Source organism: Nocardia sp. NPDC057227 (genome assembly GCF_042669725.1).
GTDB classification, from domain to species: domain Bacteria; phylum Actinomycetota; class Actinomycetes; order Mycobacteriales; family Mycobacteriaceae; genus Nocardia; species Nocardia asteroides_A.
Genome location: NZ_JBHUXA010000007.1, coordinates 166,892 through 224,562 on the forward strand (window position 1 = coordinate 166,892; position 57,671 = coordinate 224,562).

General features: G+C 71.2%; 47 protein-coding genes (2 of these 47 running past the window's edge). 19 read left to right on the top strand and 28 right to left on the bottom strand.

Features of this window, described 5'->3' with window-relative positions; genetic code table 11:
* The 5 genes in view from ACFUJ1_RS12780 to ACFUJ1_RS12800 are tightly spaced (at most 4 nt apart) and all read right to left on the bottom strand, a layout consistent with a single transcriptional unit that may run on beyond the window.
* A protein-coding gene (locus tag ACFUJ1_RS12780; RefSeq protein ID WP_378645217.1) for an acyl-CoA dehydrogenase family protein crosses the window boundary here: on the bottom strand, positions 1-737 show its 5' portion. Its footprint begins 502 nt before the window's first position; 737 of the gene's 1,239 nt are visible here — the first part of the coding sequence; its start codon is at positions 735-737; its stop codon lies off the left edge, out of view.
* Entirely contained in the window at positions 734-2,371 is a 1,638-nt protein-coding gene (locus ACFUJ1_RS12785) for a dipeptide ABC transporter ATP-binding protein (RefSeq protein ID WP_378645218.1), read from the bottom strand. Before ACFUJ1_RS12785 ends, ACFUJ1_RS12780 begins: the two co-directional genes overlap by 4 nt.
* Positions 2,368-3,231 (bottom strand): ABC transporter permease, encoded by an 864-nt coding sequence (locus ACFUJ1_RS12790; RefSeq protein WP_378645219.1) that lies wholly within the window; start codon positions 3,229-3,231, stop codon positions 2,368-2,370. Before ACFUJ1_RS12790 ends, ACFUJ1_RS12785 begins: the two co-directional genes overlap by 4 nt.
* Positions 3,228-4,253, bottom strand: a complete 1,026-nt coding sequence (locus tag ACFUJ1_RS12795) for an ABC transporter permease (protein WP_378645220.1) — start codon at positions 4,251-4,253, stop codon at positions 3,228-3,230. The genes ACFUJ1_RS12790 and ACFUJ1_RS12795 overlap by 4 nt, the downstream gene beginning before the upstream one ends.
* Before the next feature lie 4 nt (positions 4,254-4,257).
* Positions 4,258-5,775 carry an ABC transporter substrate-binding protein gene (locus tag ACFUJ1_RS12800; RefSeq protein ID WP_378645221.1) on the bottom strand — a complete coding sequence of 506 codons (1,518 nt, stop codon included), beginning with the start codon at positions 5,773-5,775 and terminating at the stop codon, positions 4,258-4,260.
* 784 nt (positions 5,776-6,559) lie between these two features.
* Here ACFUJ1_RS12800 and ACFUJ1_RS12805 point away from each other — a divergent pair.
* Positions 6,560-7,057 carry a GNAT family N-acetyltransferase gene (locus tag ACFUJ1_RS12805; RefSeq protein ID WP_378645223.1) on the top strand — a complete coding sequence of 166 codons (498 nt, stop codon included), beginning with the start codon at positions 6,560-6,562 and terminating at the stop codon, positions 7,055-7,057.
* Between the two features lie 24 nt (positions 7,058-7,081).
* Here ACFUJ1_RS12805 and ACFUJ1_RS12810 read toward each other — a convergent pair whose 3' ends face one another.
* Genes ACFUJ1_RS12810 through ACFUJ1_RS12825 form a run of 4 tightly spaced genes read right to left on the bottom strand, consistent with a single transcriptional unit; the run spans position 7,082 to position 12,050 of the window.
* Positions 7,082-8,194, bottom strand: coding sequence for an SCO2521 family protein (locus ACFUJ1_RS12810; protein WP_378645224.1), 1,113 nt, complete (start codon positions 8,192-8,194; stop codon positions 7,082-7,084).
* Positions 8,194-9,201: an SCO2522 family protein gene (locus ACFUJ1_RS12815; protein WP_378645226.1), complete on the bottom strand. Its 1,008-nt coding sequence runs from the start codon at positions 9,199-9,201 to the stop codon at positions 8,194-8,196. The genes ACFUJ1_RS12810 and ACFUJ1_RS12815 overlap by 1 nt, the downstream gene beginning before the upstream one ends.
* A gap of 42 nt (positions 9,202-9,243) precedes the next feature.
* Positions 9,244-10,170 carry an SCO2523 family variant P-loop protein gene (locus tag ACFUJ1_RS12820; RefSeq protein WP_378645227.1) on the bottom strand — a complete coding sequence of 309 codons (927 nt, stop codon included), beginning with the start codon at positions 10,168-10,170 and terminating at the stop codon, positions 9,244-9,246.
* Entirely contained in the window at positions 10,167-12,050 is a 1,884-nt protein-coding gene (locus ACFUJ1_RS12825; protein WP_378645229.1) for an SCO2524 family protein, read from the bottom strand. The genes ACFUJ1_RS12820 and ACFUJ1_RS12825 overlap by 4 nt, the downstream gene beginning before the upstream one ends.
* Positions 12,051-12,752: 702 nt before the next feature.
* On the opposite strand from ACFUJ1_RS12825, the gene ACFUJ1_RS12830 reads away from it, so the two are divergent.
* The 4 genes from ACFUJ1_RS12830 to ACFUJ1_RS12845 are packed head-to-tail and all read left to right on the top strand — an operon-like array spanning position 12,753 to position 17,488.
* On the top strand, positions 12,753-14,582 hold the full coding sequence (locus ACFUJ1_RS12830; RefSeq protein ID WP_378645230.1) for an SCO2524 family protein: 1,830 nt from the start codon (positions 12,753-12,755) through the stop codon (positions 14,580-14,582).
* A gap of 7 nt (positions 14,583-14,589) precedes the next feature.
* On the top strand, positions 14,590-15,504 hold the full coding sequence (locus tag ACFUJ1_RS12835; RefSeq protein ID WP_378645232.1) for an SCO2523 family variant P-loop protein: 915 nt from the start codon (positions 14,590-14,592) through the stop codon (positions 15,502-15,504).
* Between the two features lie 3 nt (positions 15,505-15,507).
* Positions 15,508-16,515: an SCO2522 family protein gene (locus ACFUJ1_RS12840; protein WP_378645233.1), complete on the top strand. Its 1,008-nt coding sequence runs from the start codon at positions 15,508-15,510 to the stop codon at positions 16,513-16,515.
* A gap of 1 nt (position 16,516) precedes the next feature.
* On the top strand, positions 16,517-17,488 hold the full coding sequence (locus tag ACFUJ1_RS12845; protein WP_378645235.1) for an SCO2521 family protein: 972 nt from the start codon (positions 16,517-16,519) through the stop codon (positions 17,486-17,488).
* 6 nt (positions 17,489-17,494) lie between these two features.
* Here the strand turns inward: ACFUJ1_RS12845 and ACFUJ1_RS12850 are convergent, their stop codons facing one another.
* The 5 genes from ACFUJ1_RS12850 to ACFUJ1_RS12870 all read right to left on the bottom strand — a co-directional run bounded on the left by ACFUJ1_RS12850 (position 17,495) and on the right by ACFUJ1_RS12870 (position 21,073).
* On the bottom strand, positions 17,495-18,274 hold the full coding sequence (locus tag ACFUJ1_RS12850) for a hypothetical protein (protein ID WP_378645236.1): 780 nt from the start codon (positions 18,272-18,274) through the stop codon (positions 17,495-17,497).
* A gap of 42 nt (positions 18,275-18,316) precedes the next feature.
* Positions 18,317-18,667, bottom strand: coding sequence for a GNAT family N-acetyltransferase (locus ACFUJ1_RS12855; RefSeq protein ID WP_378645238.1), 351 nt, complete (start codon positions 18,665-18,667; stop codon positions 18,317-18,319).
* 275 nt (positions 18,668-18,942) lie between these two features.
* Positions 18,943-19,242, bottom strand: coding sequence for a hypothetical protein (locus tag ACFUJ1_RS12860; RefSeq protein ID WP_378645239.1), 300 nt, complete (start codon positions 19,240-19,242; stop codon positions 18,943-18,945).
* Positions 19,243-19,380: 138 nt separating this feature from the next.
* The gene (locus ACFUJ1_RS12865; RefSeq protein ID WP_378645241.1) at positions 19,381-20,088 is read right to left on the bottom strand and encodes a hypothetical protein; all 708 of its coding nucleotides are present in this window, start codon (positions 20,086-20,088) and stop codon (positions 19,381-19,383) included.
* A 58-nt stretch (positions 20,089-20,146) separates the two neighbouring features.
* Positions 20,147-21,073 carry a PDR/VanB family oxidoreductase gene (locus tag ACFUJ1_RS12870; protein WP_378645242.1) on the bottom strand — a complete coding sequence of 309 codons (927 nt, stop codon included), beginning with the start codon at positions 21,071-21,073 and terminating at the stop codon, positions 20,147-20,149.
* Between the two features lie 144 nt (positions 21,074-21,217).
* Here ACFUJ1_RS12870 and ACFUJ1_RS12875 point away from each other — a divergent pair, with 144 nt between their 5' ends.
* The 9 genes from ACFUJ1_RS12875 to ACFUJ1_RS12915 all read left to right on the top strand — a co-directional run bounded on the left by ACFUJ1_RS12875 (position 21,218) and on the right by ACFUJ1_RS12915 (position 29,507).
* Positions 21,218-22,378: an acyl-CoA dehydrogenase family protein gene (locus ACFUJ1_RS12875; protein WP_378645244.1), complete on the top strand. Its 1,161-nt coding sequence runs from the start codon at positions 21,218-21,220 to the stop codon at positions 22,376-22,378.
* Between the two features lie 13 nt (positions 22,379-22,391).
* Positions 22,392-22,916 (top strand): YiiD C-terminal domain-containing protein, encoded by a 525-nt coding sequence (locus tag ACFUJ1_RS12880; protein WP_378645245.1) that lies wholly within the window; start codon positions 22,392-22,394, stop codon positions 22,914-22,916.
* On the top strand, positions 22,913-23,788 hold the full coding sequence (locus tag ACFUJ1_RS12885; RefSeq protein ID WP_378645247.1) for an alpha/beta fold hydrolase: 876 nt from the start codon (positions 22,913-22,915) through the stop codon (positions 23,786-23,788). The genes ACFUJ1_RS12880 and ACFUJ1_RS12885 overlap by 4 nt, the downstream gene beginning before the upstream one ends.
* A complete protein-coding gene (locus ACFUJ1_RS12890; protein ID WP_378645350.1) occupies positions 23,788-24,915 on the top strand; it encodes an ABC transporter ATP-binding protein in 1,128 nt (375 codons plus the stop codon). The genes ACFUJ1_RS12885 and ACFUJ1_RS12890 overlap by 1 nt, the downstream gene beginning before the upstream one ends.
* Positions 24,916-24,955: 40 nt before the next feature.
* Positions 24,956-26,326, top strand: coding sequence for an ABC transporter substrate-binding protein (locus ACFUJ1_RS12895; protein WP_378645248.1), 1,371 nt, complete (start codon positions 24,956-24,958; stop codon positions 26,324-26,326).
* A gap of 75 nt (positions 26,327-26,401) precedes the next feature.
* Entirely contained in the window at positions 26,402-27,241 is an 840-nt protein-coding gene (locus ACFUJ1_RS12900; protein ID WP_378645250.1) for a metallophosphoesterase, read from the top strand.
* Between the two features lie 2 nt (positions 27,242-27,243).
* Positions 27,244-28,266: a carbohydrate ABC transporter permease gene (locus ACFUJ1_RS12905; RefSeq protein ID WP_378645252.1), complete on the top strand. Its 1,023-nt coding sequence runs from the start codon at positions 27,244-27,246 to the stop codon at positions 28,264-28,266.
* On the top strand, positions 28,256-29,068 hold the full coding sequence (locus ACFUJ1_RS12910) for a carbohydrate ABC transporter permease (RefSeq protein ID WP_233017175.1): 813 nt from the start codon (positions 28,256-28,258) through the stop codon (positions 29,066-29,068). The genes ACFUJ1_RS12905 and ACFUJ1_RS12910 overlap by 11 nt, the downstream gene beginning before the upstream one ends.
* 19 nt (positions 29,069-29,087) lie before the next feature.
* The gene (locus tag ACFUJ1_RS12915) at positions 29,088-29,507 is read left to right on the top strand and encodes a pyridoxamine 5'-phosphate oxidase family protein (protein ID WP_378645253.1); all 420 of its coding nucleotides are present in this window, start codon (positions 29,088-29,090) and stop codon (positions 29,505-29,507) included.
* Here ACFUJ1_RS12915 and ACFUJ1_RS12920 read toward each other — a convergent pair.
* Positions 29,504-30,463, bottom strand: coding sequence for a helix-turn-helix transcriptional regulator (locus tag ACFUJ1_RS12920; RefSeq protein ID WP_378645255.1), 960 nt, complete (start codon positions 30,461-30,463; stop codon positions 29,504-29,506). The two genes, ACFUJ1_RS12915 and ACFUJ1_RS12920, sit on opposite strands and share 4 nt — an antisense overlap.
* A 61-nt stretch (positions 30,464-30,524) precedes the next feature.
* On the opposite strand from ACFUJ1_RS12920, the gene ACFUJ1_RS12925 reads away from it, so the two are divergent.
* Together ACFUJ1_RS12925 and ACFUJ1_RS12930 are read left to right on the top strand one after the other, a co-directional pair.
* The gene (locus ACFUJ1_RS12925) at positions 30,525-31,097 is read left to right on the top strand and encodes a DinB family protein (protein WP_378645256.1); all 573 of its coding nucleotides are present in this window, start codon (positions 30,525-30,527) and stop codon (positions 31,095-31,097) included.
* Entirely contained in the window at positions 31,094-31,555 is a 462-nt protein-coding gene (locus tag ACFUJ1_RS12930; protein WP_378645257.1) for a VOC family protein, read from the top strand. Before ACFUJ1_RS12925 ends, ACFUJ1_RS12930 begins: the two co-directional genes overlap by 4 nt.
* A 1-nt stretch (position 31,556) precedes the next feature.
* Here ACFUJ1_RS12930 and ACFUJ1_RS12935 read toward each other — a convergent pair whose 3' ends face one another.
* The 11 genes from ACFUJ1_RS12935 to ACFUJ1_RS12985 all read right to left on the bottom strand — a co-directional run bounded on the left by ACFUJ1_RS12935 (position 31,557) and on the right by ACFUJ1_RS12985 (position 51,910).
* Positions 31,557-33,119, bottom strand: coding sequence for a PfaD family polyunsaturated fatty acid/polyketide biosynthesis protein (locus ACFUJ1_RS12935; protein WP_378645259.1), 1,563 nt, complete (start codon positions 33,117-33,119; stop codon positions 31,557-31,559).
* On the bottom strand, positions 33,116-35,221 hold the full coding sequence (locus ACFUJ1_RS12940) for a beta-ketoacyl synthase (RefSeq protein WP_378645261.1): 2,106 nt from the start codon (positions 35,219-35,221) through the stop codon (positions 33,116-33,118). Before ACFUJ1_RS12940 ends, ACFUJ1_RS12935 begins: the two co-directional genes overlap by 4 nt.
* Positions 35,218-42,096, bottom strand: coding sequence for a beta-ketoacyl synthase N-terminal-like domain-containing protein (locus tag ACFUJ1_RS12945; RefSeq protein ID WP_378645262.1), 6,879 nt, complete (start codon positions 42,094-42,096; stop codon positions 35,218-35,220). The genes ACFUJ1_RS12940 and ACFUJ1_RS12945 overlap by 4 nt, the downstream gene beginning before the upstream one ends.
* Positions 42,097-42,124: 28 nt before the next feature.
* Complete coding sequence (locus ACFUJ1_RS12950; protein ID WP_378645264.1) at positions 42,125-42,727, bottom strand: SGNH/GDSL hydrolase family protein; 603 nt, start codon at positions 42,725-42,727, stop codon at positions 42,125-42,127.
* Positions 42,724-43,986, bottom strand: a complete 1,263-nt coding sequence (locus ACFUJ1_RS12955; protein WP_378645265.1) for an NAD(P)/FAD-dependent oxidoreductase — start codon at positions 43,984-43,986, stop codon at positions 42,724-42,726. The genes ACFUJ1_RS12950 and ACFUJ1_RS12955 overlap by 4 nt, the downstream gene beginning before the upstream one ends.
* Positions 43,987-44,011: 25 nt before the next feature.
* On the bottom strand, positions 44,012-45,688 hold the full coding sequence (locus tag ACFUJ1_RS12960) for an AMP-dependent synthetase/ligase (RefSeq protein ID WP_378645267.1): 1,677 nt from the start codon (positions 45,686-45,688) through the stop codon (positions 44,012-44,014).
* Between the two features lie 75 nt (positions 45,689-45,763).
* Complete coding sequence (locus ACFUJ1_RS12965; RefSeq protein ID WP_378645269.1) at positions 45,764-46,708, bottom strand: LysR family transcriptional regulator; 945 nt, start codon at positions 46,706-46,708, stop codon at positions 45,764-45,766.
* A gap of 131 nt (positions 46,709-46,839) precedes the next feature.
* Positions 46,840-48,555, bottom strand: coding sequence for a fatty acyl-AMP ligase (locus ACFUJ1_RS12970; protein ID WP_378645270.1), 1,716 nt, complete (start codon positions 48,553-48,555; stop codon positions 46,840-46,842).
* A 12-nt stretch (positions 48,556-48,567) separates the two neighbouring features.
* Positions 48,568-49,791, bottom strand: a complete 1,224-nt coding sequence (locus ACFUJ1_RS12975; RefSeq protein WP_378645272.1) for a cytochrome P450 — start codon at positions 49,789-49,791, stop codon at positions 48,568-48,570.
* Positions 49,788-50,684 carry a class I SAM-dependent methyltransferase gene (locus ACFUJ1_RS12980; RefSeq protein ID WP_378645273.1) on the bottom strand — a complete coding sequence of 299 codons (897 nt, stop codon included), beginning with the start codon at positions 50,682-50,684 and terminating at the stop codon, positions 49,788-49,790. The genes ACFUJ1_RS12975 and ACFUJ1_RS12980 overlap by 4 nt, the downstream gene beginning before the upstream one ends.
* On the bottom strand, positions 50,681-51,910 hold the full coding sequence (locus ACFUJ1_RS12985) for a fatty acid desaturase (RefSeq protein WP_378645275.1): 1,230 nt from the start codon (positions 51,908-51,910) through the stop codon (positions 50,681-50,683). Before ACFUJ1_RS12985 ends, ACFUJ1_RS12980 begins: the two co-directional genes overlap by 4 nt.
* Positions 51,911-52,333: 423 nt before the next feature.
* Here ACFUJ1_RS12985 and ACFUJ1_RS12990 point away from each other — a divergent pair, with 423 nt between their 5' ends.
* The 3 genes from ACFUJ1_RS12990 (at position 52,334) to ACFUJ1_RS13000 (ending at position 56,782) form a co-directional block, all read left to right on the top strand.
* Positions 52,334-53,437 carry a terpene synthase family protein gene (locus ACFUJ1_RS12990; protein ID WP_378645276.1) on the top strand — a complete coding sequence of 368 codons (1,104 nt, stop codon included), beginning with the start codon at positions 52,334-52,336 and terminating at the stop codon, positions 53,435-53,437.
* Between the two features lie 118 nt (positions 53,438-53,555).
* Positions 53,556-54,806, top strand: a complete 1,251-nt coding sequence (locus tag ACFUJ1_RS12995; protein WP_378645278.1) for a diguanylate cyclase domain-containing protein — start codon at positions 53,556-53,558, stop codon at positions 54,804-54,806.
* 137 nt (positions 54,807-54,943) lie between these two features.
* Positions 54,944-56,782, top strand: a complete 1,839-nt coding sequence (locus tag ACFUJ1_RS13000) for an acyl-CoA dehydrogenase (RefSeq protein WP_378645280.1) — start codon at positions 54,944-54,946, stop codon at positions 56,780-56,782.
* 31 nt (positions 56,783-56,813) lie between these two features.
* On the opposite strand, the gene ACFUJ1_RS13005 is transcribed toward ACFUJ1_RS13000, so the two are convergent.
* Together ACFUJ1_RS13005 and ACFUJ1_RS13010 are read right to left on the bottom strand one after the other, a co-directional pair.
* On the bottom strand, positions 56,814-57,419 hold the full coding sequence (locus ACFUJ1_RS13005; protein WP_378645281.1) for a TetR/AcrR family transcriptional regulator: 606 nt from the start codon (positions 57,417-57,419) through the stop codon (positions 56,814-56,816).
* Positions 57,406-57,671: the end of an alpha/beta fold hydrolase gene (locus ACFUJ1_RS13010; protein ID WP_378645283.1), read on the bottom strand. 601 nt of this gene lie beyond the right edge of the window; the window shows 266 of its 867 coding nt (coding positions 602-867); its start codon lies off the right edge, out of view; it ends in the stop codon at positions 57,406-57,408. Before ACFUJ1_RS13010 ends, ACFUJ1_RS13005 begins: the two co-directional genes overlap by 14 nt.

The window sequence follows — 57,671 nt, forward strand, 5'->3', positions numbered from 1 at the left end:
ACGATCTGCACGAACGAGTCCAGCCCGCGCAGCGACTCCTTGAACTTCCCGACGTCGCCGTTCGGCTCCACCGGGACGTCCGCGAACAGCGTTGTCCCGCTGCCGGTCTGGCGCTGCCCGATGCCGTCCCAGTCGTCCACGTGCGTGACGCCGGGGTGCCTGGCCGGGATCACCACGAAGCCGCGGCCGCCCTCGTCGTCGGCCACCGCCGCCCGGATGTAGTCGGCGAACCGCGCGCCGGTCGAGTAGAACTTGGTGCCGGAGACCAGCCGCCGCCCGTCCGGGGCGACCCGCACCTTCGTGGTCGAGGCACCCCACCCCGGCGTCACGTCACCGGCTGTCACCGCCTCCGCGACCACCGCCGACGGCTCGGACTGCGCATTGCCGAACACCGCGCCGTCGCCGATCGCCCGCAGCCAGTGCGCGCGCACCTCGGGATCGGTCTCCAGCAGCAGGATCTCGACCGTGGTGAAGTGGCCGCGAAAGATCTGCGGGACGTTGGAGTCGGCCTGCGCGGCCTCGGCGAGCAGCTCGAACAGCACCGGCAGCTCGACGCCGAAGCCGCCGAACTCCACCGGCACCCGCAGCCGCCCGAAGCCGGCGTCGGCCAGCTCCCGGATCAGCGCCTCCGGGTGCTCGAAGGCCAGGTCGCGCTCGCCGACGCCCTTGGCCAGCTCCAGCAGCACCGCCCGGATGCGCTCCAGCGCGGCGGTCAGGGTCTCCGGTTGCGTGCTCATGAATCTCCTCCCGAGCTGAGGTCGCGCCCGGCGATGGCGTCGACCAGCCGGACCGTGTAGTCGTCGGCGGGGTGCGCGAAGACCTGCTCGACCTCGCCCTGCTCGACGATCCGGCCCTGCCGCATGACCGCAACCCGGTCCGAGATGGCCCGGACCACCGCGAGATCGTGCGAGATGAACAGGTAGGTCAGGCCGCGCTCCTCCTGCAGGGTGCGCAGCAGGTCGAGGATCTGCGCGGCCACCGAGACGTCGAGCGCGGAGATCGGCTCGTCCAGCACCACCACCTCGGGCTCCAGTACGAGGGCACGGGCGATCGCGACCCGCTGCCGCTGCCCGCCGGAGAGCTCGCGCGGATGCCGCCGGACGAAGTCGGCGGGCAGCGCCGCGGCTTCCAGCGCCGCCACCACCTGAGCCTCGTTCGGCCGCTTGCCCCTGTGCTTCCCGCCGAACGAGCGCAGCGGCTCGTCCACCACGTCGTAGACGTCGAAGCGCGGGTCGAAGGAGGAGTACGGATTCTGGTAGACGATCTGCACGTTCCGGCGCAGCGCGCGGAACTCCCTGCGCCGCAGCCGGGTGATGTCGGTGCCGAGCAGGGTGGCGCTGCCGCCGGTGGCCTCGGTGAGCCCGGTCAGGATCCGGGCGGTCGTCGACTTCCCCGACCCGGATTCGCCGACGATGGCGAAGGTCTCGCCGCGCTTGACCTGGAACGTGATCCCGTCCACTGCGGTCACGTCGCCGTACTCCTTGCGCAGCCCGGCGACCTCGATCACCGTCTCCCGGTCGGCGGGGGCAGCCGCTCGGGGCCGGATCCGGCCGATCCGGGACGGCACGCTGTCCAGCAGCTTCCTGGTGTACTCGTGCTGCGGCGCGGCGACGATCTCCCGCGTCGGCCCGACCTCGACCAGCTCGCCGCCGCGCATCACGCCGATCACGTCGGAGCGGTCGGCGGCGACGCCGAGGTCGTGCGTGACCAGGACGACGCTGGTGCCGAGGCGGCGCCGGATGTCGTCGATCAGGTCGAGCACCTGTTTCTGCACCGTGGCGTCGAGCGCGGAGGTCGGCTCGTCGGCGATGATCAGCTCCGGCTCGGCGGCGACCGCGGCCGCGATCAGCACCCGCTGCCGCATGCCGCCGGAGAGTTCGTGCGGGTACTGCCGGTAGCGCCGCTCCACCTCGGTGAAGCCGACCAGCTCGAAGAGCTCGTACACCCGGGCCCGGCGCGCCGCCGCGTCCAGGTCGGTGTGCAGCAGCAGCACATCCTCCACCTGGTGCCCGACCCGGCGCACCGGATCCAGCGAGACCGTCGGGTCCTGCGGGATCAGGCTCACCGCCCGGCCGCGGATGTCCCGCCAGCCCTTCTCCGACAGCTCGGTGAGCTCCTGCCCGGCGAACGAGATCCGCCCGCCGAGCACCTCGCCGTTCTCCGGCAGCAGCCCGAGCACGGCGTGCGCGGTGGTGGTCTTGCCCGACCCCGACTCGCCGACCAGCGCGAGCACCTGCCCCGGCGCCACCTCGAAGGAGACGCCGCGCAGCACCGGCGTGAGCCCGCGGTCGGTGCGGTACCCGACGCTCAGGTCGCGCACCGAGAGCACGGCGGTCGCGGTGGTGCGGAGCTCCTCGTCGACCAGGGTCACGACTGCCTCCTCGTGATGTGGTGCGCGATGTGGTTGGTGGCCAGCACCACCGCGACGACGGTGAGCCCCGGCCACAGCGTCAGCCAGCCGCGGGTCGCGATGTAGTTGCGGCCGTCGGAGACCAGCCGCCCCCACTCCGGCTCCGGGGGCTGCGCGCCGAGCCCGAGGAAGCTGAGCGAGGCGATCCAGATGATGGCGATGCCGAACTGCACCGTGATCAGCGAGACCGTCGGCGCGATCGAGTTCGGGATCACGTGCCTGCGCAGGATGTCGAGCGTCGAGGCGCCGCTGGTGATCGCGGCCTCCACGTAGGTGCTGGTCCGCGCCTTGAGTACCTCGGAGCGGATGAGCCGGGCGAAGGTCGCCGAGGTGGTGAGCCCGACCGCGATCCCGGCCTGCAGCACCCCGAAGCCGAGCAGCACCACGATGGTGATGGCGAGCAGGAACCCCGGGATCGCCAGCACCACGTCGATCACCCGCATGAGCGCGCTGTCGGTGAAACCGGCGAACCACCCGGCCAGCGCGCCGAGCAGCGAGCCGACCAGCACGCCGACACCGACCGCCACCGCCGAGCCGAGCAGTGAGGCGCGGGCACCGTAGACCACCCGGGTGTAGAGGTCGCGGCCGAGCTGGTCGGTGCCGAACCAGTGCTCGCCCGACGGCGGCTTCAGCTTGTTCGCCGGGTCCGGCAGCAGCGGGTCGTAGCTGACGAACAGGTGCGGGACCAGCGCCCAGAGCAGCGCGGTCGCCACGACGGCGATCGCCAGCACCAGCGTCCAGTTCGCGCCGAGCCAGCGCAGCGGGGCCGCCTTCTTCTCCGGTGCCTGCGAGTACTTCTCGTGTTCCAGGACGGCGGTCACGGCATTGCCACCTCGGCCGGGAGCCCGCGCGGCGGAACGACCACGCGCTTGCGGGCGAGACCGGCGCGGGCCTTGGTGAACCGCTGCGTCCGGCCGTCGACCAGCACCCGCGGGTCGACGAACGGATACACCAGGTCGACGGCGAGATTCACCAGCACGTACGCCGCCGCGGAGAGCAGCACGACGCCCTGCACGACCGGCAGGTCCTGGGTCTCCACCGCGCCGACCGTGAGCTGCCCGATCCCGTCCCGCGCGTACACCGCCTCGGTGACGACGGAACCGGCGATGAGCTCGCCGAAGGTCAGCCCGAGCAACGTCAGCACCGGCAGCGACGAGTTGCGCAGCACGTCCTTGCGGAAGACGAAGCCCTCCCCCGCGCCCTTGGCCCGCAGCACGTGCACGAACGGCTGCCGCCGCGTGCCGCGGATCGAGGTGGCGAAGACCTGCGACATCGGCGCCGCCACCAGCAGCCCCAGCGTCGCGGCGGGCGCGACCAGCGCCAGCGCCGACCCGTCGTCCACCGACGGGATGAGGTGGAACCGGAAGGAGAGGAACTGCAGCGCCAGGATGCCGACCACGAACGTCGGCACCGAGGCGAAGAGCGCGGGCACCGACCCCGCGAGGTCGCGCAGCCACGCCCACCTGGCGTAGTTGATCACGATCGCGACCACCCCGGCGAACACCAGCCCGAAGACCAGGGCCAGCCCGGTCAGCGCCAGCGTGCCCGGCAGCGCGGTCCCGATCATCTCCGCGACCGGGGTCCCGGTGGAGAGCGAGAAGCCGAACTCACCGCGCAGCGCCGCCGCCAGCCCGTGCAGGTACTGCTCGTGGATCGGCCGGTCCAGCCCGTAGTACTCCAGCATCATCCGCCCCGCCTCCGGCGAGATCTGCGCGTCCGGGTTCTGGATCCGGTTGTTCACCGAATCCCCCGGCAACGCGCTGAGCAGGACGAACGACAGGGTGTAGGCCGCGAGCAGCACCAGCACCGCCTGCGCGAGCCGCTTCAGGACGTAGCCGCGCATCCCGCTACTCCGCGATCCAGGTGTCGTACAGCCAGGTGCGGGCGGTCGACTCGGTGCCGAAGCCGTGCACCGACGGCGCGAGCCCGAACACCTGGGTCTCGTCGTACAGCGGGATCATGTATCCCTCGGCGAGCAGGTGATCCTGGATCGCCTGCACCGCCAGCGCCCGCTTGGCCGGGTCGAACTCGAAGGCCTGCGCGCGGACCAGCTCGTCCAGCTTGGCGTCCGGGGTGGGGTTGTGCAGCTCGTTGGTGGCGGTGCTGTCGTAGGCCGAGCGCAGCACGTCCGGCTCCGCGCGGGAGAGCTGCCCCTGCACCAGCGCCCAGCTGTCGGCGCGGGCGGTCTGGGTGGCCTCGTACTCGGTGAGCGAGGTGGCGTTGATGTTCAGCTCGACCCCGGCCTTCTTCCACTGCGACTGCAGCAGCTCCAGCACCGGCTGCGCGACCTGGTAGTACGGCGCGATCCAGATCTCGATCCGGAGCCGCTTGCCGTCCTTCTCCCTGATCCCGTCCGAGCCCTTCTTCCAGCCCGCCTGCTCCAGCAGCGAATTCGCCTTGTCCAGGTCGTACTTCAGCGCGTCGCCCGCGTCCGGCCGCTGCGGCGTTCCCTGCACCAGGATGCTGCCCGGGATCGGGTAGCTCGGGGAGAGCACCGTCTGGTTGATCTCCTCCCGGTTCGTCGCCGCCTGCAGCGCCAGCCGCACGTTCTTGTCGGTGATCGGTGCGGTCGAATCCAGCTGCGGCGACAGCTTGTTCGTCTGCCCCTGCACCGGGAAGGCCTCGATCCGCCCGCCCTGCGCGCCGACCGTCTCCTCGTCGTACGGGGCGATATTGCGCGAGATGTGCGCCTCACCGGACTGCAGCGCGCCAACCCGGGTGCCCGCCTCCGGCACGGTCTTGAAGACCACCCGCTCCAGGTACGCCCGGCCCTCGTGGCCGGAGCCCGTCGGCGCCCAGTTGTAGTCCTCGCGCCGCTTCAGCGTGATCCCGGTGGTGCCGTTCACCGACTCCACCACGAACGGCCCCGAGGCGATCCAGTTCTGCGCCTGCCCCTGCCCGTTCAGATCCTTCTCCAGGAACGGCTTCGCCAGAATCGAGCCCGCCCGATAGAAAGAGGTCACCTGCAGGAAGCCCACATTCGGCTTGCTGAAGTTCACCTTAACGGTGAGCGGGCCGACGACTTCACTGCCCGTGTAATTCGCGAAGAAGGAATCCGCCGGAATTCCGAGCGCCTTGTCCCCGAAACCGTGCTGGTCGTAATTGGCCTTCACGATCGCCGCGTCCACCGGATCACCGTTGCTGAACGTCACCCCCTCGCGCAGCGTGAAGGTGTAGCTCAGCTTGTCCTGGCTGATCTCCCAGGACTTCGCCAGCCACGGCTTCACCTCACCCGACTCCGGATCCTGCCAGGTCAGCCGGTCCGCGAGGTTGTTCGTGACCTGACTGTTCGACCAGATCGACGCCGTCGGCAACCACGCCGTGTACTGCACCGGATCGTAGAAGTTCAGCGTCCCCCCGTACACCGGAGTGCCCCCCTCCGCCCCCGACGAATTCGACGACCCGCCGCACGCGGCGAGCGCTGTCACGAGAGCGGTCGCCACCGTCGCGGTGGCCAGAAGTCTGCGGAAACGGATATTCCTCATGGCGGTGGTAGGTCTTCCTCGAAATCGCACGCCGACGGTCCGGCGCTGTCCGGGAAAGTTGACCATTTCGCGGTGGGTGGGGCGACGGGTTAGCTCAGCGTGATTCGAACTCCGCGACCGTGAAGCTTTGCTACATCCGTCGGCACCGGCGAGGGCGTCGGGGCACCTGGGTCCACCGTCGCCTAGACCCAAGGGTGTCGGGGATCGGTGCCGTCGCGCGGCTGCGGCTCGAGGATCGGGTGGTGCTCGGCGTCCGGCGTCGAGTCGCTGCCGCTGGATCCGGCCTCGCCGGCGAGGCCGGGCAGTAAGAGTCTCTCATCTCGAGTTCTCACATCCGAATTTTCTAAGCGGTTGCGCGTCAGCATGATTGACGTCGTTGCTCACACTCTCCCGTTTCTTCGACCGGTTCCGAATTCGCAGGGCACACTCTAGGAACGGTGCCGGCATGTAACCGCCGGGCACGGACGAGCAAGGGATTCATGCGTTACGGACCGCGGTGGCCGGTGGGGCCGTCGCAGCCGCCCGGGTCGCCACCGCTCCGCAATCCGCGAGCATCCGATATTCCCGGAGCACATTCCGATCCACGCTGGGCCAACGACGCCCATCGCCGAAGGGGGAGACAACGGTGATTCTGTCGACGAGTTCGGAGACACCCACTTTCCGAGTGGCCCGCCTGGAAGACCTCGTCGCGATCGACGCGCTCGAGCGAGCCGAGTTCGATCGCTTCGCCTACCCGTATTTCGCATTGCGTCAGTTGTTCGACGTACACGGGTCGCACTGGTTGATCGCGGAAACCGAAGGGCGAGTCTGCGGATACACCATGGTCGCACTGAGCGACGCGAGAACCGCCTGGATTCTCGGCCTCGCAGTCGACTCGCGATATCACCGCCGCGGTTACGGCGGCGCACTGCTGCGCAGCACGGTCGACCGCTGCCGGTCGGCAGCCGTACCGCAGATCCTCCTGACCGTCCGGCCGAGTGATCATCCGGCCGTCGGGCTCTACCGCAAGTCCGGTTTCGTCCGCATCGAGTACGACCCGGACTACTTCGGCCCCGGCGAAGGCAGGGACGTCCTCATTCGCCGGTTCGAGGATCCGGAACCACGTCCACTCACCGACGCAGTTACCGATCGGTGGCGGAAGGAACGCCCCGAGCTCCTCTGATCCGGGACGCTCGCGACCGCCATCTCACCAAGTCTTGAATGCGAATTCTCGTTGCGACACGGCCGGGAACGCGAGATCCGTGCGACTACGCAGATGACCGAGCCGGGCGAACCATTCCGTCGAGAAGGCGGGGTTGGTCTCCAGCTGCCGCCACAGCGGCCGCAGCACGGCCGGCGTATGAACACCTGGCGTCCACAGGTGTGTGACGCCGGCGAGTACCGGAGCGACGGCCTGCGTCACATCCGCCCCCAACGGCATCGCATCCACCTGGTCGGTGATCGCCTCGACGACGGTCAGCAGCCAATCGTGCCGGGCCAGATCTTCGCAGAACGCGCCGACAGCGGCGAGTTCGGTCTCGTTCCGCACAGTCACCACGACAGTGCGAACCCGCCCCTCTTCGAGCCGGAATCGCAGGGTTGCCCCGGCACCGATGTGCGCGGCCCACCGCAACCTGGTAGTGGCAGCGCGGAACGGGGCTCGCTGATCGAGCCCGCTCCACATACTCACTCGATTGAGCAGGTGCTGCGTGATCGACGGCATGTCCACGGTGCCCGGCGGCGGGTCGACGAAGCGGAGAAATCCGTCGACGAGCCGCTTCCGGGTCTGCGGAGTAACCCGGCTGACCACCTCGGCGACTCCCACCCTGGAAAGGTAGTGCGACCAGACCTGCCGCTGCGACGATTCTGCCGCCACCACACCCGTATGGGCCGAGCTCTGCAGGACCCGACCACCGCAGACGACGGCATGCACCGCTGCGGTACCGATCGCGTGTACCGCGGCGCCCGACACCCGCGGGAGTCCGCAGTCGAACCCCGCGGCGATCGTCGGCGAGGTGCCGACACTGCTGGGCCTGGTACGCCACCGCACCGGGTAGCCGGGCACGATGGTCAGCATTTCTTCCGCGGAGGCTCGGGTCAGGGCAGTCGAATGGGGAACGAGGCGCGTATGGACCTCCCCGGTGACGAGGATCGGATCAACCGCTCCGGCTCGAGCCACCCCCCGCTGCAGGTCGGGCAGAACGCCGTGGAGCGTTTCGAATGCCGGAGCATGCTCGACTCCGTCGACCGCTTCCAGGCCGCCGAATTGCGCGAGCGTGTAATCGGGCTCCGCGAAACCGACCGCGTTCGGTGTATCCATCAGCAACCGCCGAGGAAGACATAGTCCAGCCGCTCACCGGCATCGCGTGAGACATCCACCAACTCGGCGGTGCCGCGATCCACGATGTCGTCCACGATTTCGCTATCGAGCTGGAGGTGGTCGATGACAACACGAACCGCGTGTTCGATACCCAGATAGTACCGAGGCATGATCGACAACGAGCGGTATGCGGCGAAGGGTTTGGCCCTCGGCTCGAGCTGAACGATCGCGGGCAGGTCCGCCCAGCGATCGGGCCAGACCGTGCGATCTTCCCAGGTGACCGGCTGAGCCACCGGATTCCCCTGATCACGGAGAATTCCCAGCCGGAGCAGCTGCCAGACCGACGCCAGGAAGGGGCAGGACCACTTCACCGTCGTCGTCGCCGTGCCGTTCACGCCGGTGCGGCTCTTCCGCCACATCTCGACATCGAGAAAGATCGAGTGCTCCCGGCGGCTCAGTTCTTCCGGGTGTTGATAACTGCGTGAACGCATGGCTTGGCCGACGCGGATACCATCCGAGCCCCGCTTCCCATTGGCGAGCCAGCCGGATTTCAGCGCGGGCGGCCGGCTCCCGGTCTCGCCTTTGGCCGGCTCTTCTACAATTCGGGCGGCCACCATCTCCGCGAGAGGTACGAACTCCCCGGCACGCACGGCCGGAGCTTCGTGACAAGCCGACTCCCGGCCGAGATAATCGATCCCGACTCCGAATTCGGAGGTGATCTCCAGCAGCTTGCCGATGACCTCCGCTGGATTTCCACCGTCATCGAAGTAGTCATCGAGAAGAAAACAGGTACTGATGCGCGCGTTGCTTCCGAACTCCGCCTCCGCACTCGCCGTGACCGCGTGGAGCATAGGCGCGACCCGCTTCAGCTGCCTACGGATCGCTTCGCCTCCCCGGCGGAGGTCGGACATGTACAGATGCCCCACCTCGACGGATAAGTGGGACAGCGGAACCCGGGCTACACGTAGTTGTGTGCTGGCCTCATCGTATCCGCTGCCATGCTCCACTGTCGCCGATTTCCTTTCCGAAGAAGTGCGGGAGTCCTAATATCAAAACTGTTCCCAGTATTCCGTGTCGATCAGGCGAGCAGTCAGCTCGTCGAATGCCGCAGCGGTTTCCGGATTTGCGATTTTATTCGCGACATCGGTGTCGAGAATGACCTGCTCCCGCCACTGCAGCACCGGTTCGACCGGTGTCTCGCCGAGGAGGGAAGTGGCGCCGATCAGGTGCCGTGAGGCCAGCGCCTTGAGTGCGGCGTTCTGCTCCGTCAGCCACGCCGCCTGCGCTCCCCGGTAAACGCCGTCCACCGACTTGTTCAGTCGGGGCACCGCTGTCCGCACATAGCGCAGGTTCTCGAGGAACTTCTTCTTGTCGTGGCCCCAGAGCGCCGCGCCCGCCAGCAGACCGTGATGTCCGTGCACGAGGCCGCTGGCAGCGAGGATGTGTTGCCGCGTCCACCGATGGAAGACGAGCCACCGCACGGTCGCGGAGGAGAGGTGCGGGCTCGCGGTCGCGCGCAGCGCGAGCTCCATGGCGAGCGAGCGCCCTGCGCTGAGATCGACGACGGCGACGTCGAATTCCTGCTCGAGTGCCGCCAGCAGGGTGATACAGCGACCCACGACCGCATCGGTCTCGTCATCGATGCCGTTGAACTCCGCGCCACCCTCGTCGCCGGGAAAGAGAACGAGCTGCCCGGTGCGCGACCGGATATTGCGGAGTGCGGGACGGTCCGTCGCGGCACGGATATCGACCCGTGCCACCGGCTCACTCCCGTGCGTCAGGTAGGAGTGCAACCCCTTCTCGGGCACCCCCTGCTCGACCCCGCCGATTTCGAACAGGGCACCCGCCGTCGGCGACCCGAAATCGAAGTCCAGGTATGCGACACTCCGCCCGCCGGCGCACAGCCGGTAGGCGATGTTGCAGCTCGTCACCGAGCGCCCGGTGCCTCCCTTGTCCGAGGTCGAGAAGACGATCACGAGTACACGCTCCTCGTGGCGTCCCGCCGCGCGAACGCGAGCTGGTTCAGGTCCCGCAGCGCGTCCGAGGCCAGCACGAACGCGGTGCCTGCCTGCCGCCGCGCCACGAGCTGCCGCGCCTGCTCCAAATTGTTCTCCACGCGATCGAGCGTCACGCGCTTCTCCGACACGTCATCGATGCCGACGTTCAGCAACTCCTGATTGAGCAGGTGTTCCGCTTCGTTCAGCAACTCCACGGCCCGATTGATCATGGCAGGGGAGGTGAGGGGAGCCTCCCGGAAGTTCCGGTCCGCTGCCACCAGGCATTCGACAACTCGCTCGGTCATATACCACGAGGGGTGCGTCGGCTCGGCCGATCCGGGGTCGAAAATCGCTGTCGGGTTGTCCCACAGCCCCTTTCCGAATGCGCTGCGCAGGACCCGCGAGTCCAGGTGATCCATCACCGACTTGGCGAGCTCCATCAGCCTGTCCCGCGACCCGATATTGCCGGAGAGGTGCGCGGCCTGCAGGACCCGCTTGAGCAGCACGGCGGCGAAATCCGAGACCATCCAGCGTAATTCCGGACCTTCGCCGACCTTCTCGCTACCGCGCAGTGCGAGACCGACGCCCGTGGTGTGCAGGGCGACGGCGGGGTCGTCGCGCGTCGCGCGGCGCAATATCCGGCCCCGTCGAGCGAGTTCGTCGAAGACTCCGATCGACCGAGTCAGATCGTCGTCCGTCGCAGCGCGACGAATAAGGTCCTGGATCAGCACCGCGGAGACGATGAGGCTGAAGTAGTCGGATTCCTCACCGTCCGACGTGCGCCACGGAATATCCTCTAGCGGCCAGCTCGGGTCGCCGAAGCGGGCGATCGTCGACCAGTACCCCTGGGTCAGGTCCCAGCGCAGCCGCAGCGCCTCGGTCAACCGCCGCTGATCCTCGTTGAGCAGATTCAGCTCACGGGTGCGCGGCGAGATGAGGTCGTTGATGCCGTCGAGCGCGATGATCGTGAAGTACAGGAACGGTCGCGCTTCGGCATATCCCTGCTGTTTGGCGATGGGGATATCGGCGGCGTCGATGATCTCGGACGAGTTCTCGACGATGCCCCAGCTCCACCCGCATTCGAAAAGCTTGCCCTCGTCGTCGAGTTCGGTATCCGGGCTCTGCCCGAGGCTGATGTCACTGCGCAGGCGGTTGCGGACCCGCTCGAGATCCTGGGCGATCTTGTCCACCACGACGCGCTCGGGCAGTTTCGCCGGATTGAGCATGCGCAGCATGTTCTGCCCCGCCGGGGACTTCGGGGTCGCGGTGTGCACGACGAAACTGCGCACGAGGCCGGCCATCGCCGCCGTCAACCGAGCACTCAGCGCCGAACGCAGCAGCTCGATCCGTGCCACCAATTCATCTCTCGCCCCCGACCTGACCCAGATCTCGAAGACCCGGAGAAAGCCGAGCCCGGCGATGCACAGGGTGGTGGACATCGAGTAGGAGTCGACCACCTCGATCGCCCGCTGCGCGCTGACCGGTGGCAGATCTTCCTGGCCGCGGAGATAGTCACCCGCCGAGAAGTCCGGGGTGCCGTCCGGTTTCGTATTGCGTTCGATGTACTCCTCGAGCAACCGCACCACGACGGAGCCGATGCGAGTCTGCCCGCCCAGCGGCTCGAGCACCGCGCGGACGTCGTCGGCCATGTCGTCCGGACGATCGAGCGCGAGACTCTCGATCTCGGTCGCGGGATACAGCAGACACAGCAACTGCTCCGAATCGCTGATGGAGTTACCCCCGGAGAGCGGTTCGCCCTCGGCATCCCGCCCGGCCCAACTCCAATTCTTTCCATCCCAGCAGCAGGCGAGCAGCGCAGCCCAGATATCCAGAATTTGCTGCCGCGGTCTTATTCGCACCGGCCCGCAGTCCTTCCCCCGAGTGTGCGAGCCGCATCCAGGCCACCGCGAACCGACTCGCGTGAGCGTCGTTCCGAGAAAAGTACCACGATACCGCAATCCATTGCGCCTCTGCGCCTTTCGATCTGAGAGGCTCGCGCGCCAGCGTAAGCGATCGGGCGAGCGTCGTCCAGATGGATACCGATCGGTCCGAAATGGTGCCCACACACCCCAGGCACGAGCACTTGGCAAATATCCCGTGCGCTCCAGCCCGCAGGTTGAAGTTTCACCTCGACAATGCCCCTGACAGGACGAATATCACCCCCAGTGAGAGCAGAAGACGAACAATCCACAATGGTCACGGCGGCCAGGCTACTCTTCGGCACATAGCCTCGCGGGCAGACACTCCAGCCCCCGATTCACGCGGCGGGCCCGTTCGCGGTACCCCGCTCCCCTCGCTGTCGAGCCGTTCGCAAAGCCGTTGCATCGCAGCATATTCGTCACCGAGACACACTTCGATCGGCGCGTCACGCGACGATCGGGCGTGGCTTCGCATCAAAGCTCTCAATACGAAATTCGAATATCGTGGCTGTCGTATCCCGGTGCGCCGAGCGCGCTGACCGACCTAGTCGGGTACTTTTCTGGGCACGGTGCCCGCATTCGGGCACACTGTCGGAACGAAGGTCGGTAAAAGAACCGGGCAACGGGCCCGCAGGGGGATCTGTGCGGATCAAGCCACGGCAGCAATTGCTGGAGCTGTGGCGAGCAGTTGTGACCTATCGCTCGGCCGACGCCTGGCTCGGCGGAGGTCGCGAAGATTCGAATTCGATCAGCGATGCCGAGCAGCTGCTGTGCCTGCTGTACCCGGCGACCGAGATCGATGCGTTCGCCCTCGATCAGCCGGACAGGATCGCGCCCGACGTGCATCGGGCACTGGAGCCGTGGGGCGATTCGACCGAGGCCGGTGGCGTGCTCGTCGGGCTGCTGGAGGAGTACTTGCGGCGCTACACCGACACGGACGGGGAGCCGGTCTTCAGTGCGGGCTCCTACTTTCGCGCGGCCGACGGCCACCCGACCGACGCGCAACTCGCGCTCGACGTCGTCGACTCCTATTCCATGTCGCTGAGCCTGTGCATCGCGGCGCTCCGCTTCCTCCGCGGACTGGAGGGTGCGCTGGCGGGGGAGCTACGTCAGTTCGACCGGGACGTCTACGAGCGAATAGGGCCGCTCCGCGCGAAGACGAGCACAAGGCTCACTGCGGCGATGACCGGGTTGGTCCGCAGCTTCGTCATCAACACTCCCGCGTCGGCCGACGATGCGCACGGCGAGATACTCCGGATGTTGAGCCAGAACCGCTCTCCGTCGGAGACGCTCCCGCGGCTCACTCGCGAACTCGAGCGGTTACGGGTGCGCGCCTCGAACGAGGTCGAGTTCGGGCAGCTCTCCGGGGTCGACGTCACCGACGACCGGCGGCTGTTCGAGTGCGGCTGGGGCTGGGGCATCGTCCGGACTGCAGCCGAGGTCGACATCGTGCCCATCCGGCTCGGCAGCGCGCCGGGGCACGCCGCACCCCGCCCGTACCTCTACTTCACGGCGGTCGCCCTCGACGGGATCAGCGATCTCTCCTCGCAGCGCATCCGGGAACTCGAGCTGCTGAACGACGAGCAGCGAGCCCTGGGCGACGCCCTGCAGCTGCGATTCGAGCTGGCGCGGACCTACTGGAGCACGGTCGCCCGGTTCGGCGGCGGGCGCTGGCCGCTGGAGGACATTCCGTGGCGTACCTCGGACGGTCAGGAGTCCGACTACTACAGCCTGGTGGTGACGGCCATCCTGGTCCAGGATCTCGTCTACCGGGGCAGCACCGACGACTTGGCGCGCACCGTCGAGGTCTTCGACCAGCTGGCCCGACGCGGCCGGATCACCAGCCGGGCCACGACGGCCGACCCCGCCCTAGCGCTGCATCACCCCGGTGTCCTGATGGAGCTGGCGGGCAGCGACATCGGCGGTGGCTCGCTGCTGCACTGGTACGTCTCCGATTACGCGACCATGCTGCTGAAACGCTGCCTGCAGGCGAGCAGATTGCGCACCGATGTACGGACCCGCGATCAGCTGATGAGCCTCGCGGAGGCGGCGATGGAGCACCTCGCCGCCCGGATGAAGCGCGGCGGCGCGGCCGCCGGGCTGTGGGACGAGCCGGACCCCGCGGTCGCGGGTGGCGACTCGGGCGTCTCCTGGTTCATCACCGAACGGATGATGGAATGCCTGGTTGTCGCACACAACACCTTCGAGACGGATCCGCTCGCGCCCGGCACCATGGTCAATCGCGCGGTCGATCTGCTCAGCGAGGCCGAGCATCTACTCAATCGCGAGGAGCTGCGCATCGAGGGCTATCAGCTCTCGCACAGCGAGCGCGAGGTCGGCCGGATCCGGCAGAAGCTCGACCGGGCACGCGACATTCTGAGCGAGCAACCCGCCACCGCGCACAGCCTGGCAGCGGAGGCCCTCGTCGCGCTGGACGACCTGGCGTACGCGCGCAGGCAAGCGACTCGGTGAGGCCGTGATGCTGGTTTTCGCGACGTCCGACAAGGGTGGCACGGGGCGCTCGGTCACCAGTTGCAATATCGCCCATCGCCTCACCCTCGCGGGGCGCAATGTCGCCTATGTCGACTTCGACTTCGGCTCCCCCACAGCGGGTGCGCTGTTCGAGATCGACGGCTACGAGCGCGGCGTCAAGGCCGGTGGCGGAGTTCACTCCTACCTTCTCGGCAGGACCGGAGAAGCGGTTCGGCTCGATGTCGGCTCAGTGACGGAGCGCGCGGAATTCAAGCGGGTGGCCCAGCGCGCGGGCAGGCTGGCACTGTTCCCCGGTGACGAGGGCGGCGCCGACCTGCTCACCACGAATGACGAGGTCGTCCAGCGTTGCGCCGAGCTGCTGGCTCACCTCGCGAGCGAATTCCATGTGGTGATGGTCGACCTCAGCGCTGGCCGCACCGGTGCGCTCGACATCGCGCTCCGGGCGACAGCGCTGAGCCCGCTGCGCGGGACGACGGCGCGCTGGCTGGTCTTCCACCGGTGGACGAGACAGCACATCCTGGCGGCCGCCGGCCTGGTCTACGAACCGCACGGGCTCCTGGATCTCGGGGTCCAGTCCGGTCACGACAGGAGTCGGCTGCTCGGCGCCACCCGGTTCGTCCGCACCGCCGTGCCGGTCTCGCCCGGCCAGGTCGGGGCCGAGCGCGGTGCTCAGGCGGCGTGGCTGCAAGCCCAGGACGAAGTGCTCCGCAGGCTTGCCGCCGCCAACAATGTCGGAAAGACCAAGGTGCTCGGCACCACCCCGATCGAACCGATTCTGCTCTGGCGGGAGCAGGTGATCCTCGACAACGACATCAACGCCCACATCGCGAATCCCGAAACCGTGACCGCCTATCAGGAACTCGCCCGGCGTCTCGTGGACGACGCCGCCTGGGAGATGTAGCCGATGCCCCTTCACCCCTCCTACGACGAGGCCACCGAGCACGCACCGGTCGCCCACGTTCCGCTGTCGCACCTGTCGATCGAGGTCGGGCACTTCCGCCTGAAAGAGATCACCGACGACCCGCACCTTGTGCGTACGGAGTTCCGCCGGATCGTGCCGCTGATCTCGGCCTTCGTGGAATCCACCCGCCTCCGCTACGGCGACGGGGCGCGAATAAGCACCTGCTACCTGCTCGACGACCACTTCCAGCCGGACTCCGATCCGTCGGAGATCATTCCCGAACTGCTCACCGCGGCGAGCGAGGCGGGGTTGGTGATCGACTACCTGGGGCGGGAGTCCGGATGCCGGCGAGCCGCGCCGTTCGCCAACGGCTCGCCCCGGGGTGAACCCCTCCCGGTTGCCGAAATGGTAGCGGCGCGAATCGTTTCGGAGCCCGCGCCGCCCGACAACGGCAGCAGGCCGCCCACCGCACAGTCGGGATGGCTGTGCAATGGGCGCCGGTCCTCCGAGTACGAGCCGAGCCAGGCCATGCGGACCCGCTCCTATCGGCCGCCGGAGGAGCTCGGCCGCCGGAATCACTCGATCTTCCTCGATGTCGAACTCTGGAGTACCGGGAGCGCGCAGGGGCAACCCGAGAAGCAGTGGTCCTGTCACTTCCTGGCGGCGGTGTGGCACCTGGTCCGGCTCGGCATGCTGCGGCACCACGGAGCGGTGGTGGCCGAGCCACATCTCTGGCAGGGCAGGCCGTGGCCGGAGGACTGGCGGGACCTGCCGCCGGTGATGCAGCTGAACCCGACGGCCGCGCCATTCGCTGCTTTCAAGACCCTGTCGATGCTGCCGAAGCAGTACCTCCCGATCGAGCATGCCGTCCGGGTGATCCTGGAACACCTGGATCTGGACGACGACATCACCGAGGACATCGTCTCCCGCGGCGCCCGCGACGACACTCCGATCATGGTGTCCCGCAACATCAACGACCGGATTTCGCACCTGCTCCTCGATGGGTCGTGACATGCCGCCGGGCACTCCACTGATCGTGCTGGGCGAGACCCGGACCTGCCTGCTGCCGTCGGCGGTCGCGCTCGATCGGCCGGCGGCCGGGGAGTTCCTCGGTCTGATTCCGGGACGTTCCGTGTGGTGGCGGGAGCGGCCGGGCACGCTGGCGATCTCGCCGTCGCTGGCCGTCGGGGTCGATTGCCTGCTCGCGCTGCGTCCCGAGCCCGCCCGTGTCGTCGGGACGGTCGCGACGAATCTCCGGCTGGCGGGCGGGCGGGTACTGCAATCGTCGGCCAGCACAGCAGTGCTGCGGGCGGCGGAACGACGGCGGCGGCCGTGGCCGCACTACCTGCACCGGAAGGGAACGGTCGAGGTCATCGATTCCATTCCGGAGCGCGGCGTGGCGAGCCCGATGCTCGAGGACGGGTTCCTCGGGGGCACCCGCCACGGCGACATCCTCGATCTCGGCTCGATCAGCGAGCGCCTGCTGGCCGGCGCCCGCAGCCACCCACTGCTGGATCAGCGGCCCCCGGTACGGGTGGGTGCCACCCGCCTGCGGTGGACGGCTCGCATCGGCGGCAATACCGGGCCTTCGATCTCCATGTCGCTCGACGACGACACCACCCGCTCGGTGCGGCTCGTCATCCGCGACGAGGCCGGGATCGAGGACGCACAACGATTCTGCGAGGACCTCGCGGCGCACGACTGGCTGCTGACCGTGCTCACTGCGCTGCTCGCGGAGGCGGACCGCTTCGGCGCCGCGAGCAGGGACCAGCTCGAGATCCTGAGCCCGGCCCTCGTGCACCTCACGGGGCTGTGGATGCCGGGGGCGCACACCCCCGCCTCCATGCGCACCCTGTGGAAGGAGCTGCAGACCGACCCGGGATTCACTCGACAGTGGAACATCCTGGCAGCGCGGATCCGCGACGGCATCGCGGTGTCGACGCTGGAATTCCTCCGACAGCGGGCGCTGGAGTTCGACCGGTAGGCAGGGCTACAGCCGGAACCAGCGCCGGACGAGCAGGGCGAAGTAGACCGCCATGGTGAGGGCTCCGGCCCATGATTCGACCCCGAAGACCACCTGTGCCGCGCCGTCGACCTGCGCGAGATTGCCCGGACCGAGTGGGCCGAGGAAAGTGGTCAGGGCCATGTAGGCGAGGTTCCAGTTCGACTCGCCACCCCCGATCGCCAGCACCAGGGCGGTGAAGAACGCCAGCTGCGCCACAACCCAGCCCAGCAGCCACGAGGGCCGATAGCCATAGCCGCACAGAATGTCGGCGAGCCGGCCCAGCCGGCGGCGCCAGGGATCGGGCTGGGCGGCCGTGCGGGCTCTGGCGAGCAGCAGCCCGCACCTGTCCTCGCCATCGGTGTCCTCGGTCATCCGATGCAGCGCCTTCGCCCGCTGATAGGCCCGGACCGCGTGCCGATGCAGGCCGGCCGCCGAGCAGGCCCCGGCTACCGCCTCGAATTCCTCCGCGAGCTGGATGCTCTGCCTGCCGCTCAGCCGCAGCGGGCTGCGGAACTCCAGTTCTGCGGCCAGGAAGGCAGCGATGACGGCACTCGGCACCGGGCCAGGCACATCATCGGGTTCGGGATCGATCGCGGCTTTGTACAACTGGTGGAAGAAGAGGGCATGCGAGCGATTCCGGGCGACCGACGGCGTGTAGTGAACGAGAAGTTCCTCGACCTTCTCATCGAATTCGTGAAGTATCGGTCGGTTTGCATCCTCGTCCGGGCGATAGCGGAGCGCACGATTGAGGATGCGATCCTGCATCGAGGCATCGGACGATTCCCAGCCCCCCATAAGCGTCCTACTTCATCGGTCGATCGAATACTCGTAGACGAACCGAGGTTCGTTCGGTCCGAAATACTCTTTCTCATATCCCGACTGCCGGAAGCCCGCACAGGCGAACCGCCGGGTAGCCTTTTCGTTGGCGGGCCGCACCGTCAGCCACACCCGCTCGATCCCGGCCCTCTCCTGCTCCGTCAGAGCGTCGCGCAATAGCGCGCTGCCGTAGCCGTGGCCGCGGTAGTCCGAATCGATGGCAAAGGTGAAAAGCAGTGCCTCGCCGTGGTTCTCGAGCATGAGAGCATATCCGATCACCAGCCCCTCTGCCTCGGCGACGAGCCAGGAACTGCCGTGCACGTCGAACAGCTGGCGCAGCATCAGGTAGGGATAGGGTCAGGGAAGGCGTCTGCTTCGATGGCAACGATCCGGGCGAGGTCGGCCGAGCAGGCCGGTCGGCACTTCAGCTCGAGTTCGGTAGGTGTAAGCATGCTCCCCTCCGATTGGTCGCGATACCGCCGAGACGGCCCACGCCAGTTTAGATGGGCGCCGCAGTCACGGGGGACAGAACATCGCTCGACCGAAAATCCGAACGGATCTAAGAAGCCCGGTGTATGTCGTAGCTTCGGGCCACAGCAACTCCGTCACGGCAACAGTCAGCCGAGCAGCGGGTCGAGGCGCGCGCGGACCGTCGCGGACGGGTCGCCGGACCGTTCGGCGGCTCGGCACAATTCGGCGGCGAATCGATCGCGCGGGGTGCCGGAGCGCTCGGCGCACAAACCAAGGAGGTACTCGGCCTGGCCCGGCGTGAGGCCGTAGACCAGCATGATGATGGCGGCGGCGGGGTCGTCGGCGGGCGGGCCGGCGGCGCCAGGGAGCACCGAGTCGGAGGCGGTGGATTCAGGGGCGGGCAGGAGCAGCACATCGCCGGAGATGCCCGCCTGCCGAGCGGGCAAACGCCGCCCGGCGGGCGGTTGTGGCGGAGGTCGATGGTGAACTCGCGGTCGCGTGGTGCATGAACGCGGAACGGCTCCACCCGGACGCAACCGGATGGAGCCGCCTGTCCCCCAGACCTACCGCCGGGCCGCTACGCCCTACTTCGCCGCCGGCGGAGCCGCGGGAGCGGGCGCGTTGATGGTGGAGAAGTACTGAATGGCCGCCCCGATGATCACCGGAGCGGTGACCAGGATCTGCCCGACCAGGGTGCCGAGCGCCCCGATGGCGAGGATCCCACCGATGCAGCCGATGGCCGCCGCCGGGACGAACGGGCCGAAGAGCCCGACGATGGTGGCCGAGGCGACGGTCGCCCCGGCTATGCCGCCGAGCACGCAACCGGCCGCGCCGCCGACGAGCCCGCCGACCAGGGTGCCGATGGTGGCGCCCGCGCTGATCGTGCTGGTCAGGCGCGACCAGGCGGCGACCTCACGGTCGTACTCGTTCTTGAACGGGGCCTTGTCCTCGTACGGCAGGGCGACCGGCTTGTAGACGGCCTGCGCCACGTCGAGCTGCGGGGTCAGGGTCGCGGTGCGGTCCGCGATCTGCGCGACGATGGGGAACTCGAAGTCGTCGACGCGGAAGCTCAGGGGCGTCCCGGCGATGAGGTCGCCGTTCGGGGCCTTGATCTTCAGCGCGGCGTCCTCGACGACGAGGGAGCCCTCGTCGATGCTGATGATGCTCTGGGTGTCGGTGGCGTGCGCGGTGAAATCGACGGCGCCGTCACCGGCCGGGGCCGCGCCGGCGGTGCCGGACGCGATTCCGCAGGCGGCGACCAGGCCCGCGGCCACCGCGACGATCTTCCTCATCCTGATGTTTCCTCTCGGTTTTCGGTGCACCCCGCGGCCCGGTCGGGCCGCGGGAAGTTCAGAGGTCGAGGACGAGCAGGTCCTGCCTGGCGCGGGAGACGCAGAGCATCATGGTTTTCCCTGCGGCCTGTTCGTCCTCGGTGAGCAGTGAGTCGCGGTGGTCGACGGCGCCGGCGAGCACGGTCGTCTCGCAGCTGCCGCAGGTGCCTTCGCGGCAGGAGGTGATGACCGGGACGCCCGCGCCTTCCAGCACGTCGGCGATGGAGCGTCCCGGTGGCACGGCGAAGGTCCGGCCGGTGCTCGCCAGCCGCACCTCGAACGCGGTGTCGGCCCCCTCCGCCACCGGCTTGGGCGCGAATCGTTCGACGTGTACGGGCATTCCGCGCTCGGTGCCCGCCGCGACGGTGGCGGCGAGCAGCGGTTCGGGGCCGCAGCAGTAGACGGTGGCGCGGGGGTGGCGGTCCAGCAACTCGGCGATGGGGAGCAGGCCGTGCTCGTCCTGCGGCAGCAATCTCGTGGCGTCCGGGTGGCGCTCCGCCAGCAATCCGGCGAAGGCCATGTGGGCACGGCTGCGGCCGCCGTAGTAGAGCGACCACGGCGCCGCGGCGGTGGTGGTCATGGCCAGGATCGGGGTGATGCCGATGCCGCCGGCCACGAACAGGTACTCCTCGGCCCCGACCAGCTCGAAGTTGTTGCGGGGCTCGGAGACCCGGATCAGCGAGCCTGCCAGCGCGGTGCGGTGCAGGTGATCGGAGCCGCCGCGGCCGTCGGGTTCGTGCAGGACGGCGATGCGCCAGCTCGCGGCGTCGCCGGGGTCGCCGCAGAGCGAGTACTGCCTGACCCCGGTGGGGCCCGCGTCGACGTCGATGTGGGCACCCGGACGCCAGCGCGGCAGCGGGGCGCCGGAGGCGTCGGCCAGGTCGAGCGCGAAGACGCCTTCCGCCTCGTCCCTGCGGGCGCGCACCCGTGCCGTGATCTCGGTCATCTGGTCTCCTCACCGGACGGTGTGACGCGGTAACCGTCACCGGAAACCGACCGCTGCGCAGGGCGCGAACGGGTGGATGATTCGGTCGATCGACAACGCCTATCGCCCCGACACGCCCGGGACCCGCCGACCGAGACTGGCGCCATGCACAACATCGCGGATCTGGTGGAGCGGACCACGCAGTTCATCGACGAGCAGGTTGTCCCGGTGGAGCGCGAGGTCGTCGTCGACGGCCGGGTGATGGACGACGCGCTGCGGCTGGAGCTGCAGAAACTGGCCAGGGAGGCGGGGGTCTTCGGGCCGCTCTCCGATCCGCGCTACGGCGGGCTCGGGCTGAATACCGCGGAGCAGGCGCAGGTGCTGGAGGCGGCGGGCGCCAGCCTGCTCGGCCCGCTCTCGCTGAACGCCTGGGCGCCCGACGACGGCAACATCCACCTGCTCGCGCACGTCGCGAACGAGGAGCAGCAGCGCCGCTACCTGGCTCCGCTGGCCGCGGGCGAGGTCCGCTCGGCCATCGCCATGACCGAGCCCGCGCCGGGGGCTGGCTCCGATCCGGGCATGCTGCGGACCTACGCCAGGGAGACCGACGGCGGCTGGGTGATCGACGGCGCCAAGCACTTCTGCACCGGCGCGCAGGGCGCGGCCTTCGTCATCTGCGTGGCGAACACCGACGACGGCGCCACCATGTTCCTGGTCGACGCGGACAATCCGGGCTTCCGGGTCGGGCGGCGGATGCCGACCATGGACTACACCAGCGCGCCGGGCGGGCACTGCGAGGTGTTCTTCGAGGAGTGCGAGGTGCCCGACTCGGCGGTGCTCGGCGCGGTCGGCCAGGGGCTGCCGCTGGCCCAGGTGCGGCTGGCGCCCTCGCGGCTGGTGTTCGCGATGAACTGGCTCGGGCTCGCGGTGCGCGGGCACCACCTGGCGCTGCGGCACATCAACTCGCGCACCTCGTTCGGTGCGCCGATCGCCGAGCACGGCATGGCGCAGGCGCTGGTCGCGGACAGCGAGATGGACATCGTCGCGGCGCGCGGCGTCATCCGCACCGCCGCCGAGACCATCGACGCGCACGGCCCGACCGCCTCGCAGTCGCGGCACGAGGCGTCGATCGCGAAGACCTTCGTCTCCGAGGCGGTCTGGCGGGTGCTGGACCGCGCGGTGCAGCTGCACGGCGGGCTCGGCGTCTGCGAGGACCACCTGGTCGCCCGGTTCCTGATCGAGGCGCGGGCGTTCCGGATCTACGAGGGCCCGTCCGAGGTGCTGCGCACCTCCATCGCCCGCCGCGCGCTGCGCGCACACCGCTGAAAGGGGAACCACCATGACCACGCGTGAACTCACCGGCTTCGCGGCGGGCTACCCGGAGCTCGATCCGGAGCACGTCGACTACGAATACCTGCGCTCGACCTCGCACACCCTGATCCCGTTCGGCACCCACGTCGGCACCGAGATCACCGAGATCGGCCCGGAGCGGGCGGTGGTGGAGATCCCCGCCGACGGCCCGACCACCAACCACATGGGCACCGTGCACGCGGGCGCGCTCTTCACCGCCGCGGACATCGTCGGCGCGGCCGCCTTCGTCGGGGCCGCGGCGAGCAGGCTGTACCGGGTGCAGCGGCTGGTGCTGCGGGGCGCGAACGCGCGCTACCGGCGCCCGGCCACCGGCCGGATCCGGGCGATCGCCTCGGTGCCGCCGGAGGCGGTGGCGGGGGTGCTCGCCTCCACTGTCGCCGAGCGGTTCGAGATCGTGATCCCGGCGGCGCTGCTCGACGACGCCGACGTGCTGGTCGCGGAGTTCGGCTTCGACTACGTCTGCGACACCAATCCCGGGGAGAACGAGCGATGAGCGCCCCGAGCAAGCTGCCGAAATTCACCGAGCTGGAGTCCGCCGCGGTGGCGAGCGACGACGGCGTCACCTTCACCGTGCGCTTCCTGCCCGCCGCGCAACCGGACGCCCCGGTGGTGCTGATCCTGCCCGCCATGGCCATGAAGGCCAAGCACTACCTGGCGCTCGCGGCGAGCCTGCACGCCGAGGGGCTCTCCGTCGCCACCACCGACCTGCGCGCGCACGGCGAGGCCACCCCGGCGCTCGGCGCGCACCGCGACTTCGGCTACCGGGAGATGATCGAGACCGACCTGCCCGCCATCGTCGCCGCGGTCGGCGAACGCTTCCCGACGGCGCCGCTGTTCCTCTTCGGGCACAGCCTCGGCGGCCAGCTGGCGCTGCTCTTCGCGAGCGCGGAGCCGGAGCGGGTGGCGGGGGTCGGGATCATCGGCACCGGCACCGTCTTCTGGTACGCCTTCGGGGTGCGGCGCTGGTGGGAGGCGCTGAGCCGGATCCAGTACATCGGCTGGGTGGCGCGCCGGACCGGGCAGTGGCCGGGCGGGGTGCTGATCCCGGCGCCGATGCCGGGCGGGGTCATGCGGGACTGGTCGATGCACTCGCTCACCAGCTATTACCGGCCGAAGGGCTCGGCGCGGCGGTACAACTCGCTGCTGCGCGGGCTGGCCAAGCCGGTGCTGGTGATCTCGCTGGACGAGGATGTGCTCGGCCCGAAGTCCAATGTCGACTTCCTGGTCGGCCGGATGCCGAGCGCACGGGTCACCCGCTGGCACGTGGACGCGGACTCCGGCGTCGCCAACCGCGACCACTTCACCTGGGTCAAGGATGCGCCGGTGCTGGCCGCCCGGATCGCCGCATGGGCGCGGGGCGCGTGATGGCACGGTTGCGGATCGAGAAGGTGTCGAAGACGTTCGGCGCGTCGGTGGCGGTGCGCGAAGTCGAGCTCGACATCGCGGACGGCGAGTTCATGGTGCTGCTCGGGCCGAGCGGCTGCGGGAAGTCGACGCTGCTGCGCATGGTGGCCGGGCTGGAGGAGCCGAGCTCGGGGCGGATCCTGCTGGACGACAGCGACATCACGCACCTGGCGCCGCAGCGCAGGGACCTGGCCATGGTGTTCCAGAGCTACGCGCTCTACCCGCACCTCACGGTGGCGAAGAACATCGGCTTCCCGCTGCGCGCCCGGCGCACCCCGCGCGCGACGATCGCGCAGCGGGTGGCGGAGGTGGCGGCGGTGCTCGGGCTCGGTGAGCTGCTGGAGCGCAAGCCGGCCAACCTCTCCGGCGGGCAGCGGCAGCGGGTGGCGCTGGCGCGGGCGATGGTGCGCGACCCGGGGGCGTTCCTGATGGACGAGCCGCTGTCGAACCTGGACGCCAAGTTGCGCTCCGCGACCAGGGCCGAGTTGATCACGCTGCACCGCACGCTGCGCACCACGTTCCTGTACGTGACGCACGACCAGGTCGAGGCGATGACCATGGCCGACCGGATCGCGCTGCTGAACGACGGGCGGGTGGAGCAGGTCGGCACCCCGGCCGAGCTGTACGACCGGCCGAACTCGACCTTCGTCGCCGGGTTCCTCGGCGCGCCGCCGATGAACCTCTTCCCCGCGACGGTCACGCCGCGCGACGGCAGGCTGCACCTGATCGCGGGCGGCGTCGACATCGTGCTGCCGCACGCCGCGGGCGCGGAGACCGAGCCGCTCGCGGTGACCGCGGGCATCCGCCCGGAACGGCTGCGGCCCGACCCCGCGGGCGCGATCACCGGCCGGGTGGCGATGGTGGAGAACCTCGGCAGCGAAGAGCTGCTGCACCTCGACACCGGCGAACACACCCTCGGCGTGCGGGTTCCGCGCCCCGCCGGGGTGGCCACCGGCGACCTGCTCGGCGTGCACGCGGACCCGGCCGACGTCCACCTCTTCGACGCCGCCACCGGGCTGCGGCTGCGCTGGCGCGAACCGGACTCCGGCGCCCCGATCGACCGCGACGCCCGCGTCGCTGTCGCCTGATTCGTCAGGCTCGCACTTTTCCGATGATGAGGAGAACACAGTGAAACGCACCGTGCCCGTACTGGGCCTGGTGTTCGCGGCGGTCCTCGCGCTCAGCGCGTGCGGCGGCCTCGGCCCGACCGCGTCCGACGGGGACGCGCAGACCTCCCTCGTCCCGGAGCTCGCTCCGGACCAGAAGGTCTCCATCGTCTTCGAGTCCTACAACTACGGCCTCGCGGGCGCGTGGACCGACACCTTCGACAAGCTGCTCGGCGAGTTCCGCACCAAGCACCCGAATATCGAGGTGACGGCGCAGAAGCCGCAGGGCAACAGCCCGAACCCGGCCACCGACACGATCTCCAGCATCCAGAACCAGATGGTGGCGGGCACCCCGCCGGACGTCGCCCAGCTCGGCTTCAGCGACCTGGACTTCACCATCAACCAGCTGGGCGCGAAGCCGCTCGACTCGCTGGTCGGCAAGGACGCGGTGGCGGCCAACTTCGACGGCGGCAAGCACCCCTACGCACCGCGGGCGCGCACCCTCGCGGACTGGGACGGCCACACCTACGGCGTGCCGTTCGTCTTCTCCACCCCGGTGCTCTACTTCAACGCCTCGCTCTTCACCGAGGCCGGGCTGGACCCGGCGAAGCCGCCTGCCACCTGGGACGAGGTCGGCACCGCCGCGGCGGCGATCGCCGAGACCGGCAAGGGCGGCATCTACATCGACTGCCTGACCAAGACCGCGAAGGACTGGTGCTTCCAGTCGCTGGTGCGCTCCAACGGCGGCCGGGTGATCTCCGAGGACCGGCGCAACCTCACCTTCGCCGACACCCCGGCGGTCGAGGTGGCCGCGCTCGGCCAGCGGCTGGTCGAGTCGGGCAGCATGCCCCGGTTGCAGCAGAAGCAGGGGTACGAGGCGTTCGGCCGCGGCGAGATCGGCATGATCCTGGAGACCAGCGCGGTGCAGGGCACCTTCGTCTCCGGCGCCAAGGACAAGTGGGACCTGCGCGCGGCACCCATGCCCGCCTTCGCGGGCAAGCCGGTGGTGCCGACCAACTCGGGTGCGTCGCTGCACATCCTCTCGAACGACCCGGCCAAGCAGCGGGCCTCGTGGGAGCTGATCAAGTTCCTGACCAGCGAGGGTGCGTACACCACCATCTCGCAGGGCATCGGCTACCTGCCGCTGCGCACCGGGCTGATGAACGACCCGGCGGGGCTGCAGGGCTGGGCCGCGAAGAACCCGCTGCTGGCGCCGAACGTGGCGCAGCTGGCGAGCATGGAGCCCTGGATCTCCATGCCGGGCAACAACTACCTGCAGATCCGCGACGGCATGATGGACGCGGTCGAGGCCGCCGTCTTCCAGAACAAGGACCCGAAGTCCACGCTCGGCGCGGCGCGTGACCAGGGCGCCCAGCTGATGCCGCAGCAGTGACCGGCCATCCGTAACCGACCAACGATTCGAGCCGCGCGTCCCCTCCCGGGGCGCGCGGTTCCGCAAGGGGGCTCCATGTCCGAGGTGACCATCGTCCAGCTCACCGATACCCATATCCGCGCCACCGGCGAACGCGTGCACGGCACCGTCGACACCTTCGCCAACCTCACGCACGTGCTGCACCAGCTGCGCGCCTCGCACCGCGACATCGACGCCATCGTCTTCTCCGGCGACCTCGCCGACGACGGCTCGCCGGAGGCGTACCGGCGGCTGCGCGACGCGGTCGAGCCGGTCGCCGCCGAGCTCGGCGCGCGCGTGCTCTACACGCCGGGCAACCACGACGAGCGCGCGGCCTTCGGCGCCGAGCTGCTCGGCAGCGCGGACGCCGAGACCGACCAGGTCGCGGAGATCGCCGGGCTGCGGATCGTGCTGCTGGACAGCAGCGTTCCCGGGCTGCACCACGGCGAGCTGAGCGACGAGCAGCTGGACCGGCTGCGCGAACTGCTGCGCGAACCGGCCCCGCACGGCACGCTGCTCGTGCTGCACCACCCGCCCATCCCCTCGGCGCTGCCGGTCTCGCAGCTGCTGCGGCTGCGGCAGCCGGAGCGGCTGGCCGAGGTACTGCGCGGCAGCGACGTCCGGTTGATCGTCTGCGGGCACAGCCACCTCACCGCGGCGTCGGCGCTGGCCGGGATCCCGGTCTGGGTCGGCCCGGCGACCTCGTTCCGGCAGGATTCCTTCGCCCCGGTCGGCAGGCAGCGCGGGTATGCCGCGTTCGGGTACAGCCGGATCGACGTCGTCGGCGATTCGCTGGTGGCGACCGCGGTGGAGGCGACGCCCGCGGAGGCGCTCTACGAGCGGGACGAGCAGGCGACGCTGGACCAGCTCGCCGCCCTCGCCGCGGAGGCGCGGTAGTCATGTTCGTGCTCGACGCGCCCGCTGCCCGCGACAAGTCGGCCTCCGTCGACAAGTCGGCCTCCGTCGACGAGCCCACTTCCGTCGGCGACCCCACTTCCGTCGGCGAGCCGGGGAAGGCGGCGGGGACCGCCCCGGCTTCCGCCCGGCTCCGCCGGCTGGGGCGGAGCCTCGTCCCCTACCTGTACCTGGCGCCCGCGCTGGTGCTGCTGGTGGTGTGGACGTACCGGCCGCTGGTGCAGGCGTTCGAGCTCTCCACCTACTCGTGGAACCTGCTGCCGACCCAGCCGATGACGCCGGTCGGCACCGGCAACTACGAACGGCTGCTGGACCTTCCGGCCTTCTGGGATTCGCTCGGCCGCACCGGCGTGCTGATCCTCGGGCTGCTGCCCTTCACCGTGCTGCTCCCGCTGCTAGTCGCGCTGGCCGGGCGGCGGGTGCACGGCCGGGCTCGAACCCTCTACCACGCCTTCATTTTCGCGCCGTTCCTGGTGGCACCGGTGGCGGCGGCCGCGGTGTGGCGCTGGCTGCTGCACCCGGGCGGCGGCATCATCGGGCAACTGCTGAACAGCGACCGCAACTGGGTCTACGACGTGGACACCGCGCACACGGTGATCATCGTGATCACCGGCTGGCAGCTGCTCGGCTTCGCGGTGCTGGTGATCTGGGCCGGGCTGGCCGGGATCAGCAGCGACTACGACGAGGCCGCCCAGGTCGACGGCGCGAGCCCCGGCCAGATCCGGCGCTGGATCACGCTGCCGCTGCTCTCCCCCACCCTGATGTTCATGGTGCTCACCACCGTGCTGCTCAGCCCCGCGCTCACCTTCCCGCTGATCGACTCGATGACCCAGGGCGGGCCGTCGCAGGCCACGACGAACATCTACTACCTGCTGTGGGACTACGCCTTCCACAGCTTCGACGCCGGGCTCAGCGCCGCCGCCGGAGTGCTGCTCTTCCTCGGGTTCGGCGTGCTCGCCGGAGCCCTGGTCTGGATCTCGGAGAAGGTTGCCTTCCATGACGATTGACCGCCTGCGCGCGCTCGGCAGCCACCTGCTGCTCGGCGCGACCGCGCTGATCGCGGTGTTCCCGATCTACTGGCTCTTCGCGACCTCGCTGCGCAGGCCGGAAGAGGTCACCTCGCTGACGCCGTTCCCGTGGCCGCTCTCGATCGCCAACTACACCGACGCCGCCGACAAGGTGGACGTGCTCGGGCTGATCGGCAACACCTTCTTCGTCGCGGCGTTCTCCGCGGCCGGGCAGCTGCTGGTGGCGCTGCTCGCCTCGTACGCCTTCGCGCTGTACACGTTCCCGTTCCAGCGCGTGCTGTACCTGGCGTTCGTCGGCACCTGGCTGGTGCCGTTCCAGGTGACCATGCTGCCGAACTACGTGCTGCTCACCCAGCTGGGGCTGATCAACACGCTGATCGGGGTCGCGCTGCCGACGCTCTGCTCGGCGCTGGCGGTGCTGCTGCTGCGCCAGCACATGGCGAGCTTCCCCAAGGAGCTGGTGGCGGCGGCCCGGATCGACGGCCGCTCCTCCTGGTCCATCCTGTGGACCGTCGTGGTGCCCAACCTGCGCCCCGCGCTGGCCGCGCTCGGCATCCTGCTCTTCATCAACGCCTGGAACGAGTACTTCTGGCCGGCCGTCGTGCTGCGGCAGTCGAACAGCGTGCTGCAGCTCGGGCTGCGCAGCTTCATGGGCACCGAGGGCGACCAGTGGGGGCCGATGATGGCGCTCGCCGGGCTCGCCTGCCTGCCGGTGCTGATCATGTACCTGCTGCTGCAGCGGCACATCGTGAACGCCTTCGTGCGCTCCGGCCTGAAGTAGCGGTGGGTAGGCTGAGCGCATGGCGCTCTCCCTGGAAGAACGACAGGAATTCCTCGCCCGGCCGCACATCGGCGCGCTCGCCGTCGCAGGCGCTCCCGGCCGGGCCCCGCTGAACGTGCCGATCTGGTACGACTACACCCCCGGCGGCGAGCTCTGGGTGCTCACCGGCACCACCTCGAAGAAGCTCGAGTTGCTGAAGGCCGCGCAGCGGTTCAGCCTCATGGTCCAGGTGCTGGAGCCGACCATTCGCTACGTGACCGCGGAGGGGCCGGTCACCCGGATCGAGCCCGGTGACGCGCTGGTCCGCGAGATGGCGGCGCGGTACCTGCCCGCCGAGAAGCTCGAGGGGTACCTGGAGTACGCGCAGTCGCACGGGGAGCAGGTCGCCGTGTACATGCGGCCCGAGCAGTGGCTCTCGGCGGACCTTGGCTCCGTCTAGGGCTGTACCGCGGCGGTGAGGCGGGCCGCCAGCTCCTCGGCGCGGGTCGCGAGGTCGGGGGGTTCGAGGACGCGGAAGGCGTGGCCGAGGGTGGCCACGTACATGAGTACGACGTCGAGGTTGTCGGCACCGCTGTGGATTTCGCAGGTGGTGGCGTCGACCTCGACGACCATCGCGGCGTTGGCGGAGACCTGGGTGCGGACCGTCGCCGCGGGGGCCCGCACCAGGAAGCGGGCCTGGTGGCGGTAGGCGCCGCTGGCGACGCCCCGCTGGACGAAGGCGGCGGCGTCGGGGGCGTCGGGGCGGGGGCGGAAGCGCCAGGTGCGGGCGGTGACCTCGGCCATGCGGTCGAGGCGGAAGGTGCGCCAGTCGGCGCGGTCCAGGTCGTAGGCGAGCAGGTACCAGCGGCGGTCGGAGGCGACGAGGCGGTGCGGCTCGACGCGGCGGCGGCCGGTCCCGTCCTTGGACGGATACTCGAATCCCGCCTCGACCTCGTCGCGGCAGGCACGGGCCAGCGTCATCAGCACCTCCGGGTCGACCGATGCGCGGCCGCCGCCGAAGGACTCGACCGCGCCGGAGAGCGCGCGCACCTCGTGCCGCAGCCGGGTGGGCAGCACCCGGTCGAGCTTGGTGAGGGCGCGCAGCGCGGCGTCCCCGGTGCTCGCGGCGCCGGTGCCCGCGAGCAGCGCGACGGCGGTGGCGATCGCCTCCTCGTCGTCGAAGAGCAGCGGCGGCAGCTCCTGGCCGGGGCCGAGCTGGTAGCCGCCGCCGATGCCGTGCTCGGCGCGGACCGGGTAGCCGATGACGCGCAGCCGCTCGACGTCGCGGCGCACCGTGCGCGGGGTGACGCCGAGCCGGTCGGCCAGCTCGTCCCCGGTCCAGACCCGGCGCTGCTGGAGCAGCCCGAGCAGGGTCAGTACCCGCTCGGTCGTGCCGCGCGCTTCCTCGTCCGCCATACCCACAGTCTCCCGAGACTAGCGGACCGATCCTGTCCGCAGGTGCTGTGAGGGTGGGGACATGACATCGACACTCGACTGGAACCGCGCGCTGCGCGAGCAGTGGGAATTCCACTGGAACCATCAGGTGCGGGACCGGCTGGCCGACCTGACCGACGAGGAGTACACCTGGTCACCGGTGCCGGACCCGTGGAACGTCCGGCCGCGCGGCGGGTCGGGCCCGCAGTTCGGCACCGGCGAGCACCTGATCGACTTCGCCTTCCCGACCCCATCGCCCGAGCCCTTCACCACCATCGCCTGGCGGCTCGGGCACGTGATCGTCGGGGTGCTGGCCGTGCGCAACGCGACCCACTTCGGCGGGCCTGCGGCGTCGTACGAGGACTGGGCCTACGCGGGATCCGCGAAAGAGGCGCTCGCACAGCTGGATACCGAGCTCGACGCCTGGCTGACCGGGGTGCGCGGGCTGGACGAGACCGCGCTCGCCACCCCCGTCGGGCCGAAGGAGCCGGGGCACGGGGACGCGCCGATGGCCGACCTGGTCCTGCACATCCACCGCGAGCTGATCCACCATCTCTCCGAGGTCTGCCTGCTGCGCGACCTCTACCTGCACACCCGACGAGGAGCGACCGCATGAGCCGGACCGTCCAGATCACCTTCGACGCGCACGACCCGCGCGGGCTCTCGCTCTTCTGGCGCGACGCGCTCGGCTACGTCATCCCCGGCCCGCCCGGCGTCGAACTCGAGGCGGGCGCCGACCCGCTCGACGCCTGGGACACGTTCCTCGCGAAGATGGGCGTTCCGGAGGGGCAGCGCAACAGCAACTCGGCGGCCGAGGATCCGGACGGCACCGGCCCCCGGCTCTTCTTCCAACAGGTGCCGGAGGACAAGGTCGCCAAGAATCGCGTGCACCTGGATGTGCGCGCCGCGCCGGGGCTGACCGGTGCCGAGCGGATGGCGGCGCTGGAGGCCGAGGGCGACCGGCTCGTCGCGCTCGGCGCCACCCGGCTGCGCCGCTCCGAACCGGCACCGCCGATGAGCAACGGCTTCATCGTCATGGCCGATCCGGAGGGCAACGAGTTCTGTCTGGACTGACTCACGCCGGCAGCGGGATGGGGACGAAGTCGGCGCAGCCGGCGGGCAGCCGGACTCCCGCGGTGCGCAACTGCGCGACCCTGGTCAGATACGCCGCGCCGAGCAGCAGCTGGTCGGCGATCTCGGCGGCCTGCCGATTCGGCAACGCCGCCAGGTGGGTGCCTGCCGCCCAGGTGTTGAAGGCGCCCATGGCGGGGCCGCACCACACCTGGTAGTCGGCGACGCGGTCGGTGTCGCCGCGGATGCTCCAGCCCGAGGAGAGGCCCAGGTACCAGCGGAAGACCAGGGCCATCCGGCGTTTCGGGTGCTCCGCGGCGCCGGCCAGCTGGGCCGGGTCGCGCTCGGTGAAGAAGCGCACGCACTCGTCCCACACCTGCTCGACCGGGCGCTTGAAGAGCGTCCGCTCGAGGTCGGCGCGGAGTTCGGCGGGGAGCGCATCGAGGCCGTCGTAGGCGCGGTAGGTGTCGTAGAGCTTCTGCGCGCGGCCGGCGAACATGGTGCCGCGGCGCAGCACCTGCACCTGGACGCCGAGTTCGAACATGTCGGCCGATGGCGCCATGACGCAGTCCGCGAACTGCGCTCCTGCCAGCAGCTGCTTGGTGGCGGCGCACTGCGCGGCCTCCACCGTCGCCTGGTTCACCGAGCCGGTGACGATGTAGGCGGCGCCGAGCGCGAAGGCGGCCGCGGCGGCGGCCGGGGTGCCGATGCCGCCCGCCGCGCCGACGCGGACCTCGGCGGCGCCGGGGACCGTGCGGGCGAGCCGGTCGCGCGCCGCGATGATCTCCGGCAGCAGGACGACCAGCGGGCGGCGGTCGGTGTGGCCGCCGGAATCCGCCTCCGCGGTGATGTCGTCGGCCATCGGCACCCGCTCGGCGAGCCCGGCCTGCTCGGCGGTGATGTCGCCGGACTCGACCAGCCGGTTCAGCAGGGCGGCGGGGGCGGGGCGCAGGAAGTGCTCGGCGACCTCGACCCGGGACACCTTCGCGATCAACCGGTGGCCGACGACAATCCGGCCCTCCCGATCGGTGCTCAGCCCGGCCGCGCGGTACCGCACCACCTCGGCGGTGAGGCCCATGAAGGCCGATGCCTCCACGCAGCGCACGCCGTGCCGCAGGCAGGCGTCGACGATGGCCCGCTCCAGCGCGGGCTCGGACGGGCTGTGGATCAGATTGCAGGCGTAGGGCAGCTCGCCGAGTTCGGCGCGCAGCCCGGCCAGCGCGGCGTCCACCCGGTCCGGGGTGACGCCTGCCGCGCCGTAGGTACCGAGGTACCCGGCCCCGGCCAGCGCCGCGACCAGCGCAGGTGCGGCGATGCCATTGGCCATGGCGCCCGCCATGTAGGCGCCGCGCACCCCGTGCGCGGCGCGGAACCGGCTGTCGCCGAGCCGGTCCGGGGTGAGCGGGCCGACGGCGGCGAGCACCTGGGCGCCCGCGGTGGCGGCCCGGTCGGCGGTGAGCCCGACCCGGCCGTCCCGGTGCAGCACCCACACCGGGCGGGTGACGTCGCGGAGCAGGGCGGTGATCTCGGTCGGGGTCTCGGCGACCGGCCGGTGCAGGGTGGTCACGACCTGACCTCCCGTTCGCCGAGCTCGATCGCCAGATCGGTGAGTTCGTAGATCCGCAGCCCCGGCTTCCACAGCGAGCCGTCGACGATCGCGATCACGCCGTGCTCGCCGTGCCTGATCTCCTTGATGTGCGCCTCCAGTTCGACGGTGCCGTCGGTGGGCAGGAACTGGCCGCGGTAGCGCCAGCCGAAGGGGATGTCGGCTGGAATCCGGAAGGCCGGGTCGGCGAGGCCGTCGGCGTAGCCGGCGTCCAGCATCCACTCCTGCACGGCGTGGATCACCGACTCGACACCGAGCGAGCCCGGGATCACCGGATCCAGGTGGAAGTGCCGGTCGAAGTACCAGTCGCCCGGGTCGATCTCGCGCAGCGAGTGCAGGTAGCCCGCGTCGTACTTGCCACCGCCGTCGACCACCTGGACGCGGTCGATGAGCGCGAGGGTGTCGCGGGAGCAGAGCCGGGCCGCCGGGTCGGCGCGGCGGGCGGCCACGTCGATAGTCCTGCGCTCGGCGTCCGGGTGCTCGGCCAGCCAGGTGGGGGCCGGGCGGCCGGCGTCGAGGCCGGTCTGGTTGGCGAGTGCCTCGTCGCTGAAGTAGCCGAACATGGTCTCGCCCTTGTAGAAGGGCTCGCCGCCGGTGCTCAGGGTGTAGTCGAAGGTCTGCAGCGAGGAGCCGGGCAGGATGGTGGTGGTCAGCAGCCGGGATTGCTGGCGGATGGTGCTGTCCCGCAGGTCGACCCGGCGCAGGACGGTGGCGGTGCCGCCGAGGTTGCGCAGGCTGAGGGTGGTGCCCGGCTGGGTGCGGGTGGGGCCCGCGTAGTAGCCCATGAGCAGCGCCGCCTGGAGTGAGGTCTCCATGTAGACGAAGTGCGGCATGGACTCGTTGGCGGTGTCGCCGTAGTACCAGGAATCGGCGGGGGTGTCGTACTCGGTGGTGTAGGAGGCCGAGTCCAACTTCCCCCGTTCGCCGTCGAAGTCGAGGACGCGGTCGACCAGGAGCAGGCCGCCGGTGGGGAGGCGGGTGGCGCGGACGCCGGTGTACTCGGCGAACTCCCTGCCCATGGCGATGGCTTGGTCGCCGCGGGCCAGGTGGGTCATGTGGAATTCGCTGAGCAGCAGGGTTTCGTCGGCTCGGCCGGGGCCGATCTCGGCGCCGGTCGGTTCGGTGGCGGTGACCTCGACCGAGAGCGGCTCGGCGCCGGCGATGTGGACCTCGGCGGTGAGGTGTGGGCGGGGTACCAGGTCGATCTCGGTGACGTGGAGCTCCAGGGTGCCGGAGTGCGGGCCGGGGGCTCCCGCCGGGCCGGAGGAGACCAGGGTGGAGCCGGTCGTGCCGAGGTGCAGCGCGGCGAAGAAGGCGAAGACCTCGCCTGCCTGGGTCGCGGCGGCGCCGGGGTCGCCCTCGTAGGTGGCGGTGAGGCGGCCGCGGCCGCCTGCGCCGAAGAGCTCCAGGGTGTCGACCTCGGTGAGGACAAGGGGGTGCTGGGCGGCGAGTTTCGCCGCCGGGCGGATGCCTGGGCGCTGGTGGGACGGGCCGAAGACGGTCGCGATGTCGCCGGCGGCGAGCTGGTCGAGCGCTGCTCGGTCGAGGTGGGTCCGGGTGGTGCGGGCCTGGGGTTTGAAGGCCCATTCCGGGGCGTGGAACGGGGCGGGCCGCGCGGCGTCGCCGACCGGCTCCGCACTGTCGCTGCCCGCATCCGGGTCCGCCGGCAGGGCGGCGATACCAGCCTCCGCGGGCTGCGTCGTAGCGCCGGGCTGCGCCGAGGTGCCGGGTTGCGCCGAGGTGCCGGGTTGCGCCGAGGTGCCGGGTTGGGCCGAGGTGCCGGGTTGGGCGGGCTGCCCGGTGGCGGTCGGGGTTGCGAGTCCGGCGCGCTCCCAGAGGGCACGCTGGAGCGCGTACTGCGCCGCGAGGGCGGCGCGGTGCGCGTCCGCGACGCCGGCGCGGAGCTGCGCGAGCGGATTCGGGGTGCTCGTGGTCGGCACCGCGGAAGCCGCTTCCGGCTCCGGCGGCGCCGGGACCGCTTCCGGCTCCCGCACCGCCGGGACGGCGGCATCGTGCACCGCGTCCGGATCGAACGCGATGCCGTCGAACTCCAGGGTCGTCATACCATCCACCGCCTCACCGAGGTCTGGAACTTCTCCGTCAGATCGGGCGTCGTGACCACCACGACGTCCGAGAACCGTTGCAGTACAGTGCCGTCCGCCGCGACCGCGGTGGCGTCGACGCGGGCGTCGAAGCGCCCCGCGCGGCCGTTGCCGACGACGAGCGCGAACGGCTCGCCGACCGGCAGCGGCCGGTGGTACTCCACCCGCCCGATGCCGAGCGGCAGGCAGGCCGCGCCGAGCAGCCGGTGCCCGAGCACCGGCGGCCCCTGCAGCATCAGGTCCGCGCGGACCGGATCGTGCAGCCTGCTCGCGTAGGCGCCGCCCGCGACCGGGGCCGCGTCCAGCGCGCACTCGAAGACGACGGTGTCCCCGGTGTCGGCGACCACCCGGCGCAGCCCCTGCAGCGCGGGGGCGTGGAACTGGATGGCCTCGCGATAGATGTCGAGCGGGCTCGACGGACCCGATGGCACCGCGAGCACCGGCGCGTCCGCCGGAGCGGCGGCCAGTTCCAGCGTTGCCCTGAAGTGCGCGACCGCGCCGTCGCGCACCGTCACCCGGACCGGAAGCACGCCGCCGGTTTCGGTGCCTGGCTCCAGCTCGAGCTCAAGTACCTCGACCGGGTGGTCGAAGACCAGCCCCTTGAGCACCTGGAAGTCCCTGGCGCCGATCACGGTGCGGCCGGGAAGGGCGCGCTCGGCAGCATGCGCCATGGCGCCGAGCCCGAAGGTAGCGGGCAGCACCACGTGCTCCCCCACCCGATGCGCGTCGATGATCGGCTCGTCGGTGAGCCCGATCAGGGTGCGGCGCAGCCGGACCGGGGCGAGCGGCACCGGAGCGGGTCCGGCGAGCGACTCCGCCGGGCCGATCAGGACGACGGTGTCCGCTTCGCGCTCCGCGGTGAACTGCTCGGTGAAGGCCGCCGCCCCGGTCTCCTGCGGCAGCAGCTCGACGCCGAGTGCGTGGAAGTGCTCGCGCAGGGCGGGCGTCACCATGCCGCCGTCCCAGGCGCCCCAGTCGATCGCGGTGACGTGCCGGTCCGGGTGGGCGCGGCGCCAGGCCACCGCGAAGCGGGAGAGCGCCTCGTTGGCGGCGGCGTAGTCGGCTTGGCCGGTATTGCCGTAGAGGCCGGCCACCGAGGTGAACAGAACGAGGTGCTTCGGCTCCGGTACCGCGGCGAGCAGTGCCGTCAGCCCGGCCAGTTTCGGACCGAGGACGCGGGCGATGGATTCGGCGGTCTTGTCCGGGATCCGCGAGTCGGCGAGCACGCCCGCGCCGTGCACGATGCCGGTGATCGCCTCGCCCCAGGGGGCGAGCGCCTTGCGGACGGCTTCGGTGTCGGTGGCATCGACGGCCACGTAGTCGGCGCGGCCGTCCAGCGCGGTGAGGGTCGCCCGGATCTCGCGGGCGCCCCTGATGCCGGAGCAGGTGCGGGCGATGTCGCGGGGTTTCGCACCGGTGCCTGCCAGGGCACGGACGGCCGCCTGCTGGAGATCGGCGTCGGCGACGCCTGCCGCCCACTCCGGCTCGGGCGCCGGTTCGGTCCGGCCGAGCAGAACGAATCGGGCCGGAGTTCGTTCCGCCAGTGCCAGGACGCAGGTGGCGGTGACGCCGCGGGCGCCGCCGGAGACGACCAGGAGGTCGTCGGCGGTCAGCGTGACGTCGGGTTGCCGGTCGAGCGGGCGGATTTCGGTGATCTCGCGGGCCGGGCCGAAACCACCGGGGACCAGGGTGGACCTGGTGCCGTCGGCGGTGACGCCGACCTCGACGACGTCGCGGGCGGCATCGTCCAGTTCGGTGAGCACCAGTTCGGCGCAGCGCTCCGGCGTCGCCGCCGGGTCGATGTCGATGGCACGGCAGAACAGGTCGGGGCGCTCGGCGGCCAGGGTTTTCAGGATGCCGCCGACGCCGCCGAGCAGGGCGCGGGTCGGGTCGTCGGCGGTGCGGAAGCCGAGGCCGCCGTCCAGGCGGATCAGGGTCGCGACGGTGGCGCGGCCGTGCTCCGCCGACATGGCGGGGGTGACCCGGCCCGCGGCCAGGATGGTGTGGGTCAGCAGGTGCTCGATGTCCTGTGCGCCCGCGCCGAGCAGGATCAGGCACAGGTCGGGCCGCTCCCCCGGGTCGGGGAGCTCGGCCACCGTGCGCACCGACCAGCCGCGCCCGGTGAGCGCGGTGGTCAGTGCGGTGGTCTCGCCGCTGGCCGTTGGATCGACGAGCAGGGCGACCGGGTGCTCCCGGTAGGCGCCGACGGCGAGATCCGCGGCGGGCAGGGTGACCAGTTCGACGGTATGCCGCGGCAGGTTCGCCGCGGCCTCAGCTTTTGGGTGGACATCACCGCCGGTGCTCAGCTCGGCCACGATCTGGTCGAGGGTGCGCAGGGTGCCCAATTGTTCCGGGCCGAGGTTGGGTAGGTCCGGGAAGCGTTCCTGGAGTGCGCCGATGACCTGGACCCGCTTGATCGAGTCGACGCCGAGGTCCGCTTCCAGGTCCATGCCGGTGTCGACCATCTCGACCGGGTAGCCGGTCTTCTCCGCGACCACCTCGCGCAGGGCCTGGCGGAGGGTTTCCGCGTCGTCGCCCGCGGGGGCTTCCACCGGGGCGTCGGCGGGGGTCTCCGCCGGGGTCGTGGCCGGGGCATCGGCGCCGCTTTCGCCGAGGAGTTCGGCGATCTGGTCGAGGGTGCGTAGGGTGCCCAGCTGCTCCGGGCCGAGATTCGGCAGGGACGGGAATCGCTCCTGCAGGGCGCCGATCACCTGGACCCGCTTGATCGAGTCGACGCCGAGGTCGGCCTCCAGGTCCATGCCGGTGTCGACCATCTCGACCGGGTAGCCGGTCTTCTCCGCAACCACCTCGCGCAGGGCCTGGAGGAGTTCCTCCCTGCTGGACGTGCCGGTGGACGGTGCCGGAACCGGCGCAGGTGTCGCTGCCGTAGCCACGGCAGCGGAGTTTCCGGCCGAGGCCGGGTTCGGTGCCGGAGCAGCGGGCGAACCGGCGGCCGGGGCCGCCGAAGCCGAGCCCAGGCCCGGAGCCGCAGCCGGAGCCGAGCTCAAGCCCGGGGCCGGAGCCGGAGCCGAGGCCGGAGCCGGAGCCGGAGCCGAGGCCGGAGCCGGAGCCGGAGCCGGAGCCGAGGCCGGAGCCGGAGCCGGAGCCGGAGCCGGAGCCGAGGCCGGGGCCGGGGCCGGGGCCGGGGCCGGGGCCGGGGCCGGGGCCGGGGCAACTGTGGATGCCGTGGCTACGGCAGCCGGTTCATCGGCCGGGGCCGGCACCGAGGTGATGGCACCGGCGGCGGGTGCCGCGAGGAGTGCTTCGGGCGCACCGTTGGTGTGGGGCGGAGCGAGGGCGTCGGGACGGTGCTGCGGCACGGCGGCCGGCCGGTAGGCGGGCACGGGGCGCGCCGCCGCCGCGGGACGGGCGAAACCTGCCTCGAGCTCGGCGAGCTGGGCGAGGACGTCGGAGGCGCGGGTGTGGCTGGCGGCGATGGCGACACCGTGGTCCTTCACCGCTTCGATGGCACGGACCGTCGACTCGGTCAGCACGCCGGTGTCGAGCGCGCCGACCAGGGCGCGGGCCATGTCGAGCTGGCCGTCGAGGAACTGGTGGTGGGATCGGAGGTGCTGGGTCAGCGCGCTTTCCAGGGCGCCGTCCTGCGGGGTCGAGTACACGGAGGTCTCCGTCGGGTCGGGGGCGTACCTGGGCGGCGCCGGGACCGGGGTCGGTGCGGCTGCCGTTGCCACGGCGGTGGTGGTGCGCGGCGCGGGGGCCGAGGTGGAGGTGCGGGCGGGCACACCGTGCCCGCTCCCGGCGGCGCTGCCGGGCTCGGTCGCGGCGCCGTTCGCGGCGGCATCGATCCCGGCGGCAGGCCCGGCACCCGGACCGTCCACGGCACGACCGGCACCGTTCCCGGCAGCACCGGAAACGTCACCGGCATCGGAACCGTTCGCGGCGAGAGCGGCACCGGCACCATTGCCGGTTCCCACCGTCGCGGTACCGGCACCGTTGCCGTTCACCACGGCGGAACTAACGCCACCAGAACCGTTTCCGTTCGGCGCGGCACCGTCGAGCTCGACCCGATACCCGTCCGACAGCGCGGCGGCGTACGCCGCCTTCCGCGTCTCCGGCACGTACTCGGGCGCCGAAATGGTCACCGTCATGGGCCGGCTCGGTGTGTGCGGCTCGAGCACCGGCGCCGCGTGCCGATCGAGCCCGGACAACCCGAAGCCGAGCACGGCGAGCCGGAGGGCGGCGCGGGTCAGGGACAGGTCACTGTTGCCGATCGGCCCGGAGTCGGTGGCGATGGCGATCACGTCGTCGCCGAGGGTGCGCCGCACCAGCGAGGTCAGCACCTGCTTCGGCCCGAACTCGACGAAGACCGTGCACCCCGACTCGCGCAGCGCGGTGAGCGCGGCAACGAACTCGACCGGCTGCCCGAGCTGCCCGGTGAGCACCGCCCGGTTGGTGGCGGCGTCACCGCCGTACCGCGCCCCGGCGCTGTTGGCGTACACCGGCGCGTCCGGCGCCCCGATCTCCACCTCGGCGAGCGCGGCGGCGAAGGCGTCGACCGCGTGCGCCACGTACGGGGTGTGGAACGCCCCGGAGACGGGAAGCGCGCGGGTGGCGACCCCGCGCTCACCGCAGACCGCGACGGCGGCGGCGACGGCATCGGGGCCACCGCCGATCACCACTTGGTCGGGGGCGTTGTGGTTGCAGATCCAGACGTCGTCGATGGCGTCCACGATCTCCCGCGCCACCTCGACGGTCGCGTTCAGCGCGACCATCGTCCCCGCCTCGACGCCATCGCGCGGCGTCATCGCCACGCCGCGTGCCCTTGCCAGCGCATGGAAGTCGGAACCACGCAGCGCACCCGAAGCCCAGAGCGCGGTGAGCTCGCCGAAGCTGTGCCCGAGGTACCCGTCGGCGCGGAACCCGCGTTCGCGCAGCGCCGCGAACTGCCCGGCGGCGAGCGCGCCGATGGCGGGCTGCGCGAACTCGGTGCGGCGCAGTGCCCGCTCCTGCGCGGCCGCGGTCGCCTCGTCGAAGGCGGGTGGCGGGAACACCACGGACGAGAGCCGCTGCGGCGCACCGGCGAACGCCTCGTTGGCGGCGTCGAAGGCGGCACCGACGGCGGGCTGCGCGATGGCGGCGTCCGCGCCCATGTCGACGTACTGGCTGCCCTGGCCGGCGAAGAGCGCGGCCACCTTCCGGTCCGGCAGCGCGGAGGCGCGGTAGTACACGCCCTCCGGGTGCTCCCAGGAGGCGGCGTCGGGGTTGCGGACCAGCTCGTCGACGGCGAGGCCGCGCAGGTGCTCGGCGTTCTCGTCGTCCAGCGAGACGAAGCCGATGCGCACGTGCCCCTCCGGGATCTCGCCGCCGTCGATCGGGGCGGTGCTGCGCACGGCGTCGATCAGCCCGGAGACGTCGGCCGCGTGCCAGAGGTGCGCCCGCGCGGTGCGGTGCAGCACGCTGGGCCGCTCGGCGTCGGCCTCCTCGAGCACCACGTGGAAGTTGGTGCCGCCGAAGCCGAAGGCCGAGGCGGCGGCGCGGCGCACCGGGCGCTCGGGGTCGCGGATCCACGGCCGGGTGCGGGAGTTCACGTAGTACGGCGCGTTCTCGGCGGCGATCTTCGCGTTCGGCGCGGTGACATTGATGGTGCCGGGCAACACCTTCTGGTGCAGTGCGAAGGCCAGCTTCATGAGGCTGGCCGTGCCCGCGGCGCCCTTGGTGTGCCCGATCTGCGACTTGACGCTGCCGAGCGCGGCGAACCGGGGCTCGTCGGTGGCGTCGGTGAGCAGCTCCTCGAGCGCGGTCAGCTCGGTCTTGTCGCCGACCGGGGTGCCGGTGGCGTGCGCCTCGATCAGCGCGACGGTGGCGGGCGAGATCTCGGCGTCGGCGTAGGCGCGGTCCAGCGCGACCCGCTGGCCGCCCGCGCGCGGGGCGTAGATGCTCTTGGCCCTGCCGTCGGAGGACGAGCCGAGCCCGCGCAGCACCGCGTAGATCCGGTTGCCGTCGCGGCGGGCGTCTTCGAGCCGGCGCAGCGCGAGCATGGTGATGCCCTCGCCGAGCAGGGTGCCGTCGGCGTCACTGCCGAACGGGCTGATCCGGTCGGACTTGGAGAGCGCTCCGACCTTGGAGAAGCACAGGTAGATGAAGATCGTGTTCTCGGTGTCGACGCCGCCGGTGATCATCATGTCGGCGCGGCCGTCCTGCAGCTCCGCGACGGCGGTGCGCAGCGCGGCGAGCGAGGCGGCGCAGGCGGCGTCGACGGTGCAGTTGATGCCGCCGAGGCCGAGCCGGTTCGCGACCCGGCCCGCGGTGATGTTGGAGAGCAGCCCGGGGAAGGAGTTCGCCTCCCACGGCGCGTAGGCGGCGACGAACTTGGCCGAGACCGCCTCGGCGTCGGCCTGGCTGAGCCCGACCGAGCGCGCGGCCTCCTCCAGCACCGGGGTGGCGAGCCGGGCGGCGAGCGGGTGCATGAGCGGCACCGGGCCGGTGGTGCCGAGCACGACGCCGGTGCGGCTCGCGTCGTACCACTCGGAGCCGGTGGCACCCGCGTCGAGGAGCAGGTCGCGGGCGACGCCGAGGCTCAGCGTCTGCATGGTGCTCGTCACCTCGAGCTGGTTCGGCGGCAGCCCGAACTCCAGCGGGTCGAACTCGACGTCGGGCAGGAAGGCGCCGCGCCGGGAGTAGGTCTTGTCCGGGGCCTCCGGGTCGGCGTCGTGGTAGTCGTCCAGGTTCCAGCGCGACGCGGGCACCTCGGTGGTGCAGTCGACGCCGTCGATGATGTTCTGCCAGTACTCGCGGTGGTTGCGTGCCTGCGGCAGCAGCCCCGACATGCCGACGATGGCGATCGGGGTGCGCGCTAGGCGTCGTTCGTCCGTCACGGAAGTTCCTCTCGGACCGGGCGGGTGGTCAGGCGGCGACGGTGGTCGCGGTGCGGGCGGCGATGGCGCCCGCGGCGGCGACGGCGAAGGTGTGGTGGCCGAGCGGGGCCGGGTGCAGCCCGTCGGCGGTCCACATCTCGGGCCGCTCCCAGGCCGGGTCGCCCGCCAGGTCGAGCAGCAGCGCGCCGGTGTCGCCGGTGACCTCGCCGAGCACCGCGTTGGCGAAGGCGAAGCGCTCGCGCAGCAGTGTGCGCATGCCGGTCGGCACCGGGAGCCGGGCCGGGATGTCCGGGTAGTTCGCGGTGACCACGGTGGCGCCGCTCGCCCGCAGCGTGCTGAACATGGTTCGCAGGTTGCGCTCGAACCGGACCGGGTGGAAATCGCTGACCAGGTCGTTCACCCCGCAGACCACGCCGTAGAGCCCGGCGCGGGCCGCGAACGCCCGCGGCAGCTGGTGCTCGACCACGGCGCCGGTGGTGGCGCCGTGCGCACCGAGGTTGCGGACCGTGGCCGGGCGCAGCCCGAGCTGGCCGCCGAGCCGGGGCACCCAGCCCCGGTACCCGCCGCCGGGCGCGTCGTCGCCGCGCCCCTCCACGAAGCTGTCGCCGAGCGCGACAAGGGCGGCGCTCACGCGGTCACCCCGCTCTTGCTCACGTGCCGCGCCTCCAGCGGGAAGTTCACCTTCTCGTAGAGCGCGGCCAGCTCCTCCTCGCCGAAGTACTTCTCCGGCGGGTAGATGCCCGCGATCAGCCCGAAGAAGTTCTTGATGTACTCGTCGTCCATGCTGGTCGCGCGGAACACCGAGTCGTAGTACGGGGTCAGGCTCAGCTCCGAGATGCTCAGCGTCAGCTCGTACGTGCTCGCGCTCTGCGCGTCCCGCTCGACCTGGTACTCGGCGAGCGCCTCGTCCAGCGGCCGCTCGCCGGAGAGCCCCTGGTGGACCTTCTCCGAGAGCAGCTGGGCGTACTTGAAGGCGTCGGTGATGCCCCAGCCGGTGAAGGGGTCCTTGTGGTAGCCGGCGTCGCCGACCAGCGCCCAGCCGGGGCCGTGGGACTTCCTGCGGTAGTTATCCGGGTAGAGCATCGGGCGGAACGGCTCGGCCCGCGTGCCCTTGTCGCGCAGCAGCTCGCCGAGCTCGGGGTCGACCTGGCTCACGACCTCCTGCACGCCGGCGTCGGGGTCCTGGCGGAACTCGCGGAACCGGTCGCGCTTGCGCATCACCGCGACCAGGGTCTGGTCGTCGTTGGTCGGCCAGCCGGCGAACTGCTGCTCGCCGAAGCCGGTGCGGTGCTGCATGCCCCAGTCGACGCCGTCGTAGTACGAGTAGTAGATGAAGCAGGCGGCGGCGGAGCCCTCGTAGGTCTCGGCGCCGACCGCCTTGGCGACGGTGGAGTTGGCGCCGTCCGCGCCGACCACGAGTTTGGCCCGGAACTCCTGCTCGGTGCCGCCCGCCTCGCTGCCGCGGATGCCGACCACCCGGTCGCCGTCGAAGACCAGCCCGCTCACGGTGAAGCCCTGGATCAGCTCGGCGCCCGCCTCGCCCGCCGCCTCGACCAGGACGGTGTCCAGCGCGGTGCGGCGCGGGCAGTACACCGCATCGACACCGTCCGGCGCGGTCCGGGCGAACCCGGCGATGTCGATGTCGGTGTAGGAGAAGTTCAGGTGCCGGATGGCCGGGACCCCGGTCGCGATGACCCGGTCGAGCAGCCCCCACGACTTCAGGAAGCCGGAGCCGGCCTGGTGGATGTAATGGGTCGACGGGGTGTCGCTGGGAAAGGTGGCCCGGTCGACGGCGAGGACGCGGTGACCCTGGCGGGCGAGGAGCATGGCCAGCGGCGAACCGGCCACCCGGGTACCGACAACGATGACGTCGTACATATTTCGCTTCACTTTCCGATCGGTGAATGAAAAGGGGCTAGCGCGCGACGGTGCGCGGTGCGTAGAGGGCGGCGATATCGGCCGCGTACGCCTTTTCGATCGCGGCCCGGCGAAGTTTCCGGGAGGAAGTGAGCAGCCCTTCCTCGACGGTGAAATCGCCGTCCACGATCCGGAATGCGCGGATGGATTCCGCGCGGGAGACGAGGGAATTCGCCTCGGCCACCGCGGATTCGATCTCGGCGTCGGGATCGAGCGCGGGGTCGGCGGTGCGGCGGCGGGCGAGCTGGTCCGGGTCGAGCGTGACCAGCGCGGTGACGAAGTCGCGGCCGTCGCCGACCACCATGCAGTTGCTGACCAGCGGGTGCAGCCGCACCCGGTCCTCCAGCGGGGTCGGCGCGACGTTCTTGCCGCCGGAGGTCACCAGGATCTCCTTGCGGCGGCCGGTGATGGTGAGGTAGCCGTCGGCATCCAGCTCGCCGAGGTCGCCGGTGCGCAGCCAGCCATCGGCGTCGGCCATCGGCTGCCCGGCCGCCGCGCCCCAGTACCCGGGCGAGACGTGCGGGCCGCGGACCAGCACCTCGCCGTCGGGGGCGATGCCGACCTCGGTGGCCGGGATGGGCCGCCCGACGGTGCCGAAGCGATTGCTCTCCGGCGCGTTCACGGTGACCGCGGTGGCGGCCTCGGTGAGGCCGTAGCAGTTCAGCAGCTGCACCCCGAACCCGGCGTAGAAACCCTGGGTGGACTCGTCCAGCGAGGCGCCGCCGGAGATCACCGCGCGCAGCCTGCCGCCGAGCGCGGCGGACACCGCGTGCTCGCCGGGCTCCGGGATCTCCCCGGCCCGCAGCAGCTCGATGCCGCGCTCGACGGCGGCCTCCTCCTCGCCGTCGGCGAGCAGGGTGCGGCAGAACTTGCGGATCTTCTCCAGGCCGTACGGGATCATCGGCAGGAAGGTCGGGCGCAGCACCGGCAGCGCGGGGACCAGCTCCGGGATGGCGGGAAGCAGGTGCGTGCTACCGCCGCCGAAGACGCAGGCGAAGAGCATGGTCTGGCCGAAGACGTGGGCCAGCGGGAGGGCGAGCACGGTGGTGCCGCCCTCGAACATGGCCCCGGTGCGGCGCACGGTGTTCGCGGCGGAGACGAACATGTTGCGGTGCGTGATGACGCAGCCCTTGGCGACGCCGGTGGTGCCGCTGGTGTAGACGATCATGGCCGGGTCGGCGGCGCGCACCGCGCCGAGCACCCGGTCCAGCCCCGGCGCCGCGGCGCCGGTCGACCACTCCCGCACCTCGGCGAAGAGCCACACCCGGTCGGCGCCCGCGGCGCGCAGCCGCTCGGCGTCGGTGTCGGACTCGGCGGCGAAGTGCGCGCTGCCGCTGTCGGCGAGGATGTGCTCGATCTGGGCCTGCGAGGAGGTCGGGTAGACGGTGACGACCACCGCGCCGATCGCCAGCGCCGCGAAGTCGAGCAGCGCCCACTCCACCGTGGTGCGGCCGAGGATCGCGACCCGGTCACCCGGCGCCACCCCGCGGCTCAGCAGCGCCGAGGCGAGCGCCCGCACCCGGCGGTCGAGCTCGGCGCTCGTGAGCCGGGTGCCGTCCGCGCCGCCCAGTGCGAGCCGCTCCGGATGCCGCAGCGCGGCACCCGCGACCACCGAGTGCAAACCCTCGGTATCCGCTATGTCGAAACCGTTCTCGGCCACCGAAATTGTGTTCACACCACAGAATTCTCCGGGGGATCACGAACCGATATCCGGCCGCGGCAGCTGTTCCTACCGCGCGAATGTCATCGCCTATCCAACCGCGCGGGTCGGAACGGCGGCGGCACTCTCGATGTGCACCGGATCGGGGAAATCCAGGCAATCCAGGAACATCTCCACGGCCGGTTTCGATTCGTTCGCCCGCCACACCGCGTACAAATCCAGAGTGGGAACCGGGTCGAAGAGTTTCACCGCCACCGAGCCGTTGCCCGGCCCGCCCATGCCCATCGAGATGGCGCGTGGCAGCGAGGCGAAGCCGACCAGCGGGCGCACCGACACCATGTGCGCGGTGGCGCCGGGATCGTCGGCGGTGTGCGTGACCGCGAGCGAGATCTCGTTCTGCGCGGCGGCCCGGAAGATCGAGTCGTACATGGCCGGACACTGCTCCCTGGCGAAGAGCACGCAGTCCTGCCCGGCCAGCTCGGCGAAGGGAACGCCGGGGCGCTCGGCCCAGCGGTGCCTGCGGCCGACCACCGCCACCAGCGGCACCCGGTGCAGCAGCCGCCGGTACCTGAACTCCGGCGAGGTGGGGTGGCCGTAGACCATGCCGATGTCGAGCGCACCGTCGGCCAGCGCCTGCAGCTGCGGGCCGGTGCGCTTCTCCCAGAGCGAGACCTCGATGTCCGGGTGCTGGTCGGTCATCCTGGCCAGTGCCTCCGGGAGGACGTGCCGGCTGGCCGGGAGGTTGTACCCCACGTCGAGCCGCCCGGAGCGGCCGGCGGCGGTGGCCTTGGCCGCCTCGGCGGCCCGGTCCAGCTGGGCCACCACCAATCGGGCCTGTGCCTCGAACTCCCGCCCGGCCGGGGTCAGCTTGACCTCGTGCGAGTTCCGGGCGACCAGCTGGACCCCCAGCGATTTCTCCAGCTTCTGCAGCTGGGCGCTGAGACTCGGCTGGGTCAGATGCAAGCGCTGCGCTGCGCGACCGAAATGCAGTTCTTCGGCGATCGTGATGAATGAAACCAGATGACGGATCTCCATGACGCCGGCCCCTTCTTCCGCGTAGGAAAAACGCTAGCGGCGCGAGGTAACCGCAGATGAACCTGCCCGGCCGTACGGGAGCCGGGCTCATGGCGCGGGGGTTAACTCACGACGAAGCCTCGGCGGACGTGCTAGTGAATTGGCCCAGGGTTCATCCGGCGGCCCGGTTCGACCGGCGGGGCACCCCACCGCTCGAAGCCGGCACCGAGGTGGTGCGCCCGCGCGGCGCCGCGCCTGATCTTGCCGCTGCTCGTTTTGGGGAGGGCGCCCGGCACGGTCAGCACCAGCTCGGCGAGGGCAAGGTCGTGGTCGCGCAGCAGGGCGGAGCGGATGGCGCCCGCGATCTCGGCCTCCGCCGCCTCGGTGCCGCGCTCGATCTCCTGCACCAGGACCGGGTGGTCGTCGGCGCCTGCGGCGAAGGCGGCGGTGCCGCCCGCACGCGCCGCCGGATGCGCGGCCTGCGCGGTGTGCTCCAGGTCGTGCGGGTAGTGGTTGCGGCCGCGCACGATGATCAGGTCCTTGCGTCGGCCGGTGACGTACAGCTCGCCGTCGACGAACTGCCCGAGATCGCCGGTGCGCAGGCCGGCCGCGGCGTCGACCCGCTCGCCTGCTCCGGCACCACGCCGATCGCCGAAGACCGCCGCGGTGCCGTCCGGGTCGCGCCAGTAGCCCGCCGCGATGTTCGCTCCCGCGAGCCGGATCTCGCCGATCCGCCCCGGCGGGCACGGCTCCCCCGACTCCGGGTCCACGATCCGGATGTCGACGCCGGGCGCGGGCCGCCCGGAGCCGACCAGCGGCCGCGCGGGCTCCCCCGGCGCCGCCGCGCGCAGCGTGCCCGCGCCGAGCGCCGCGATATCGGCGCGCAGTTCCCGCGCGCCCCGGCCCGGAACACTGCCGCTGACCAGCAGCGTCGCCTCGGCGAGGCCGTAGCAGGGGTAGAGCGCGCCCGGGTCGAAGCCGTGCGGGGCGAAGGTCGCGGCGAAGCGGCGCAGGGTCTCGGCGCGGATGGGCTCGGCGCCGTTGAAGGCGACCCGCCAGCTGCTCAGGTCGAGTCCCGCCGGGACGCCGGACCGCTCGGCGTGCCGCACGCAGGCGTCGAAGGCGAAGTTGGGGCCGCCGCTGGTGTGCGCGCGGTAGCGGGAAACAGCGGTGAGCCAGAGCAGCGGGCGGCGGATGAAGGTGAGTGGCGCCATCAAGACGCAGGGCGCGCCCAGGTACAGGGGTTGCAGCAGGTTCCCGATCAGCCCCTGGTCGTGGTAGAGCGGGGCCCAGCCGACGAAGGTGGAGTGCTCGTCGTGGCCGAACGCGGCGCGGATCATCTCCTGGTTGGCGCCGAGGTTGCGGTGCGTCACCACCACGCCCCTCGGCGCGCCGGTGGAGCCGGAGGTGTACTGCAGGAACGCCGGGTCGTCCGGGGCGCATGGCTTCGGGTCGATGGCAGGGCCGTCGGCAGGCACCTCGTCCACCGCGATCCGCTGCGGGACCGGCAGGTCGGCCTCCAGCGCGCCCACGGTCAGCAGGACGGCGGGGTCGCAGTCGGCGACGATGCCGTGCGTGGCGGGGTGCGCCCGGCCGCGGCGCGGCGGGATCACCGGCACCGCGATCACCCCGGCGTACAGGCAGGCGAAGAAGGCGGCGACGAAATCGAGCCCGGACGGGAAGACCAGCAGCGCGCGGTCGCCCGGACGGGTCACCGCGGCCAGCCGGGCCGCGATCGCGCGGGCGCGCAGGTCGAGCCAGGCGTAGGTGAGCGCGGCGGTCTCCGCGCCGTGCTCGTCCAGGAAGACGTAGGCGGTGGCCGCCGGTGCGGTGCGGGCACGCTCGCGCAGGACGTCCGGCAGCAGCACGGTGTTTCTCCCTCAGACGGTCTCGACGGCGAGCGGCAGCCGCCGCGGGCCGCGCACGATGAAGCTGTGGTCCTGCCACTCCGGCTCGCCCGCACGCACCAGCCTGCCCGGCAGCCGGAGCAGGCAGTCCAGCGCGATGCGGGCCTGGAGCTCGGCCAGCGGGGCGCCGAGGCAGCCGTGCAGGCCGTGGCCGAACGCAAGGTGGGCGGTCGGCGCCCTGGTGAGGTCGAAGGTGTCCGGCTCGGGGAAGGCCGCCGGGTCGCGGTTGGCGGCGCCGAGGCAGAGCAGCACCTGGTCGCCCGCGCGGAGCACCCGGTCGCCGAGCGGCACGGACCGGCGGGCGACGCGCTTGGTGTGCTGCAGCGGGCTGTCGTAGCGCAGGGTCTCGGCCACCGCGGCGGCGGTGCGCGCCGGGTCGGCGCGCAGCCGGTCCTGGGCGGCGGGGTGCGCGGTGAGCGCGAGCACGGCATTGCCGATGAGCGATTTCGTGGTCTCGACGCCTGCGACGAAGCACATGATGCCGATGGTGGCCAGCTCCTCGTCGGAGAGCCGGTCGCCCGCGCCGGTGCGGCTCGCGAGCAGCAGGCTGATCAGGTCGTCGCCCGGTTCGGCGCGGCGGCGGTCGATCACCGCGTGCAGTTCGGCGGTGAAGGTGTCGACAACGGTGCGCACCCTGGCGAAGTCGGCGGCGGTCATGAGGCCGGGTTCGAGCAGGAAGCGGATGTCGTGGGTCCAGCCGCCGACCAGCGGGTGCAGCTGCTCGGGCAGCCCGAGCCAGTCGCAGAGCGCGAGGACAGGGAGTTTTCCGGCGAAGGAGCCCATGAGTTCGGTCTCGCCGTCGTGCCAGGCGTCCCGGGTGAGCCGCTCGGCGAGCGCGGTGACGCGGGGGCGAAGCCGGGCGGCGGCGGAGGCGGTGAAGACCCGGTTGACCAGGGCGCGCAGCCGGGCGTGGTCCGGGTTCTCGGTGAAGACCAGCGATTTCAGCCCGAGGCGGTCGATCCGCTCGGTGTCGCCGACGCCGAGCCGGGCGGCCTGGCGGCGCAGGGCGAGCGGGATGACGTCGACGCCGAAATCGCGGTCGCGGAGCACCGCGCGCACGTCGGCGTGGCGGGTCAGCACCCACATGCCCATCGTGCGGTGCACCGGGGCGTGCTCGCGCAGCGCGGCGTACATCGGGTACGGGTCCGCGCGGAACTCGTCGGTGAACGGGTTGAACCGCACCGGGGCCGCGGTCACCGCCCGGCCCCGCCTCCGGTGAAGTGGCCGCTGCGGTAGGGCTCGAACACGATGCGCAGCAGCCCGATCTTGCCCATCCGGAAGCCGAGCGCGGAGAGCCGCAGGTAGCGCTCGTACCGCTCGGTGATCTCGGGGCCGACCAGCGCGATCGCCTCGGCGCGGCGGCGCTTGAGCCGGGTGGCCCACTGCTCGCAGGTCCAGGCATAGTCCAGGCGGTCGTTGCGCACGGTGCGCACCTCGAACAGGCCGTCGGCGGCCGCGGTGATCTCGGCGAGGGTGGGCAGGTCGGCGTCCGGGAAGATGTCCCGCTGGATGAAGGTGCTGGCCTGGTCGCGCGCCATATTGGCGTAGGCGATGGTCTGCAGCGAGAGCGCACCGCCCGGGCGCAGCCAGCTCCGGCAGCGCTCGAAGAAGGTGCGGTAGACGCGGATCTTCTCGGCCGGGCTGTCCGCCGGGGTGGCGAAGTGCTCGAAGGCGCCGATCGAGACGATGCCGTCGACGGGGCGCTCCGGTTCGTGGTGCAGCCAGTTCCGTACCGCGATCTCGGTGCCGGGCAGGTCGAGCGCGCGGACGTGGGCGGCCTGCTCCTCGGCCAGGGTGAGGCCGGTCAGCCGCGCGACGCCCTCGCTCGCGGCCACGGCGAGCAGCGCGCCCCAGCCGCAGCCGATGTCGAGCAGTTCGGTGGCGTCGTGCGCGCGGACCGCGTCCAGGTGGTAGCTGAGCTTGCGCTGCTGTGCCGCCTCCAGGGTGTCGGCCGGGGTGGCGGGCATGGCGCAGGAGTAGGTGAGCGAGGGGTCGAGCCAGAGCGCGTAGAACTCGTTGCCGACGTCGTAGTGATGCCGGACGGCGGCCGCCGCCGACTCGGCCCGCGCGGCAGAGACCGAAGCGCTCACGCCACCTGCCCTGCCCGTTCGACCAGGTAGCCGGCGACAGCATCGAGAGTCGGCTCGTCGAACAGCTCGTCCGGCGGGATGTCGACGCCGTAGCGCTGCTCGATCTCCATGAGCAGCGCCACCGCGACGACCGAGTCCACCCCGATGCGGTCGAAATCGGCGGCGGGGTCGATGCTCTCGGGCGGCACGCCGAGCGCCTCGGCGAGGTAGCCGCGGCTCCACGTGATGATCTCCGTGCGGTCCATGGTTGTCCGTCCGTTCTCAGGGGGTGGCCGCGTCGGCGGCGGGGCGGAGGCGCCGTGCTCCAGCCGGTCCCGGGACGGCACCTCGACGTCCCTGGCCAGCCCGGCGGCGGCGAGCAGGCAGATCAGCCAGTAGCCGGGGTCGAGCCGGTACCACTGCAGGCCGAAGGAGGGCGAGTCCGGGAAGGCGTGGTGGTTGTTGTGCCAGGACTCGCCGAACGAGAGCAGCGCGAAGACGCCGCCGTTGCGGCTGTTGCCGCGCGCCCGGTACGGCATGGTGCCGAACATGTGCAGGAAGGAGTTGATCGCCCAGATGATGTGCTCCAGCACGAACATCCGCACCAGCCCGCCCCACAGCAGCCCGCTCACCGCCCCGGTCCAGCTCTGGTACACCAGCCCGCCGATCACCGCCGGAATCGCCATCCCGAGCGCGACCCACCAGTGGTAGTACCGCGAAACCTTCAGCAGCAGGCGGTTCTTCAGCAGGTCGGGGGCGTAGTGCACGATGTTCGGGTACTCGTGGCGGCGCATCCAGAGGAAGTGCGAGTGCAGCAGCCCGCGGGCCCGGCCGCGGAACCCGCCGCCGGAGAGGTTCGGCGAGTGCGGGTCGCCGTCGCGGTCGGCGTTCTCGTGGTGCCTGCGGTGGATGGCGACCCAGGAGAGCACGCCGCCCTGCCCCGCCATCGAGCCGAGCACGGCGAGCACCACCTGCACCGACGGCGCCGCTTCGAACGTCCGATGGGTGAAGAGCCGGTGGTAGCCGACGGTGATCGCCAGCCCGGTGGCCGCCCAGCCGCCGACCAGCAGCGCGATCTCGGTGATCCCGATGGGGTGCACCGGCAGGAAGGCGAGCGCGGCCACGGTGCCGAAGATCGGCGCCACGTCGAAGAGCAGGAAGTGGCGGCGCTGCAGGCGGTGCAGGTAGGGGCTGTCCACCGCGAGTTTCCTCGGGGCGGGGCGCCGGGGTGCGTCCTCGCCGGACATGGCGGCTCCCTCACGACGGGTCGGGACTGCCGAATCCCGCTGCCGGAGCGAAGAATCGACTCGAACGAATCCGAGCGTATGTGCCGCGACCGGCGGCGAGCGGGCCGGAAAGAAGTGCTGATCGGCCGATCAGGAACACGTATCGCGCGGGATTCGGGCCGCGCCCCGCGCCGACCGGTCCGCGCGGGGCGCGCTCGCCGCCCCGCTCGTCGACGCGCCCCGACCCGGGCGCGCGCGGCCTCCGTGCACGGGAGCCGCTACGACGGCATTGCGCTCGGCGAGCCCGCACGACGCCCGGCTCGGGTAGCCGCATCGATTCCTCCGCTGTGCAGGGTGTTCGCTGCGCCACCCGGGAACGCGATCCGCCGCACATTTCCGGCCGCCGCCTCTTACGGTGTAAGGGGAGCTAGAAGGAGTGCTGTGGTGGATCGTTACACGCCGGAGGTCGAGGCGCGGCTCGCGCTGATGCGGGCCGAATACGACGAGTTGCTGGAGACGGGTCGGGGGTGGTCGCTCCGGGAGCTGTTCAGCACCGCGGAGAGCGATATCGACGCGTACTGCGCGGGATTCGCGCCGAACAGATTCGGGGACGAGGCGCTGGCCGGGGCGGAGGAGTTCTGCCGCAGACACGGCATCTGGCTGGAGCCGGGCGGGTCGCACTACAACAGCATGACGCCGTACCTGCACCCGAACGCGGTGACCGCGGAGCGGATGACGCTGATCGGCATCTACAACGCGATCCTGTTCTGGCTCAACGACACCGTAGGCCGGGAGAAGTTCGCCGCGCTCACCCCGGAGCAGCAGGCGGCGGCGGGCGAGACGGTGCGCAGGCTCACCCGGCTGCTCGAAACCGGAAGCCCCGCCGCCGATCCGGAACCGGTGGAGGCCGCGACCCACGAGTACCTCGAGCGCACCGCCGCGCTCGCCGACCCGGCGTGGCTGCGCGGCTTCCTCGCCGACACCGCGGGGCACCTGCGCCCCGCCATCCGCGACCAGAACGCCAGGGCGCGGGGTGACGTGCTCTCGGTGGCCGGCTACATCGAGCTGCGCTCGCACGTCTCCGGGATGTACCCGGCGATCGCGCTCTGCGAGTTCGGCCGGGACGCCTACCTGGACTGGCCGCGGCTCGCGGCGGCCGGGCTCGCCGCCGAGCTGCACACCCTGCGCCAGCTCACGGTGGAGATCGGCGCACTGATGAACGATGTGTTCTCCTTCGAGAAGGAGTGCATCGCCGACGGCGCCGACTTCAACCTGGTGCCGATGTGCCTGCTGGAAGCGCCCGCGGGCGGGCTGGCCGGGGCGGTGGCCGACGCGGCCACCGTGGTGCGCGACCGATTGACCGCGTTCCGCGTGGTCAGCGCGGGGATCGCGGCGGCGGTGGCGGCCCGGCCGGAGGTCGATTCGGGCGGGCAGGTGACGGCGCACGTCGCCGATCTGCTCGGCGCGGTCCAGGCCACCTGGGTCTGGCAGATCACCACGCACCGGTACAAGGGCCGGTCGATCTTCGAGGAGAATCGCCTGGGCTGACCGGCCGCGGGGTCGAGGCGCTGCCGGAGTCCGGCCCCGGGGGACTATTGTCGGAGAATCACAGCAGCATTCCCGGCACTCCGGTGTCCGGGAAACGCGACATATCGACGGGGGTGTTGTGGACGGCAGCGGCGGCGCCGCACTGGCTCGGATCTGGTGGCAGGCACTGGCCACCGGTGGTGTCGCGCCCGGTGGCGGGCCGGGCGGGCCGATGATGCTGCCCGGGCTGGTCACCCAGCTCGAGCAGGCACTGGTCGCCGAGACCTTCGACGCGAGCGCAGGCTCCCGGGTCGGCGCCGCGCTCTGGGGCGCGGGCCTCACCCACCCCGGCGTCCCGGTGGTCTCGGCCCAGGTGCTGCACGGGCTGGCCGACGCCAGCCCGCACCCGGACGCGCACCGACGGCTGGCGGGGTTGCTGGCCGCGCTCGGGCAGGGGCACCAGGTCCAGCGCAGCCGCTCCGCCGCGGCGGGCGAGGAGCACGACGACCAGGACACCCGGTTCCGGGTGCTCTTCGACAACGCCGCCGTCGCCATCGCCATCGGCGATACCGACGGCGTGCTGCTCGAGGCCAACCGCGCGCTCGCCGACATGATCGGCACCAAGCCGAACGACCTGCGCGGCATCTCGGTCTACGACTTCGCGCACCCGGACGACCGGGAGCGCATCCGCACCCTGCTCTACGAGCAGCTGGTGCCGACCGGCGAGGGCACCGTCACGCTGGACCAGCGGCTGGTGCGCGCCGACGGCAGCGTCGGCTGGATGGCCTTCGCCATCACCTTCGTGCGCGGCGCGGGCGGCAGGCCGGACTACCTGCTCGCGGTCGGCGCCGACGTCACCGAGCGGCACCTGCTGCAGCAGGAGCTGCACCACCAGGCCAGGCACGATTCGCTCACCGGGCTGCCGAACCGGCGCTACCTGCTCGAGCACATCGAGCACCTGATCACCACCGCGGGCAACGACGACCGGGTCGGGCTGTGCTTTGCCGATCTGGACCACTTCAAACAGGTCAACGACCTGTACGGCCACAGCGCGGGCGACCGGGTGCTGGTCGCGGTGGCCGACCGGATCGCGGAGACGCTGCAGCCCGACGGCAGCTTCGTCTGCCGGCTCGGCGGCGACGAGTTCCTCGCGCTCATCCCGCCGCCCGCCGACGAGATCCAGGTCGCGGAAGTCGCGAATCGCCTGCTCACGGCGCTCTCCGAGCCCATCGTGGTGGACGACGTCCCGCTCGACATCTCGGCCAGCATCGGCGTCGTCGTCACCCCGCTGGAGCACGCCGACGCCGAGTCCCTGCTGCATGCCGCGGACACCAGCCTGCACGCCGCCAAGCGCGACAGCAAAGGCCAATGGGTCATGCAGAGTGAGTGATCCCCACCGGGGTCACCCACTATTTCCACCCGGTTTGTGCGATCATGAGCGGGGCGAATGCAACTGTCGGCGAATATAACTGCCGCAGAACACCATTCGCCCTTTTCGCGCGTCCGGATGTGTCGATGGGGGCCTCAATGCCGCACTTCAAGAGCAATGTTCGCGATCTCCGGTTCGTTCTGTTCGAGGTGCTCGGGCTGGAACAGGCGCTGGCGACCGGGGCCTTCGGCGATCTGGACGCCGACACCGTCACCGAGATCCTGGAGCAGGTGCGCCGGCTCGCGGAGGGGCCACTCGGCGCATCCTTCGCCGAGGCCGACCGCAATCCGCCGGTCTTCGACCCGGCTACGCACACCGTCACGCTGCCCGATGCCTTCGTCCGCTCGTTCCGCGCCATGACCGCGGGCGGCTGGCACCAGCTCGGGCTCCCCACCGAGCTCGGCGGCCCCGGCGTGCCGCGCGCGGTGTTCTGGGCCGCGGCCGAGCTGATCCTCGGCGCGCAGCCCGCCGCCTTCTTCTACGGCATGGCGGGCGCGCAGATGGCCTCGGTGCTGTACGCCAACGGCACCGAGGAGCAGCGCGGCTGGGCCCGGCTCGGCACGGCCGCGAACTGGGGCGGCACCATGGTGCTCACCGAGCCGGACGCCGGCTCGGATGTCGGCGCGGGCCGGACGAGGGCGATCCGCCAGGCGGACGGCTCCTGGCACATCGAGGGCGTGAAGCGCTTCATCAGCAACGGCGATTCCGGCGTGCTCTTCCCGAACATGCTGCACCTGGTGCTGGCCCGCCCGGACGGCGCGAGGCCGGGCACCAAGGGCCTCTCGCTCTTCTTCGTCCCGCAGTTCCACTTCGACCCGGTCACCGGCGAGAACGGCGCGCGCAACGGCGTCTTCGTCACCGGGCTGGAGCACAAGATGGGGCTCAAGGCCTCCACCACCTGCGAGATCACCTTCGGCGGGCACGGCGTCCCGGCGCGGGGCTGGCTGGTGGGCGAGGTGCACAACGGCATCGCGCAGATGTTCGACGTGATCGAGCACGCGCGGATGATGGTGGGCACCAAGGCCATCGCGACGCTCTCCACCGGCTACCTGCACGCGCTGGAGTACGCGAAGCAGCGCGTCCAGGGCGCGGATCTGACCACGATGGCGGACAAGTCGGCGCCGCGGGTGACGATCGTGCACCACCCGGACGTCCGGCGGGCGCTCATGACGCAGAAGGCGTACGCCGAGGGGCTGCGCGCCGTCTACCTCTACACGGCGGCGCACCAGGATCCGGTGCTGGCCGAGCAGGTCTCCGGCGCGGACCCGGAGACCGCGGCCCGGGTGAACGACCTGCTGCTGCCGATCGTGAAGGGCGTCGGCTCGGAGCGCGCCTACCAGTGCCTGACCGAATCGCTGCAGACCTTCGGCGGCTCGGGGTACCTGCAGGACTACCCGATCGAGCAGTACATCCGGGACGCCAAGATCGACTCGCTCTACGAGGGAACGACCGCGATCCAGGCCCAGGACTTCTTCTTCCGCAAGATCGTCCGCGACCGCGGCGCCGCGCTCGGGCACCTGGTGGCGCAGATCCAGCGGACCCTGGACAGCGGGGCGGGCAACGGCAGGCTGAAGCGGGAGCGGGCGCTGCTCGCCACCGCGCTGGCGGACGTGCAGGCGGCGGCCGCCTCGCTCACCGGGTATCTGATGGGTTCGCAGGAGGATTCGACCGAGCTGTACAAGGTGGGGCTCGGCTCGGTGCGGTTCCTGCTCGCGGTGGGCGACCTGCTCATCGGCTGGCAGCTGCTGCACCAGGCGGGCATCGCCGTCGCCGCGCTGGACGCGGGCGCCGAGGGCGCCGACCGCGCCTTCTACGAGGGCAAGGTGGCGGTCGCGCAGTTCTTCGCGCGCAATGTGCTGCCCGAACTCTCCGCGCTCCGCGGCATCCTGGCCGAGCTGGACACCGAGATCATGGCGCTGGACGAGTCGGCCTTCTAGAGTCCGGCCGAATGGGCCTTCGAGGTGGGGCCTAGCCGCGCAGCAGCCCGGCCAGGAGCAGGACCAGGGCGTCCAGCGCTCGGTCGTGCGCGGTGCCCGGGTCCTCGGCGTGCGCGACGATCATGCCCGCCTCGGTGACGGCGCTCAGCACCAGCTGAGCGAGCATGCGCACCGGCGCGTCCGGCGCGAGCAGCCCGGTGGCGCGCGCGGCCTCCAGCTGCAGCACGATGAGGCCGAGGCCGTGCTTCGCCTCCAGCTCGCGCCAGGCGTCCCAGCCGAGTACGGCGGGCGCGTCGGAGAGCGCGATCCGCACCATCTCCGGCCTGCGGCAGATGCGCAGGAAGGCGTCGAGCCCGGCGCGCAGCCCCACCATCGGGTCGGCCGAGGGCGGGGCGCCCGCGATGGCGGCGACCAGCTCGTCGGTGTTGTCCTGCTCCAGCCGCTCGAGCACCGCGACGAAGAGCCCGCGCTTGTCGCCGTAGTGGTACTGCAGGGCGCCGCGGGTGACCCCGGCCGTCGCCACGATCTGCTCGGCCGAGACGGCGCCGAAGCCGTGCTCGGCGAAGAGCGCGCGCCCCGCCTCCTCCAGCCGCCCCCTGGTACTGCGGGTGCGGTCCAGCTGGCTACGGCGCGGCATGCTCCCGAGTGAACTCCAGGATCAGCGCGCTCAGCAAATCCGGCTGATCCTCCGGGATGAAGGTGTACGAGTCGTCGACCAGCCGGAGCGTGGCGTTCGGCAGCTCCGCCACCAGCCGCTCGGCCAGCGCGACCGGGAAGAGCTTCTCCTCCCGCGCCCACACCACCAGCACCGGCAGCGTGAGCCGCGGGAAGCTGCGCGCCGCCGCCAGGGTGTGCCGCTTGCGCGCGGCGACCAGGAACCGCCGCACAT

What these genes read in the sequence shown, in the direction of transcription:
- ACFUJ1_RS12795 (WP_378645220.1), bottom strand. Translation starts at nt 4,253, where the DNA reads ATGCGCGGCTACGTCCTGAAGCGGCTCGCGCAGGCGGTGCTGGTGCTG.
- ACFUJ1_RS12810 (WP_378645224.1), bottom strand. Translation starts at nt 8,194, where the DNA reads ATGGATACACCGAACGCGGTCGGTTTCGCGGAGCCCGATTACACGCTC.
- ACFUJ1_RS12835 (WP_378645232.1), top strand. Translation starts at nt 14,590, where the DNA reads ATGCTGGTTTTCGCGACGTCCGACAAGGGTGGCACGGGGCGCTCGGTC.
- ACFUJ1_RS12840 (WP_378645233.1), top strand. Translation starts at nt 15,508, where the DNA reads ATGCCCCTTCACCCCTCCTACGACGAGGCCACCGAGCACGCACCGGTC.
- ACFUJ1_RS12845 (WP_378645235.1), top strand. Translation starts at nt 16,517, where the DNA reads ATGCCGCCGGGCACTCCACTGATCGTGCTGGGCGAGACCCGGACCTGC.
- ACFUJ1_RS12850 (WP_378645236.1), bottom strand. Translation starts at nt 18,274, where the DNA reads ATGCAGGATCGCATCCTCAATCGTGCGCTCCGCTATCGCCCGGACGAG.
- ACFUJ1_RS12855 (WP_378645238.1), bottom strand. Translation starts at nt 18,667, where the DNA reads ATGCTGCGCCAGCTGTTCGACGTGCACGGCAGTTCCTGGCTCGTCGCC.
- ACFUJ1_RS12865 (WP_378645241.1), bottom strand. Translation starts at nt 20,088, where the DNA reads ATGAGGAAGATCGTCGCGGTGGCCGCGGGCCTGGTCGCCGCCTGCGGA.
- ACFUJ1_RS12870 (WP_378645242.1), bottom strand. Translation starts at nt 21,073, where the DNA reads ATGACCGAGATCACGGCACGGGTGCGCGCCCGCAGGGACGAGGCGGAA.
- ACFUJ1_RS12875 (WP_378645244.1), top strand. Translation starts at nt 21,218, where the DNA reads ATGCACAACATCGCGGATCTGGTGGAGCGGACCACGCAGTTCATCGAC.
- ACFUJ1_RS12880 (WP_378645245.1), top strand. Translation starts at nt 22,392, where the DNA reads ATGACCACGCGTGAACTCACCGGCTTCGCGGCGGGCTACCCGGAGCTC.
- ACFUJ1_RS12885 (WP_378645247.1), top strand. Translation starts at nt 22,913, where the DNA reads ATGAGCGCCCCGAGCAAGCTGCCGAAATTCACCGAGCTGGAGTCCGCC.
- ACFUJ1_RS12890 (WP_378645350.1), top strand. Translation starts at nt 23,788, where the DNA reads ATGGCACGGTTGCGGATCGAGAAGGTGTCGAAGACGTTCGGCGCGTCG.
- ACFUJ1_RS12900 (WP_378645250.1), top strand. Translation starts at nt 26,402, where the DNA reads ATGTCCGAGGTGACCATCGTCCAGCTCACCGATACCCATATCCGCGCC.
- ACFUJ1_RS12905 (WP_378645252.1), top strand. Translation starts at nt 27,244, where the DNA reads ATGTTCGTGCTCGACGCGCCCGCTGCCCGCGACAAGTCGGCCTCCGTC.
- ACFUJ1_RS12910 (WP_233017175.1), top strand. Translation starts at nt 28,256, where the DNA reads ATGACGATTGACCGCCTGCGCGCGCTCGGCAGCCACCTGCTGCTCGGC.
- ACFUJ1_RS12915 (WP_378645253.1), top strand. Translation starts at nt 29,088, where the DNA reads ATGGCGCTCTCCCTGGAAGAACGACAGGAATTCCTCGCCCGGCCGCAC.
- ACFUJ1_RS12920 (WP_378645255.1), bottom strand. Translation starts at nt 30,463, where the DNA reads ATGGCGGACGAGGAAGCGCGCGGCACGACCGAGCGGGTACTGACCCTG.
- ACFUJ1_RS12925 (WP_378645256.1), top strand. Translation starts at nt 30,525, where the DNA reads ATGACATCGACACTCGACTGGAACCGCGCGCTGCGCGAGCAGTGGGAA.
- ACFUJ1_RS12930 (WP_378645257.1), top strand. Translation starts at nt 31,094, where the DNA reads ATGAGCCGGACCGTCCAGATCACCTTCGACGCGCACGACCCGCGCGGG.
- ACFUJ1_RS12940 (WP_378645261.1), bottom strand. Translation starts at nt 35,221, where the DNA reads ATGACGACCCTGGAGTTCGACGGCATCGCGTTCGATCCGGACGCGGTG.
- ACFUJ1_RS12965 (WP_378645269.1), bottom strand. Translation starts at nt 46,708, where the DNA reads ATGGAGATCCGTCATCTGGTTTCATTCATCACGATCGCCGAAGAACTG.
- ACFUJ1_RS12985 (WP_378645275.1), bottom strand. Translation starts at nt 51,910, where the DNA reads ATGTCCGGCGAGGACGCACCCCGGCGCCCCGCCCCGAGGAAACTCGCG.
- ACFUJ1_RS13000 (WP_378645280.1), top strand. Translation starts at nt 54,944, where the DNA reads ATGCCGCACTTCAAGAGCAATGTTCGCGATCTCCGGTTCGTTCTGTTC.
- ACFUJ1_RS13005 (WP_378645281.1), bottom strand. Translation starts at nt 57,419, where the DNA reads ATGCCGCGCCGTAGCCAGCTGGACCGCACCCGCAGTACCAGGGGGCGG.